We start from the raw sequence: 54,990 nt of genomic DNA on the forward strand, positions 1-54,990 counted from the left end.
AATCGACGGCCATAAATGTCGCCAGCCGCTGTTCGCGCTGCACGCCGCGCACGCCGACCGCGACCAAACCGTCAGCACTCAACGCCCGCCGCACCACCACCGGTTGCCCGGCGGCCAGCGACTCGACTGCCCACAACGGCGCATCCGCCGGCAACTGCGCCGGGCTCATGCCCCAGAGCAAGTCGTGGGCCAGAGGCGTGTTCACCACTGTGCCCTCAGCAATTCGCGAACTTTGCTGGAGGCGGCACGATTCTTCGCGCCGAGACGATTGCTCAGATCAGTGCTGACGACATCGCCGATGGCTTGCTTCAGGCACTCGTTAACTCTCGAAAGATCCTCCGCCGTCGGCTGCTCAATCTGTTGCACCGACAGGGTTTCCCAGAGCAAGCCAAGACTCGCATAGCTGTCGATGTCATACGCCATCGGCGGCACACTGGCGGCCAGCGCTTCCAGCTCTTCGACACTGCGCAACGTCACCCGCGCCGCCGAAGCCTTGCCCATGGCATGCACCATCACGCCGGGATCACGCAGCGCGATCAAACGATTGGCTTGATAACCGTGAGCCAAAAACGCCCCGGACATCGCTTTACCGACCAACAACGCAATCACCGGATGCCCGGCCAACCGCGCGCGGGCGTAACTGTCCGCCGCCCCGGCCAGCGCCTGATGAATGCCGAGTGCTTCTTCGCGCCGACCATAAGCCTGGCTCGGCACATCGACGATGGCGATGATCGGGCGCTTCTGCGCTTTGTCGCGGTCAGCGCTGATCGCGTCATCCACAGCCTTGGCCAGACCCCAGCCTTCGAGCAAACCGACTTCGCCATTACGAGCGCGAGGGAAACGATTGTCCGGGTCAGCGACCACCGCGATAAAACGCCCCAGCTCTCCGTCAGCAACCCTCAACGAGGGCGGCAGTCCTTCAACACTTTTAGCGCCCGCGCTCAAGGCGTTGAACCAGTTCAAACCGCGCAGTGAATAACCGCTCATGAGCGCTCTCCTTGATACAGATCGCGAACCACCGACGGTTCGATTTGCGGGTCAGTGTTCAGGCTGCTCAGGCGTTGCAGAAACCAGTCGGCGCGTTGGCTGCGCGGTTGTTCCGGCAAACCTTGCTGAAGCAATTCACCGACCTGCTGACGAATCTTCGCCACGTCATCGGCGACATAACGATCCACCAGACCACTGGCGAAACGCTGCTCGCCACCGGTCAGGCTCCAGATGAATGGCCGGTCGCGGGAGTCGTATTCCTCGATCCCGGCTTCCTGTTCGATCACCTGCGGGCCGTTCAAACCAAGGCGCGCTTCCTGAGTCACCAATAGATAGCTGCACAGCGCAGCGGCAATCGACATACCGCCAAAACAACCAACGCTACCGGCGACCACACCGACCACCGGTTGGTACTGCTGCAAATCGACAATCGCCGCATGAATATCAGCAATCGCCGCCAGCCCAAGATTGGCTTCCTGCAAGCGCACGCCACCGGTTTCCAGCAGCAATACCGCGCGAGTCGGAATACCTTTGCGGTTGTCTTCAGCCGCCAGTTCCAGCGCGCCGGCAATCTTCGCCCCGCCGACTTCGCCAAGACTGCCGCCCTGAAACGCGCCTTCAATTGCGGCAATGACCACTGGCAAACCGTCGAGGCTGCCCTTGGCAATCACCACGCCGTCATCGGCCTGCGGCACCACGCCCTGACGTTCAAGCCACGGCGACATCACCCGTTGAAACGGATCGAGCAACTCACGAAAACTGCCGGCATCGAGCAAGGCTTTCGCCCGTTGCCGCGCGCCGAGTTCGACGAAGCTGTGTTTGTTGAGCAACGCTGCGCTGTCAGTCATGGCCGATCTCCTCGAAACCTTGTTCCAGTCGCAAGCGCACCACCCCCGGCGTCGCGCCGAAGTCGTGGATATCGATGGCCATCGCCGGCGGCGTGGTGCCGTCGAACATCCGCGCAAACAGGTGCTGCCAGCGCAGTTGCGCGCCGTTGACCGAGGTCTGCACATTGATCGTCAGCTTGCCGGCCAGACCCGGTTCGATCAGCACTTCCAGATCACCCGAGCCAACACAACCGACCAGCGCGCGACCGCGTGGTGGCTGCCCGGCGGGGAATTCAAACGATAGGGTTTCCATCAAAACGCTCCCTGAAGGATGCCGTCGCGCTCGATGCGATCGAGCAGCAGCGTGGCGGCGAGCAAGTCGGCGGCGCCACCGGGCGAGGCATTCAATGCGATGAGTTGTTGATCCAGTTCGTGCAAGCGACGACGCCCCCTGAGGCTGGCGCTGCCACCGGCATCGAGCACCGTTTGCGCGCCGGACTGCATGGCGTGCAAGCCCTCTTCACCGGCGCGGTAGAGCACGCAGGTGTCGGCCAGATTGGTCATGATTGCGAGCAAGGCGTCGAGGCGAGCGTTCTGTTCGCCGCTGGCGTTGGCGCGGCTGCGTTTGAGTTGTGGCAGGCCGCGTTGCAGCACCGAAGGGAAGCCGAGTTGTGCTTCTTCACGCGCACCACGGGCGCCGTAACGCAGGGCGACTTGGGCGCCGTGGCTCAACGGTTTGGGTGCGTAGCGGTCATCCAGCAACGCCAGACGTGCGGCGCGCAAGGTGACGGCATTGGCGCTGGAGGATTGCGGTTCCAGTGCAGCGGCCGTCACCAACAATCCCAACGCCCAAATTGCACCACGATGCGTGTTCACGCCGTTGGTGGTCGTGAGCATCGCTTGCTCGCCTTCACGACCGATGCGGCCAATCGCTTCGCGCAACGTTGAATCGACTTCACCGACTTCAACCGCCGCTTCAGCCATCTCCTTGAACGCCGGCCACAACGACAATGCCGACGCGTGCATCAAGCCCAGGTGCAGATCGGTATGCGCGCCGTTGCCGCGACGGTCAACCAGTGCCGGTTTCGGCGACAGATCGGCTTCGTCGATCAGCGCGTCCACCGCCAGATCGGCCAATCGATCGGCCAGGGACAGCGGTTTCGCTTGCAGGTTAAATGCGTGCATTACCAGCTCCTGAATTTGGCGGGCGGGTTGTACAGGCCGCCAGACCACTCGACCAGATCGGCCACGCTCTTCGCCGCGAGCAATTCGCGAGTGGCGTCGGTGCGGCGGATACCGAGGTCTTCGGGCAAGGCGATCAGGCCTTCGCGGCGCATGCGTTCGGTGTCTTTCGGGTTGTGGCGCAGGCCGATAGCGGTGACGCCCGCGACGGCGGCGATCATCGCTTGGCGTTCTTCCAGCGAGCGCGCCTTGTACAGGTAGGCGATGCCTTCTTCGGTGAGCAAGTGGGTGACGTCGTCGCCGTAAATCATGATCGGCGCCAGCGGCATGCCGCTTTTCTTCGCCACTTCTACCGCGTCGAGGGTTTCAACGAAGGTCGGTTTGCCGCCCTCCTGGAACGTCTCGACCATTTGCACCACGAGTTTCTTGCCGCGTTCGAGCATCGGCTGCTGCGAGTCGTCGTGACGCATGTCCAGCCACGCCGGGGTGCCGTGACGGCGACCGCGCGGGTCGTGGCCCATGTTCGGCGCGCCACCGAAACCGGCGAGGCGACCACGGGTCACGGTCGAGGAATGGCCGTCGCCATCAACCTGCAACGTCGCGCCGATAAACAGATCCACCGCGTATTGCCCGGCCAGTTGGCAGAACATCCGGTTGGAACGCAGCGAGCCGTCGCGGCCGGTGAAAAACACGTCCGGGCGGGCGGCAATGTAATTTTCCATGCCCAGTTCGGTGCCGAAGCAATGCACGCTTTCGACCCAACCGCTCTCGATCGCCGGGATCAACGTCGGGTGCGGGTTGAGCGTCCAGTTGCGGCAGATCTTGCCTTTGAGGCCGAGGGATTCGCCGTAGGTCGGCAGGATCAATTCGATGGCGGCGGTGTTGAAACCGATGCCGTGGTTGAGCGACTGCACATTGTGTTTTTCGTAGATCCCACGAATCGCCATCATCGCCATCAGCACATGCACAGGTTTGATGTGGCGTGGATCGCGGGTGAACAGCGGCTCGATATAGAAAGGCTTGTCGGCGACCACGACGAAATCGACCCATGAGGCAGGGATATCAACGCGCGGCAGCTCGCTGACGTCGTCGACCAATTGGTTGACCTGGACGATGACAATGCCGTCGCTGAACGCCGCCGGTTCGATCAATGCAGGGGTGTCTTCGGTGCTCGGGCCGGTGTAGATATTGCCGGCGCGGTCGGCCATGAACCCGGCAGAGAGCACGACGTTGGGGATCAGGTCCACCACCAGCCGCGCGTAGAGTTCGATGTAGGTATGAATCGCGCCGATTTCCAGCAGGCCGTCTTCCAGCAACTGGCTGATGCGCAGGCTCTGGGTGCCGGCGAAGGAGAAATCCAGTTTGCGGGCGATGCCGCGTTCAAACAGGTCGAGGTGTTCCGAGCGACCTACGCTGGGCATGATCATGTGCAGGTCGTGGAGCTTTTCCGGGTCGGCTTTGGCCAGCGAACGGGATAGGAAATCCGCCTGCTTCTGGTTGTTGCCTTCGAGCACCACACGGTCGCCGGGATGAATCAGCGCTTCGAGCGCGGCGACGATCTTGTCGGTGGGCAACACCACACCGTCGGCCAGCCCGCGCACCTTGTCGAGCCGGCGCTGCTTCTCATCGCGCCGCCGCGTCCAGCGCGAGTCGGGGGAAATTGTTGTTGTCATGCTCACTCCACGGGGTTCGCTGTCGTGGAGCTAAGGTAGGCGCGTGGGGTGGGGGCATCAATCAAGCGCGGTGGTGAATCGTTACGCTCAGGGTAACGATCAAGAGCCGCCCTCACCCTAGCCCTCTCCCGGAGGGAGAGGGGACCGATTGGGGGATATTCAGGAATTGCGCCGACCTGGGAATGTTGTACTGAATCCGGAAGCCAGGTTTACCAAACCCATAATCGACTCGGTTTTTCCAGGTCGATGCACAGCGCCAGACACCTCGGTCGGCCCCCTCTCCCTCCGGGAGAGGGCTGGGGTGAGGGTCAGCTTTTAAGTCACTCCGTCGGCACCAACTTATCCAACAAACGATTGACGGCCATCTCCGCCACCATCACCACCTGCGCAATACCCTGCACAGTCTTGCGGTGCGTACCTTCAACCATCGCCGCATGGTTGTTGAGCATCACCGTAGCCGAACCGAGGGTTTCGCTGGCGTCAGCCAGCAGGGATTCGGTGTCGGCATTGGGGTTGGCCATGTACAGCGTGTTGGGGGTGTAGGGCGTGGCCATCAGATCGGCGTTGGTCGGACCGAGATAATGGTCGAGGGCGCGTTCGGCGGCTTCGTGGAATTTCTTCGAATCGGGGGATTCGTAGGGGGATGCGGGATCTGCAAGCGGGGGGTTAGGCGTTGGTTTAATCATCTTCAGGTTCCGAAATAAAGCTGGAACCGCTTCTCTGCTAAAAGAAGGGGTGGCAGCTGAACGCAGGTTAGCAGACCGGGGAACCTAAGGAAGCCGGCGCGCCGAAGCGCCCTGCGCACAGCCGCCATCGAATGCAGGCGCTGAGCCTGACGATGATGCATGTGCACCCTTAGATTAACCACGAGCTGCTAAACCCGATCACTGGGAATCAGTGACGGAATCAAGTTACGCAGCATGCCCAAGGCGCACAAGCCGGCGGATTCTGGTGCATGCGTAGGCAGCGGCGCAAGGATTTGTAGGCTAGGGAGCCGTAACACCGGGTGTCTTTAAACAACGCGACTGGTAGGCGTTTATTGCGCACAGAGATTGAGGATTTGTCTGTCGGATTGAGGTGTGGCGACTGGCGCTTTCGCGAGCAAGCTCGCTCCCACAGGGGATCTGTGTCGTGCCCAAAATCTGTATTCACTGAAGATCAAATGTGGGAGCGAGCCTGCTCGCGAAGAGGCCAGCCGAAGCGGCGCAAATTCTGGATCATCAGTGAACCAGCCCAGCATCCACCAACAACTTCTCCAGCCCAAGCAAGTCAGGCACCTTCGCCACTTGCTCCCCGACCTGCACCGCTGCCTGCTCCAGCGAGCACAACGGCACATCGACATAACTCAACTGACTATCAAGCTTGTACGACCGCGGAATCCCCTGCACCAGCAGCGCAATGAACTTCAACTCCGGCAACCCACCGAGCGCATTCAAAATCACGATCCGCGCGCGCTCGCCAATGACGATTTTCTGCCCGCACGCCGATTCAAAACTCAGCAGCGGAATCTGCCTCTCACGCCACTTCACCCGCCCCAGATACCACGGCGGCGTATCCAGATCGAAAGCGCTGGCCTGATAGTCGATCAACTCCGCGACAGCAACGTTAGGCAGAATCAAATTGCGATCCGCCAGCGGCAGCAATAGCCCGGTCAACTGACTGCTGCGCTGATTATGCCGGCGCTCATGCATGTTTCTTGCTCCACTGGGCAATGCTTTCAAGCAGCACCGACTCTTGATACGGCTTGCCGAGGTAGTCGTTGACGCCGATTGCCATGGCGCGGTCGCGGTGTTTCTGCCCGGTGCGTGAGGTGATCATGATGATCGGCAGGTGTTGCAGACGTTCGTCGTTGCGCACTTGGGTGGCGACTTCGAAGCCGTCCATGCGCGGCATTTCGATGTCGAGCAGCATCAGGTCGGGCATGTGTTCTTCGAGCAGCAGCATGGCGTCGACCCCGTCCTTGGCGGTCAGCACGTTCATGCCGTGGCGTTCGAGCAAGCGGCTGGTGACCTTGCGCACGGTGACCGAGTCGTCGACCACCATCACCAGTAGCGGTTTGTGTGGTTCGCTGTCGATTTCCGGCAGCGCCGGTGTCTGTGCAACCCGCGCCTGCATCGCACGGATCGGCGCGAGCAAATCGAGAATCAGCACCACCCGGCCATCGCCGAGAATCGTCGCCCCGGACACGCCCTGCACCGCCGCGAATTGCGCGCCGAGGCTCTTGACCACGATCTCCCGCGTACCGGCCATGGTATCGACCAGCACCGCGATGCGCCGGTCGTTGTAGTGCACCAGCAGCACCGGCAATGGCAGATTCTGGCCGAGCAGTTTCGGCCGTGGCGTGGTTTTCAGCAGTTCGCCGAGATAGCACAGTTCATAGGTCTGGCCGCCGTACTGATAACGTGGCGGATCAACCCGGAAGTGAGCTTCCAGATCATTCGGCAACACGCGGACGATGCCTTCGATGGTGTTCAGCGGAATCGCATATTGATCCTCACCGCACTGCACCATCAGCGCACGGTTGACCGACACGGTGAACGGCAGACGAATGCGGAAATGCACGCCCTGCCCCGGCACCGAATCGATGCTCATGCTGCCGCCCAGTTGCCGTACCTCTTCGTGCACCACGTCCATGCCGACGCCACGCCCGGAAATCTGGGTGATCTTTTCCGCTGTGGAAAACCCCGGCTGAAGGATGAACTGCAACACGTCGCGGTCGCTGATTTCGGCTTCCGGCGCGAGCATGCCGCGCTTGATTGCCTTCTTGCGCACGGCTTCCAGCGGCACCCCGGCACCGTCGTCGCGAATATCGAAAACGATGTCGCCGCCCTCGCGGGACAGGTCGAGGCTGATCTGCCCTTGCGCCGGTTTACCCGCCGCCAGCCGCACTTCGGCGGACTCCAGACCGTGGTCGACGGCGTTGCGCAGCATGTGTTCCAGCGGCGCCGCCATACGCTCCAGCACGTTGCGATCCATCTCGCCTTCAGCGTTGCCGACGACAAATGCGACGTCTTTATTCAGCTCTTCGGCGACCTGGCGGACGATGCGTTTCAAGCGCGGCAACATGCGCTCGAACGGCACCATGCGCGTACGCATCAGGCCCTCCTGCAATTCGGTGTTGATGCGGCCCTGTTGCTGCAACAGGTTCTCGGCGTCGTGGTTGCGGCGATCAAGGGTTTCCTTGAGGTCGAGCAAGTCGGATGCCGATTCGAACAGCGCCCGCGACAATTGCTGCAATTGCGAATGGCGGTCCATTTCCAGCGGATCGAATTCTTCGTAGCCGAGGCGTTCGGCATCGACTTGCTGACGGCTGAGAATCCGCCCCTGGGTTTCGGTGTCGAGACGGCGCAACTGATCGCGCATCCGTTCGATGGTGGTTTCCATCTCGTTCAGGGCGATCTGTGCGTCGTTGACTTGTTGTTCGATTCGGCCACGGAAGATCGAGGTTTCCCCGGCCAGATTGACCAGCTCATCGAGCAGTTCGGCGGAGACTTTGACCATGTCCGCGCCAGCCTCGGCAGCCGGCGGCGCAGGTTCGGTCTTGGCGGGCAGCGGCAACGCTGGCGGTGTTTCGACCGTTACCGGGTGACTGAAATTCTGGATCGCATTGATCAACCGATCCGCGGGCGGGCACGGTTGCCCGGCGCGCACGCCATCGAGCATTTGCGCCAAGCGATCATGCCCGCGCTGCACCAGCGCAAACAGCTCCGTCGATGGCTGCAACGCGCCGCTGGAAAGACTTTCGTAAAGGTATTCCAGCTCATGCGCGAGGTCGCCGATCGGGCCGATCTCGACCATCCGCGCGCCACCCTTGAGCGTGTGCAGATCGCGCAGCAGGGTTTCCACTTCCTGACGATTGCCCGGCTCCGCCTGCCAGCGCAGCAGCGCGGCGCCGGAGTTTTCGATGATGTCGAAACCTTCTTCGAGGAAGATTTCCAGCAGTTCCGGATCGTGGCCAGCGCTGTCATGATCGGCCGCTGGCTGGGGCGTTTCGCTGACGGTCTGGCCTTGACGCACCTGACGCAGGGTTTCGATCAAATCCTGCGCCGGGGTCAGTGGCTGATGCTGTTGCAGTTGTTCAAGCAGCAGCGCCAAACGCTCATGACTCTTGAGCAGCAGACGCCTCAAGGTTTCGCTGTAGTTGAAGCGACGATCGACCAAACCTTCGTAAAGGCTTTCCAGCTCTTGAGCCAAATCGCCGATGGCCTCGACTTCAGCCATCCGCGCGCCGCCCTTGAGCGTATGCAAATCGCGCTGCAACGAGGACAGCGGCGCAACGTTATCCGGGTCGTTCAGCCAGCGCTGCAAGGCTTGGCCGGAGCTGTCGAGAATGTCCACGGCCTCTTCAAGGAAGATCTCGACAATCTCGTCATCGGGCTCAAGCGCCGTTGCCTTTTGCTGCAACTCGGCGGTGGCGCTGCCCAGTTCACGGATGCTCAGGGTGCGGCTGCCATCACTGCGGATCAGGCCCATCGACGACGGATCGAGACTCTCATCAAGCAGGTCATGCAGCGCCCGAATCCGCGCCGGTTGCGGCGTGACTTCCTGTCCGGCCGCCAGTTCGTCGAGCATGTTGATCAGCGCTTCATGGGCGTTTTGCGCTTCCTGAAAAAACCGTTCGCTGACCGCCAGGCTGCTTTCTTCCACCGCGCCATACAGGTCAAGCAAGGCTTCGCACAACACATCGACTGGCAGCAGATCGGCCAGGTGCGCGCCTTCGCCAAGGGTGGTCAGCTCATCCAGCAACGCACTGAGTTCCTGACGCTCGCCGGGGTGTTGCTGCCAGCGCTGTAACAGGCTTTCAGCATCCAGCAGGATATCCATGCCTTGAGCGAGGAAGTTGTTGATCAGTTGCGGATCGCGCTTGATCCGCAGGCCGGTGTTCGGCGCACTGAGGATCGATTCCAGACGCTCGGCGAGCAGGGTTTCCGAGCGTTTGATCAGCGACTGCGCACCGACAATCGGCGCCAGCGGATCATGCTTGAGTTGACGCAGGCCGACGCGGAACAAGCCCTCGGCTTCGAGGAGCAATTCCACTTCGTCGAGGTCCAGCGGCAACTGGTGCGCCTTGAATTCGCGGGCCAGTTGATCGAGCGGTGCAGCCAGTTCGGCAATCGGCAATACGCCGGCCATCGAGGCACTGCCCTTGAGCGTGTGCAAGGCGCGCTGCAACTCGTCGCTGGCCTGCAACGGCACATGCTCGGCGGCCTGATCGAGAAAACGATTGAGGCTGGCGAGGTGCGTCTCGGCTTCTTTGCGGAAGATTTCCAGCAACAGCGGATCCAGCGCCGCGACATCGTCGACGTCTTCGGCAGCCAGCGGCTCAACCCCTTTGGCCAAGGCGTGCGCACGGGCCGCGAGTTGATCGACATCGCTGCGTTGCCGTTGGCTGTTAGTGGCGAATTCGCTGATCAGCTCGGGCAGCAACAGCACGGTGTCGGTCAGCACTTGCTGCACCACCGAGCCCGGTTCGACACTTTGTTCGAGCACACGGTTGAGCAGGTTTTCCACTGCCCACGCCAGCTCACCGAGAATCAGCGCGCGGACCATGCGCCCGCTGCCCTTGAGGGTGTGAAAGGCGCGGCGCAGTTCGGTCAGCGCATCACGATCCTGCGAATTGGCGATCCAGCGTGGCAGGTATTCATGGAGAACTTCGAGGACTTCGTCGGTCTCCTCAAGGAACACTTCGCGCAATTCATCGTCGACCGGTTCTTCATCGGCTGGTGGCGGCATCAGGCTGCCGGGGGTGATCAGCGCTGGCGGGTTGACCGCTGACACCGGGCTGGCCAGAACGTCGGCCAGCGACTGCACGATCTCCGGGTCGTCGAGCGCCTGCATGTCCTGCATCACCAACGCTTCGCTGGGGCTGAGCACGTCTTCGAGGACGGGAACGTGCGGCTCATTTGGGAAGAAACCGAGGCTGGCGAGGGATTTCTGCGCGACATCCAGCAGTTGCTCGCCCGGTGCCTGCGGGTCGTCGCTCAGGCGCTCGAGGTAATACTCGAGGCTGCTGATGACATCGGCCAGATGATCGAGTTGCTCCCAACCCGGCTCGTGCGGATCAAGCAACAGATGTTCGCGGATAAACCCGTTGCACGCCTCGACCAGACTTGCCGCGCGGTTCAACGGAATCATCGCCAGTGCCCCGCGCACCTGAGTCAGCAGCGCCGGCAACGGTTGCAGGTGCTGGCGATCCCAATCGGCGTCGATGTAGTCGACGATCATGTCCTTGGCTTGTTGCAGGCAGATGCGCGCTTCCTTGATGACGATCTGATGGATCTGCGTCAGGTCGGTGGTTGGCAGGCGCGTATCTTCCGGGCTTTCCGGCTCGACGGTGCCGACCATTCCGGCCAGCGTCGCTTCGACGTAGAGCAGCGCGCCGGCAACGTCCATCAGGATCGCGTCGTTCGGTTCGCGCTGGCCCTGAGCGAGGCTGAGCACCACGGCCAATTGATCAATGATCACTTTGCGCGGCTGGCCGAAACCGAGCACCGCGAGGGTGTCGGCAATCTGCCGCAGGGGTGCGAGCAGGTTTTCCAGATCCGAGGTGTGCTGGCGGTCGCTGCGCACGAACAGGTCGAGGCGCTCCTTGACCCGCACCAGTTCTTCACACAACGCCGCCAGCACCGAGCGCATCGCATCGCGATCGGGGCCGGCCAGGCGCGCGCGTTCTTCGTCGACCATCGCGCTGTCGGGCAACGCGTCGTCCAGGGAGTAGCGATCTTTCATGGTCAGCATCTGCCCGGTGGGATGTTCGGCTTTGGCAATATAGAACAACAGGCTTTTCAGCAGCTCAGCCGGAGGCGGCTGATTGAGGCCGGACATACCTTGCTCGAGCAGACGCTTGAGCTCTTTGTCGGCATCCTTGAACAGGCTGCGCAGCGCCGGGCTGTTGGCGATGACGCCTGCGCGCATGCCCTCGACCAGCGCCGAGGCGACTTGCCACAGCGGACTCAGCGGCGAATCACCGCTCAGCGCTTCGAGGCGAGTGAATACTTTGGCCAGATAACCGAGGTGGGTCTGGTCATCCTGCTCGCGCAGCAAACCGACCAAAGCCATTTGCAGCATCTGGCGCAATTTGCGCAGCACGTTCGGCAGTTCTGCCGGTTCCAGCAGTGCCAGCGCTTCTGCGTTTAGCGGTGCCAGTTCGGGCAATTGCGGGCTGAACAGGCTGGTTTCAGACAACAGGCTTTCGCCACGGGCGCTGCGCAGATCGTTGATCAGCGGCAGCACCACCAACGGCAAATCTCTCCGGGCGCTCTGCACGCGGTCGAGGTAAATCGGCAATTGCCCAAGGGCTTGCAGCAACAGGTGCAGGGCTTCGTCGCGATGGCTGACGCGCTCGTGCTGCAAGGCTTCGACCAGATGTTCCATTTCTTCGGCGAGCAAGGCTGCGCCGTAGAACTCGACCATCTGCAAACTGCCGTGGACCTGATGGATGTGATCCAGGCACTCGTCCAGCCCGGGAAAGGCTTGCGGGTCGTCGAGCACGGCTTCAATTGCTTGATGCGCCTGTTTCAGCGTTTCGGCAATTTCGCCTTTGACCCATTCGAGGGCCACGTAGTCGTGCCGATCACCCATAACCACTCCACTCACGCTTTATCTGTCGCCGCCGGCAAGGTGAAGCCGGACACCGAACGCCGTAGCTGACTGGCCATTTTCGTCAGGTTGCCGATGCTCTCGGCGGTGGCCGTGGAGCCGGACGAGGTCTGCGAGGTGATCTGCTGGATCACGTTCATCGTCAGCGAGATCTGCCCGGCCGAAGTCGTCTGCTGCTGCGCTGCGTTGGAGATGCTTTGAATCAGCGCCGCGAGGGTCTTCGACACGCCTTCGATTTCTTCCAGGGCCACACCGGCATCCTGCGCCAGTCGCGCGCCGCGCACCACTTCGGTGGTGGTTTGCTCCATCGAGATTACCGCTTCGTTGGTGTCGGTCTGAATCGCCCGCACCAGGGTTTCGATCTGCCGTGTCGCGGCGGACGAGCGTTCGGCCAGCCGCTGCACTTCATCGGCGACCACGGCAAACCCGCGCCCGGCATCACCAGCCATCGACGCCTGAATCGCCGCATTGAGGGCGAGGATGTTGGTCTGGTCGGCAATGTCGTCGATCAGGCTGACGATGTCGCCGATTTCCTGCGACGACTCGCCGAGACGCTTGATGCGTTTGGCGGTGTCCTGGATCTGTTCGCGAATGTTGTCCATGCCGTGGATGGTGTTGTGCACCACCTCGTTGCCTTTGTTGGCGATCTCCACGGAACGCTCGGCGACCGCTGAAGACTCGGCGGCGTTGGCTGATACCTGGTCGATGGATTCGGCCATGTCGCTGATCGCCGTCGACGCTTCGGAAATCTGCTGGGCCTGATGCTCCGAGGCCTGGGCCAGATGCATGGCGGTGGCCTGGGTTTCCTGCACGGCGGCAGCAACCTGGCCGGCGGTGAGGTTGATCGTCGCGACGAGATCGCGCAGTTGGTCGACGGAGTAGTTGATCGAGTCGGCGATGGTGCCGGTGAAGTCTTCGGTCACCGAGGCGGTCACGGTGAGGTCGCCGTCGGCGAGGTCTTCGATTTCATCGAGCAGGCGCATGATCGCGTTCTGGTTGCGCTCGTTCTTCTCGGCGGTTTCGCGTAACTGGCGATTGGTTTCCCGGACCATCACCAGACCGATGAGGATGATCGACGCCAGCGCCAGCAAACCAAGGACATAGCCGCCGATGGTGTCGGTGTTGCGCCCGCCGGCAAGGTTCTCGAAGCGAGTGGCCAGGTGCGAGGCTTCGTCGAGCAGGGTTTGCGAGAGGCTGAAGATGTTGCTCGCCGATTCACGGACTTTGAACAGCTCCGGCGAGGTTTCGAGGATTTCATCCACCGAGCCGGAAACGAACTGGAATAGCTCGGAAATCTCGCTCAAACGGGCACGGGCGTCACGGTCTTCGACCTGGCTGATTTTCAGCGTCGGATTGCCTTGCAGCATGCCGTTGAGCACTTGGCCGAAACGGGTGGCATCACGGCCAAAGGCATCGGCGGCTTGCTGCGAGTTTTCGTCGCCGGCGAGCACGGTGTTGACCGCGCCAAGGATGCGCTCGGCCAGCAGCGATTGACGCTGGGCCATCGCCACTTGTGCGGCAGGAGCGCCACGTTGCAGGAGGATTTCGACGACTTTTTCGTATTCGATCTGCAACTGCGGCACGGTTTCGGCCAGAGTCGCGGCGACCTGATGCAGCGACAGCACGGTCTGTTCGCTGGAGAGAATCGCGTCGGTGTTTTTCAGCAGGCGTTCCCAGTCGAGCTGCACGGCGCGCATTTCCGGGCGCACGGTGGCCGGCGCTGGCGGCAGGCCGGTGGCGGGGTCGCCCTTTTTCAGGTAACCCCAGCGCTGAGCGAAATCGTTGCGCGCATCGCTGAGCAACTTGAACGCGGCAGCCTTGCCGGCGGCGGCTTCGGTGGCGTTCTTGGCGATGCGTTGCGAGAGCACGCGCAGTTCACCGGCATGGCCGATGTACTGTTTGTCGTAGTTCGCCTGGGTGTTGAGGTAAGCGAAGTTGGCGAACAGCAGCATGATGAACACGATCAGTGCGATAAACAGCACGATGATCTGCGAGCGACTGCGCGAGCCTTCCGCCGGCTTGCCTGTTTTTGCTTTTGTCATCGGTCCTCGCCCTTAACCCACACCTTTGAGGCCTGCTGCAATCCCTGTGGGAGCGAGCTTGCTCGCGAAAGCGCTGGGTCAGCCAATATTTGTTTCGCCTGACACGCCCTCTTCGCGAGCAAGCTCGCTCCCACAGGGGACGGTGTTGAATCTGTTATACCGCGACGCTCATGAACACCGGGGATTTGGCCAGCGCAAACAGGCTGAACACCCGCCAGTTCTGCTCACGGCGGAAATAGCCTTTGACGAACTCGGCCTTGGAGCCCTGGCGCTTGCTGATCGAAACGGGTTCAAAGCTGTCCTGCTCGAAATGCTGCAGACCAATCACCTCATCGACCATCAGCCCGGCGAACACATCGCCATGCTCGACCACCAATACCCGCCGCTGTTTACGCAACGGCGACAGTTCATGCCCGAAAAATCCGCACAGATCCATGATCGGCAGCAGCCGCCCACGCAGGTTAGCCACGCCTTTGACCCACGGCTTGACCCCGGGTAACTGGGTGAAACGCGGTTCGTGCAGCACTTCGCTGACTTCGCCCATCGGCGCCACATACCAATGCTCGCCGAGGCGAAAGCCGATGCCGCTCCAGCGATCCTGGCGCGCCGGTTGCGACGGCAGGTCTGCCGCCAGCAAGCGGCAGCGCTGGTCGATTTGCCAGAGCAGTTCGAACGCGGTCAGCGATTCGCTCATGGTTGCGCGATCAGCCTTTGAGCACGTTGTTCAGGGTCTTGATCAAGGTGTCTTCGTCGACCGGTTTGGTCAGGTAGTCCTTGGCGCCCTGACGGGTGCCCCAGACCTTGTCGGTTTCCTGATCCTTGGTGGTGATGATGATCACCGGGATATGTCCGGTTTCCGGGTCTTTGGTCAACTGACGGGTGGCCTGAAAACCATTGAGGCCGGGCATGACGATGTCCATCAATACCGCGTCGGGTTTTTCCTGACGGGCCAGGGCCACGCCGTCGGCGCCGTTTTCGGCTTTGAGCACTTCATGGCCGTGCTTTTCGAGCATGCCGGTGAGTTTGTACATTTCAGTCGGCGAATCATCAACGATCAGGATACGTGCCATGGTTTTCCCCATTTTTCTTGTCGACGCCCGGCCCGCTGGCCGAGCGTCACTGTACGTGTCTTACTGCGGCAAAACGGCGGCGAAGCCCGGAACATGGGCCTGGATCGCGTTGAGCAGTTCTTCCTTGCTGAAAGGCTTGGTCAAAAATTGATCAGATCCGACAATCCGCCCCTTGGCCTTGTCGAACAGCCCATCACGCGATGACAGCATGATCACCGGCGTGGCCTTGAACGCACTGTTGTTCTTGATTAAAGCGCAGGTCTGATAACCATCCAGACGCGGCATCATGATGTCGACAAAAATGATCCCGGGATGGTTATCGGCGATCTTCGCCAGGGCGTCGAAACCGTCGATCGCCGTGATCACTTCGCAACCGACATTCTTCAACAATGTTTCGGCGGTGCGACGAATCGTTTTCGAGTCGTCGATCACCATGACCTTCAAGGCGCTGGACTGCTGTTCCATAAGAGGGCTCTACCGTCGCCTTTGCGAATCAATTTGTCCGTTTTGCGGTTATGAATGGCTCGAAACCCTTGATGTTCAAGGGCCAGCACGCTACGCCAGCCTTTTTAGCACAGTCTCCAGATGCAATCTATCGACGGGTTTTTCCTTGACCGAAAACCCGCCCGGCGCCACTCTGGCGGCACTTTTTCAATACCGATCCGGTAGCCAATTTTCGAGGAAAACCCAATGAGCGTTCGCGTCGGGATTGTCATGGACCCTATCGCCAGCATCTCCTATAAAAAGGATAGCTCGCTGGCCATGCTGCTGGCCGCGCAGAAGCGTGGCTGGGAACTGTTCTATATGGAACAGCGCGACCTGTATCAGGGTGAAGGTCAGGCACGGGCGCGCATGAAGCCGCTGAAAGTCTACGCCAACCCGGAAAAATGGTTCGAACTGGACGCCGAGCAGGACAACCTGCTGAGCGATCTGGACGTGATCCTGATGCGCAAGGATCCGCCGTTCGACATGGAGTTTGTCTATTCCACCTACCTGCTCGAACAAGCCGAAACCGCTGGCGTACTGGTGGTGAACAAGCCGCAAAGCCTGCGCGACTGCAATGAAAAGCTGTTTGCCACGCTGTTCCCGCAGTGCACGCCGCCGACCGTGGTCAGCCGTCGCGCCGACGTGCTGCGTGAATTCGCCGCCAAACACGGCGACGTGATCCTCAAGCCGCTGGACGGCATGGGCGGTACGTCGATCTTCCGTCACCGCGCGGGCGATCCGAACCTGTCGGTGATTCTGGAAACCCTGACCGCCCTCGGTGGCCAGCAGATCATGGGCCAGGCTTACCTGCCGGCAATCAAGGACGGCGACAAACGCATCCTGATGATCGACGGCGAACCGGTGGATTACTGCCTGGCGCGGATTCCGGCGCAGGGCGAAACCCGTGGCAACCTCGCCGCCGGTGGCCGTGGTGAAGCGCGCCCGCTGACCGACAAGGATCGCTGGATCGCTGCGCAGGTCGGCCCGACGCTGCGTGAGAAAGGCCTGCTGTTCGTCGGTCTCGATGTGATCGGTGAAAGCCTCACCGAAATCAACGTCACCAGCCCGACCTGCATCCGTGAAATCGACAATGCCTTTGGCACTGACATCGGCGGCCTGCTGATGGACGCGATCGCCAAGAAGCTGCAAGCCGCCGGCAAAATGCCACAAGCTTGATGCACGTCACATGCAGTCTGTCGCTTGAAGCGTGAAGCCCAAGGCGTGAAACCAACATTGCGTTATCATGCGCAGCCTCTGAAAAACGCGATGTTGGTTTTCTTGTCATGACCCTCCCGTCCGATCTGCCCGCAGAACTCGCCCACCGTGGCGTGCGCCCGGCCGATCGCCTCGGATTTACCCTGTTTCTCGCGGCGCTGATTCATTTGGCGCTGCTGCTCGGCGTCGGATTCACCATGGTCGAGCCCAAGCAAATCAGCAAAACCCTGGAAATCACCCTCGCCACCTTCAAGAGTGAAAAGAAGCCGGAGAAGGCTGACTTTCTCGCCCAAGAGCATCAGGAAGGCAGCGGCACGCTGGACAAGAAGGCGATCCCGAAAACCACCGAAGTGGCGCCATTCCAGGACAATCAGGTCAAGAAAGTCACCCCGCCCCCGGCCGCCAAGCCGGAGGTGCAGGAGGCCGCGCCCAAGGCTGCGGTGACCACCGTCGCGCCGAAGCCGAAAAAGGCGCCGACCAAGAAAGAAGAGAGCAAGACCGAGGTCAAACCGACGGTTGATGCGCCGGAATTCGACAGCTCGCAGCTGTCCAGCGACATCGCCAGCCTCGAAGCGGAACTGGCCAAGGAACAACAGCTGTACGCCAAGCGTCCGCGTATTCACCGCTTGAGCGCGGCGTCGACCATGCGCGACAAAGGCGCCTGGTACAAAGACGACTGGCGCAAGAAGGTCGAGCGCATCGGTAACCTCAATTACCCCGAAGAAGCACGGCGCAAGCAGATCTACGGCAATTTGCGCTTGATGGTCTCGATCAATCGCGACGGTTCGCTGTATGAAGTGCTGGTGCTGGAATCGTCTGGCCAGCCGCTGCTGGATCAGGCGGCGCAGCGCATTGTCCGACTGGCGGCACCGTTTGCGCCGTTTACCGGGGACTTGTCGGATATCGATCGTCTGGAAATCATTCGCACCTGGAAATTTGCTCGCGGCGACAAACTCTCGAGCAACTGACACACCGCAACCCCTTGTAGGAGTGAGCCTGCTCGCGATAGCGGTGTATCAGTCAACAATTTCGATTCTGGCACACCGCTATCGCGAGCAGGCTCACTCCTACAATGGATCTGTGTTGTTGTCAGCATCTCCAGCTTGTCAGTTTGCCCCCCGAACGCCACACTAGCGCACATGAAAAACGTCAGCCCCAGCTACCTCAAGCATCAATTCCTGATCGCCATGCCTCACATGGCCGACCCGAACTTTGCCCACACCTTGACCTACATCGTCGAGCACACGGCCAATGGCGCGATGGGGATTGTGGTCAATCGACCGCAAGAGCTGAATCTGGCCGACATTCTTGAGCAACTGCGCCCGGACATCGACCCGCCAGCACTCTGCCATCACGTACCGATTTTCATTGGCGGGCCAGTGCAGACAGATCGCGGCTTCGTCCTGCACCCGGCGGGCAAGACCTTCCAGGCCACCGCGCAACTGGACGGCGATCTGGCCCTGTCGACCTCGCAGGACGTGCTGTTCGCCATCGCGGACGGCGTCGGCCCGGCGAAAAGCCTGATTGCCCTCGGTTACGCCGGTTGGGAAGCCGGGCAGCTGGAAGCGGAACTCGCCGATAACGCCTGGCTGAACTGCCCGTACGACGCCGACATCCTGTTCAACACCAGCAGCGAACTGCGTCTGGAAGCAGCGGCCAGGCATTTGGGGATCAACCTCAGCCTGCTGACCAGCCAGGCAGGTCACGCCTGATGGCCCTGCGCCTGATTCTCGGCTTCGACTACGGCACCAAACAGATCGGCGTCGCGGTCGGCCAGGTGATTACCGGCCAGGCCCGCGAGCTGTGCACCTTGAAGGCACAGAATGGCGTGCCGGACTGGAACCAGGTCGAAGCCCTTATAAAAGAATGGAAACCCGACGCCGTCGTTGTCGGTCTGCCGCTGAACATGGACGGCACGCCGAGCGACATGTGCCTGCGCGCAGAGAAATTCGCCCGCCGCCTCAATGGCCGCTTCAACCTGCCGTTCTATACCCACGACGAACGCCTGACCACGTTTGAAGCCAAAGGCGAGCGCCTGGCCCGTGGCGGCCAAAAAGGCAGTTACCGCGACAACCCGGTGGACGCCATCGCCGCCGCTCTGCTGTTGCAGGGCTGGCTCGATGAAAACACTGCATTGTTTGAATCCTGACAAGCGCTTCGGCGCTTTTCTTTTGAGTGAAAAACCGAGTCGTGTCCAAGGATCCGGCTCGCCCCCAACAAGGAGCAACCATGAGCCTGCCAAATCCCGCCGATCTGATCAGCCAGATGGCGACCCGCCTCAAGGCGCACCTTGCCCAGCGTGAAATCAGTGAACCGCGTTACATCGGCATCCGCACTGGCGGTATCTGGGTCGCGCAGGCCTTGCTCAAGGAATTGGGCAGCGACGCGCCACTGGGCACGCTGGATGTGTCCTTTTACCGCGATGACTTCAGCCAGAACGGCCTGCACCCGCAAGTGCGCCCTTCCGCCCTGCCCTTCGAGATCGAAGGCCAGCATCTGGTGCTGATTGACGATGTATTGATGAGCGGCCGCACCATCCGCGCCGCCATGAACGAATTGTTCGACTACGGCCGCCCGGCCAGCGTGACTCTGGTCTGCCTGCTGGACCTCGACGCCGGCGAGCTGCCGATCCGCCCGAACGTGGTCGGCGCGACTTTGTCGCTGGCCGCTCACGAACGGGTGAAGCTGTCCGGCCCCGAGCCGCTGACGCTCGAACTGCAAGACTTCAACCTTTAATCCGCCCTATTGAGAGTCCCCTTCGCGATGACGCCTCTAGATACCAAGCGCCCGCTGCAGCTCAATGATCAGGGCCAGCTGCGCCACTTCCTCTCGCTCGACGGCCTGCGCCGCGAGTTGCTGACGGAAATCCTCGACACTGCCGACTCGTTCCTCGAAGTCGGTGCCCGGGCGGTGAAAAAAGTCCCGTTGCTGCGCGGCAAGACCGTGTGCAACGTGTTCTTCGAAAACTCCACGCGCACCCGCACCACCTTCGAACTGGCGGCCCAGCGGCTGTCGGCGGACGTGATCACCCTGAACGTGTCGACCTCGTCGGCGAGCAAGGGTGAAACCCTGCTCGACACCCTGCGCAACCTTGAAGCCATGGCCGCCGACATGTTCGTCGTGCGCCACGGTGATTCCGGTGCCGCACACTTCATCGCCGAGCATGTTTGCCCGCAAGTGGCGATCATCAACGGCGGCGACGGCCGTCACGCCCACCCGACGCAGGGCATGCTCGACATGCTCACCATCCGTCGGCACAAGGGCGGCTTCGAAAACCTCTCGGTGGCCATCGTCGGCGACATCCTGCACTCGCGCGTTGCGCGCTCGAACATGCTTGCGCTGAAAACCCTCGGTTGCCCGGACATCCGCGTGATCGCGCCGAAAACCCTGCTGCCGATCGGCATCGAGCAATACGGCGTGAAGGTTTACACCGACATGACCGAAGGCCTGAAAGACGTTGACGTGGTGATCATGCTGCGCCTGCAGCGTGAACGCATGACCGGCGGCCTGCTGCCGAGCGAAGGCGAGTTCTACCGCCTGTTCGGCCTGACCACCGCGCGCCTGGCCGGGGCCAAACCGGATTGCATCGTCATGCACCCGGGGCCGATCAATCGGGGGGTGGAGATCGAGTCCGCAGTGGCCGACGGCCCGCACTCGGTGATCCTCAACCAGGTCACCTACGGCATCGCGATTCGTATGGCAGTGTTGTCCATGGCCATGAGCGGGCAAACCGCGCAGCGTCAATTCGAGCAGGAGAACGCCCAGTGAAGCTCAGCATTCTCGGCGCACGCGTCATCGATCCAAGCAGCGGCCTGGATCAAATCACCGACATTCACGTTGAAGCCTGCAAGATCGTCGCCCTCGGCGCGGCCCCAGCGGGTTTCACGGCAGTAGAAACCATCGACGCCCAAGGCCTTGTCGCCGCTCCGGGCCTCGTTGATCTGAACGTGGCCCTGCGCGAGCCGGGTTACAGCCGCAAAGGCTCGATCATCAGCGAAACCCGCGCAGCGGCCGCCGGTGGCGTGACCAGCCTGTGCTGCCCGCCGAAAACCAAACCGGTGCTCGACACTTCCGCCGTGGCCGAACTGATCCTCGACCGCGCACGCGAAGCCGGCAACACCAAGGTGTTTCCGATTGGTGCGCTGAGTAAAGGTCTGGACGGCGAGCAACTGGCTGAGCTGGTGGCGCTGCGCGACGCCGGTTGCGTGGCGTTCGGCAACGGTCTGGAGAGTTTCCGCAACACCCGCACCTTGTGCCGGGCGCTGGAATACGCGGCGACGTTCGACCTGACGGTGATTTTCAACTCGCAGGATCATGATCTGGCTGAAGGTGGCTTGGCCCACGAAGGCGCCGTTGCCAGTTTCCTCGGCCTGCCGGGGATTCCGGAAACCGCTGAAACCGTGGCATTGGCCCGTGATCTGTTGCTGGTCGAGCAGACTGGCGTGCGCGCGCACTTCAGCCAGTTGACCAGCGCTCGCGGCGTGGCTCTGATCGCGCAGGCTCAGGCCCGCGGCTTGAAGGTGACGGCGGATGTCGCGCTGTACCAGCTGATTCTGACCGACGAAGCATTGATCGACTTCAGCAGCCTGTACCACGTGCAGCCGCCGCTGCGTACGCGTGCTGACCGTGATGGCCTGCGTGAAGCGGTGAAGTCCGGCGTTGTGTCGGCGATCTCCAGCCATCACCAGCCGCACGAACGTGACGCCAAACTGGCACCGTTCGGCGCGACCGAGCCGGGCATCAGCAGTGTTGAACTGTTGCTGCCGTTGGCGATGACGCTGGTTGAGGATGGTTTGCTGGATCTGCCGACCTTGCTGGCGCGTTTGAGCGCAGGCCCGGCTGAAGCGTTGCGTCTGCCGGCTGGCAAACTGGCGGTGGGTGGGGCGGCGGATATCGTGTTGTTCGATCCGCAGGCTTCGACGGTGGCCGGTGAAGGCTGGTTGTCGAAGGGTGAGAATTGCCCGTTCATAGGGCACACTTTGCCGGGTGTGGTTCGCTACACGCTGGTGGATGGGCGGATCAGTCACCAGGCTTGATACCGCGTCGCCCCATTCGCGAGCAGGCTCGCTCCCACATTGTGGGAGCCAGCCTGCTCGCGAAGACTTACTGGAAGGCGCCTCTGCCTTCGGCGTTGCGTACAGAAACCTGATCATTCAGCGTCCAGAAGTCATACAGCACCCCCAGAAAGAACAACCCGCCTGTCAGCAGATAGATCAGGCCGCTGATCCACTTGCCCTGATACATCCGGTGCACACCCAATGCTCCGAGGAACGTCAGCAGAATCCACGCCACGTTGTATTCGATCGGCCCGGCGGTAAAACGCAGATCCGCCTCGCGATCCATTGCCGGGATCAAGAACAGGTCGATCAGCCAGCCAATGCCCAGCAAACCGAAGGTGAAGAACCAGATCGTCCCGGTCACCGGCTTGCCGTAATAGAAGCGGTGGGCGCCGGTAAAACCGAAAATCCACAGCAGATAACCGATGATTTTGCTGTGCGTATCTTGCTGCTGAACAGATTGTTGATAGGGGTTCATGAAGACCTCGATTCACACGATAGATAAATATTCTTGAATTCTTTGTGACTTTTTTACAGGTAGCCGACGTATGGCAAATGTTACCGTTGCTACCGTCAAAGCCTTATAGCACCTGACTTCTGTCCGACAATTGCGTCCATTTGCCGCTTATTTGGTTCCGTTGACAGCCAAGTGAATCGACCAACGGCCTCGGAATGAAAAAAAACTCTGTTATAAAGTTGCGCGCTATCACTTAAGAGCCACGCCTAATGCGACCATTTTTCAAGACATGGCTAACCATCTGCCTATTAATGCCACTGGCCGCCCACGCCACCAATCGTGAGCAACGTCTTCCCAACGTCAACGGCTTTACCCCTAAATCCCATGCTTCGGCTCCTTCGAGCAAAAGCAGCAAAAGCAAAACCACCACGCTGAGCAGCAAGAGCCACAGCAAGCTGGTGCCACCGATGGCGAGCAAGGAAAGCAGCAATGTGCTGAGCCGTGCGGTCAACGTCCTCGGTACACCTTATCGTTGGGGCGGCAGCAGCCCAAGTAAAGGTTTCGATTGCAGCGGTCTGGTGAAATACGCGTTCAACGACGCCACGTTCGACCTGCCACGCACCTCGAACGCCATGGCCAGCGGCCACGGCGAGAAAGTCGAGCGTAAGGATCTGAAGCCGGGCGACCTGATTTTCTTCAACATCAAGAGCCGCCGGGTCAACCATGTTGCCATCTACCTGGGCAACGACCGCTTCATCCACGCCCCGCGTCGTGGCAAAGCGGTGAGCATCGATACGCTGAACAAGCCGTACTGGCAGCAGCATTACGTGGTTGCCAAGCGGGTGTTGCCGAAAGAACAGAGCCAGATGCGCGTGGTTCAGCGCTGAGCTGACTGATCCGGAATCAGCTCAAGCAGTACCGCCCTCTTCGCGAGCAAGCTCGCTCCCACATTGGAATGCATTTCCATGTGGGAGCGAGCCTGCTCGCGAAGAGGCCGGTAATAGCGACACAAATCCCCCTCAAAAGTTATCCGGCGTACGCGCCTTCTCCCGCGCATGCTCGCGACTGATCAAGCCCTTGGTCAGCAGATCCTTCAGGCACATGTCCAGTGTCTGCATCCCCAACGCCCCCCCCGTCTGAATCGCCGAATACATCTGCGCCACCTTGTCCTCGCGGATCAGGTTACGGATCGCTGACGTCCCCAGCATGATCTCGTGCGCCGCCACCCGACCGCCACCGATCTTCTTAATCAACGTCTGCGAGACCACCGCCAGTAACGACTCCGACAGCATCGAGCGCACCATCGACTTCTCGTCACCGGGGAATACGTCGACCACGCGGTCGATGGTTTTCGCCGCCGACGTGGTGTGCAAGGTGCCGAACACCAAATGCCCGGTCTCGGCAGCGGTCAGCGCCAGGCGAATGGTTTCCAGGTCACGCATCTCGCCAACCAGAATCACATCCGGGTCTTCGCGCAGCGCTGAACGCAAAGCCGTAGCGAAACTGCGGGTATCACGGTGAACCTCACGCTGATTGATCAGGCATTTGCGCGATTCGTGAACAAATTCAATCGGGTCTTCAATGGTTAGAATGTGGTGGTGGCGATGCGTATTGAGGTAATCGATCATCGCCGCCAACGTGGTCGACTTGCCGGAACCGGTCGGCCCGGTGACTAGCACCAGCCCACGCGGCGCATCGGTAATCTTGCGGAAGACGTCGCCCATGGCGAGGTCTTCCATGCTCAACACTTTCGACGGAATGGTACGAAACACCGCCCCGGCGCCACGGTTCTGGTTGAAGGCGTTAACCCGAAAACGTGCGACACCTGGCACTTCGAAGGAAAAGTCGGTTTCCAGATGTTTCTCGAAGTCGACCCGCTGGGTGTCGTTCATGATGTCGTAGATCAATTCGTGCACTTGCTTGTGATCCAGCGCTGGCAGATTGATCCGCCGCACATCGCCATCGACACGGATCATCGGCGGCAGACCGGCCGACAGGTGCAGGTCGGAAGCTCCCTGTTTGGCGCTGAAGGCCAGCAGTTCAGTGATATCCATAGCGCTCCTCAATTCCAGTAGAATGCCGCGAACCTTCAGACCGCTGGCGCCTCTTGATGTCCACGATAGCAGACAACATTCAACTGGTTAGTTCGCGCATCCAGGCAGCGATCCAAGCCGCAACCCGCCCTGAAAACAGCGTTCAATTACTCGCCGTCAGTAAAACCAAACCCGCCGAAGCCCTGCGCGAAGCGTATGCCGCCGGCCTGCGCGACTTTGGCGAGAACTATCTGCAGGAAGCCTTGAGCAAACAGCTCGAACTGGCGGATCTGCCCTTGATCTGGCACTTCATCGGCCCCATTCAATCGAACAAGACTCGTGCGATTGCCGAGCATTTCGACTGGGTGCACTCCGTGGATCGCCTGAAAATCGCTCAACGTCTGTCCGAACAGCGCCCGGCCGAGCTGCCGCCGCTGAACATCTGCATTCAGGTCAACGTCAGCGGTGAGGCGAGTAAATCCGGCTGCACGCCTGACGATCTGCCGGCATTGGCCGCTGCCATCAGCGCTTTGCCGCGCCTGAAACTGCGCGGCTTGATGGCGATTCCGGAGCCAACCGACGACCGCGCCGAACAGGACGCGGCCTTCGCCGCCGTGCAGAAATTGCAGGCGAGCCTCGATTTGCCGCTCGACACACTTTCCATGGGCATGAGCCACGACCTCGAGTCGGCCATTGCCCAAGGCGCCACCTGGGTGCGTATCGGTACGGCCCTGTTTGGCGCCCGCGACTATTCCCAATCTTGAACGTTTCCAGATAAGGACCACACATGAGCAACACACGTATTGCGTTTATCGGTGCGGGCAACATGGCGGCCAGTTTGATTGGCGGCCTGCGCGCCAAAGGTCTGGAAGCTGCCCACATCCGTGCCAGCGATCCGGGCGAAGAAACTCGCGCCAGGGTCAGCGCTGAACACGGCATCGAGACCTTTGCCGACAACGCGCAGGCCATCGACGGCTTCGATGTGATCGTACTGGCCGTCAAGCCGCAGGCGATGAAAGCCGTGTGCGAGGCAATTCGCCCAAGCCTGCAACCCAATCAACTGGTGGTTTCCATCGCGGCGGGCATCACCTGCGCGAGCATGACCGCCTGGCTCGGCGAGCAGCCGATTGTGCGCTGCATGCCCAACACCCCGGCGCTGCTGCGTCAGGGCGTCAGCGGTTTGTATGCAACCAGTGAAGTGACCGCCGAGCAACGTCAGCAAGCTGAAGAGCTGCTGTCCGCCGTCGGCATTGCCCTGTGGCTGAGTGAAGAACAGCAACTGGACGCCGTCACCGCCGTGTCCGGTTCCGGCCCTGCCTACTTCTTCCTGCTGATCGAAGCCATGACCGCCGCCGGCGTCAAACTCGGCCTGCCGAAAGACGTCGCAGAACAACTGACCCTGCAAACGGCGCTGGGCGCCGCGCACATGGCGGTTTCCAGCGATGTCGACGCGGCCGAACTGCGCCGCCGCGTGACCTCGCCAAACGGCACCACAGAAGCCGCGATCAAATCATTCCAGGCCAATGGCTTTGAAGCCCTGGTCGAAACCGCACTCGGCGCCGCCGCGCACCGCTCGGCCGAAATGGCCGAACAACTGGGCAAATAAGGAGCCTTACATGATTGGATTGAACACTGCAGCGGTTTACGTGCTGCAAACCCTCGGCAGCCTGTACCTGCTGATCGTGCTGCTGCGCTTCGTCCTGCAACTGGTACGGGCAAACTTCTACAACCCGCTGTGCCAGTTCATAGTTAAAGCCACCCAGCCGCTGCTCAAACCACTGCGCCGGATCATTCCGAGCATGTTCGGGCTCGACATGTCGTCGCTGGTGCTGGCGATTCTGGTGCAACTGGCGCTGATGGCCCTGACCCTGCTGTTGACTTACGGCACCACCGGCAATCCGCTGCAACTGTTTATCTGGTCGCTGATCGGCGTGACCGCGCTGTTCCTGAAGATCTTCTTCTTCGCCCTGATCATCAGCGTGATCCTCTCGTGGGTCGCGCCGGGCAGCCACAATCCGGGCGCTGAGCTGGTCAACCAGATCTGCGAGCCGGCGCTGGCGCCGTTCCGCAAGTTCCTGCCGAATCTTGGCGGTCTGGACCTGTCGCCGATCTTCGCCTTCCTCGCGCTGAAGCTGATCGACATGCTGGTGATTAACAATCTGGCGGCGATGACGATGATGCCGGAAATCCTCCGTCTGCTGATGTGAGCTGGTTTCGATGGGACGGTGACGACTTGATCCTCGAGTGTCACCTGCAACCGGCAGCCCGCAGCGATGACTTCGCCGGGCTGCACGGCGATCGTCTGAAGATTCGTTTAACCGCACCGCCGGTTGAGGGCAAGGCCAATGCTTATCTGCTGGGCTTTCTGGCCAAGGCGTTTGGGGTGTCCAAGAGCCAGGTCAGTTTGCTCAGTGGCGAGTTGAACCGGCAGAAGCGGGTGAAGATTTGTTCGCCGAAGAAGTTGCCGGATTTGCCGGGGTTGGTTGGGCGCTTGTCTTGATTTTGGCGGCGTCTGCGCCCCTCACCCCAGCCCTCTCCCCATGGAGAGGGAGCCGATTTGGGTGGTTTTCAAAACCTGAGTTCGACTCGATAGATCAGGTCGGCGTATCTCGAACATCCACCCCAGTCAGTCCCCTCTTCCTCCGGGAGAGGGAGCCGATTTGGGTGGTTTTCAAAACCTGAGTTCGACTCGATAGATCAGGTCGGCGTATCTCGAACATCCACCCCGGTCAGTCCCCTCTTCCTCCGGGAGAGGGAGCCGATTTTGGTGGTTTTCAAGGCCTGAGTTCGACTCGATAGATCAGGTCGGCGTAGTTCAAAAGAACACCTCGGTCAGTCCCCTCTCCCTCCGGGAGAGGGCTAGGGTGAGGGCCGCTTGCCGCTAACCCCCCCGGTCTTTAGACTTACGCCTCATTTCAACGAGAGCAGGGTCGATGCCAACTGCCTTTCCCCCCGATTCTGTTGGTCTGGTGACGCCGCAAACCGCGCACTTCAGCGTTCCGCTGGCGCTGGCCTGTGGCCGTTCGCTGGCCGCCTATGACCTGATCTACGAAACCTACGGCACGCTGAACGCGCAAGCGAGCAACGCCGTGCTGATTTGCCACGCCTTGTCCGGCCATCACCACGCCGCCGGCTATCACAGCGTCGACGACCGCAAGCCCGGTTGGTGGGACAGCTGCATCGGCCCCGGCAAACCGATCGACACCAACAAATTCTTCGTGGTCAGCCTGAACAACCTCGGCGGCTGCAACGGCTCCACCGGCCCGAGCAGCATCAACCCGGAGACCGGCAAACCGTTCGGCGCCGACTTCCCGGTGCTTACCGTGGAAGACTGGGTGCACAGCCAGGCACGTCTCGCTGACCTGCTCGGCATCGGCCAGTGGGCAGCGGTGATTGGCGGCAGCCTTGGCGGCATGCAGGCGTTGCAATGGACCATCACCTATCCGGATCGCGTGCGTCACTGCCTGGCCATCGCCTCGGCACCGAAGCTGTCGGCGCAGAACATCGCCTTCAACGAAGTGGCGCGTCAGGCAATCCTGACCGATCCGGAATTCCACGGCGGTTCGTTCCAGGAAGCCGGCGTGATCCCCAAGCGCGGCTTGATGCTGGCGCGCATGGTTGGGCACATCACCTACCTGTCCGACGATTCGATGGGCGAGAAATTCGGCCGTGGCCTGAAGAGCGAGAAACTCAACTACGACTTCCACAGTGTCGAGTTTCAGGTTGAAAGCTACCTGCGTTATCAGGGCGAAGAGTTCTCCGGACGCTTCGACGCCAACACCTATCTGTTGATGACCAAGGCACTGGATTACTTCGATCCGGCGGCGAACTTCGACGATAACCTGGCAAAAACCTTTGAAAACGCCACGGCCAAGTTCTGCGTGATGTCATTCACCACCGATTGGCGTTTCTCCCCTGCCCGTTCGCGGGAACTGGTGGATGCGCTGATGGCGGCGCGCAAAGACGTCAGTTATCTGGAAATCGATGCGCCGCAGGGCCACGACGCCTTCCTGATTCCGATCCCGCGCTACTTGCAGGCGTTCGGCAATTACATGAACCGCATCACGCTGTGAGAAAGCCATGAGAGCTGATCTGGAAATCATCCAGGAATGGATCCCCGCCGGCAGCCGCGTCCTCGACCTCGGTTGCGGTGACGGCGAGCTGCTGACCTGGCTGCGCGACAACAAGAACGTCACCGGTTATGGCCTGGAAAACGACGCCGACAACATCGCCCAGTGCGTGGCCAAAGGCGTCAACGTCATCGAGCAGGACCTGGACAAGGGGCTGGGCAACTTCGCCAGCAACAGTTTCGACATCGTCGTCATGACTCAGGCCCTGCAAGCCGTGCATTACCCGGACAAGATCCTCGACGAAATGCTCCGGGTCGGCCGCCAGTGCATCATCACTTTCCCCAACTTCGGCCACTGGCGCTGCCGCTGGTACCTGGCGAGCAAGGGCCGCATGCCGGTTTCCGAGTTCCTGCCGTACACCTGGTACAACACGCCGAACATCCACTTCTGCACCTTCGAAGACTTTGAAGAACTTTGTCGCGAACGTGATGCGAAGGTCATTGATCGGCTTGCCGTGGATCAACAGCACCGTCACGGGTGGGCCAGTAAGCTATGGCCTAATCTGTTAGGTGAGATTGGTATCTACCGCGTCAGCAGCCCGCAGCTTGCAGACCACAAAGTCGCGGTCTGAATCCCGTCATTTCGAGGAGCACGATCATGGGTCGTTTAGCGTTGTTGTTATTGACTGCCTGCCTGAGCGCCAGCGCTCTGGCGGCCGACGTCATCAAGGGTGAGCGCAAGGAAACCTTTGGCGACGTCACGGTGCACTACAACACCTTCAACTCGACGTTCCTGCAACCGGACATCGCCAAGGCCGCGGAGCTGATCCGCAGCAAGAATCAGGGCGTGATCAATGTCTCGGTAATCAAGGACGGCAAACCGCTGGTCGCCAACGTCACCGGCACGGTCAAAGACCTGACCAGCCAGAGCGTGCCGCTGAATTTCAAGCAAGTCACCGAGCAGGGTGCGATCTACTACATCGCCCAATATCCGGTGCCTCAGCAGGAAACCCGCACCTTTGAAATCAAGGTGCAGAACGGCGACAAGATCAACACCATCAATTTCAACCAAGAACTCTTTCCCGGCGAATGATGAACATCAAGCAGCTCGTACTGGCCAGCCATAACGCCGGCAAACTCAAAGAACTCCAGGCCATGCTCGGCGAATCGGTGCAACTGCGCTCGATTGGCGAGTGGAGCAAGGTCGAGCCGGAAGAAACCGGTCTGTCGTTCGTCGAGAACGCGATTCTCAAGGCGCGTAACGCCGCGCGTATTTCCGGGTTGCCGGCGCTGGCCGACGACTCCGGTCTGGCGGTGGATTTCCTTGGCGGTGCGCCGGGCATCTATTCGGCGCGTTATGCCGACGGCAAGGGCGATGCGGCAAACAACGCCAAACTGCTCGACGCGCTGAAGGATGTGCCGGAAGCCGAGCGCGGCGCACAGTTTGTTTGCGTGCTGGCGCTGGTACGTCACGCCGATGACCCGTTGCCGATCCTCTGCGAAGGCCTGTGGCACGGGCGCATTCTGACGGCTGCCAGCGGCGAACACGGTTTCGGTTATGACCCGCTGTTTTGGGTACCGGAGCGTGACGTGTCCAGCGCCGAACTGAGCCCGGCGGACAAGAACCAGATCAGCCACCGCGCCCGAGCAATGGATCTGCTGCGCCAGCGTCTGGGCTTGAAATGACCCGTGACTCTTCTGCGTCGTCGCTGATTGTCGGCGGCGCCGCTTCTTCGCCTCGGGCGCCGTTGCCGACGCTGCCGCCCTTGTCGCTGTACATCCACATCCCGTGGTGTGTGCGCAAATGCCCGTATTGCGATTTCAACTCGCACACCGCCAGCCCGGTATTGCCGGAACAGGAATACGTCGACGCGCTGCTGGCCGATCTCGATCAGGACCTGCACGCCGTTTACGGCCGCGAAATCAGCTCGATCTTCTTCGGTGGCGGTACGCCGAGCCTGTTCAGCGCCGAAGCGCTTGGCCGTTTGCTCGAAGGCGTCGAGCAGCGCATTCCGTTTGCCGACGACATCGAAATCACTCTGGAAGCCAACCCGGGCACCTTTGAACAAGAGAAGTTCGTCGCCTACCGCAAGCTGGGGATCAATCGGCTGTCGATCGGCATCCAGAGTTTCCAGCAGGAAAAGCTCCAGGCACTGGGCCGCATTCACAACGGTGACGAAGCCGTGCGCGCGGCGGGCATGGCGCGTCAGGCCGGGTTCGATAACTTCAACCTCGACTTGATGCACGGCTTGCCCGATCAATCGCTGGACGATGCCTTGAGCGATTTGCGCCAGGCTATAGAACTGAATCCGACGCACATTTCCTGGTATCAGCTGACACTGGAGCCGAACACGGTGTTCTGGAACCAGCCGCCAGTGCTGCCGGAAGACGACACGCTGTGGGACATTCAAGAGGCTGGGCAGGCGCTGTTGGCCGAGCACGGTTACGCGCAATACGAAGTGTCGGCGTATGCCCAGGCCGCACGTCCGGCGCGGCATAACCTCAATTACTGGAGTTTCGGCGACTTCATCGGCATCGGCGCGGGCGCGCACGGCAAGCTCAGCCATCCGGACGGACGCATCGTTCGTACCTGGAAAACCCGTTTGCCAAAGGACTATCTCAACCCGGCAAAAAGCTTCCAGGCCGGCGAAAAAGCCCTGACCAACGACGAGATGCCGTTCGAGTTTCTGATGAACGCCTTGCGCCTGACTGCCGGCGTCGAATCGCGCTTGTATCCGGAGCGCACTGGCCTGTCGCTGGAAAGCCTCGCCGAAGGCCGGGCAGCGGCAGAACAAAGCGGTCTGTTGCAGGTCGAACCGTCACGTCTGGTGGCCACCGAGCGCGGACAGCTGTTCCTCAACGACTTGCTGCAACAATTTCTGAACTGATTTCAGTGCTAAGGGAAAACGCATGGATTTGATACTCGACCTGCTCGCCACCGTCTCCCGCTGGAGCCGCAGCAACCTCTCGGAAATCGCCCTGGCGCTGGTCGGCTGCTTGCTGGTGCTGTTCGGCGCTGACTTCAAAGGCTGGGTCGAGCAGCGCCTGGGCAGCATCGCCGGCGCCTTGCGCGTGCCACTGATGGCGCTGCTGTGCCTGATCGGCAGCGGCGCGGCGCTGATTTACGCAACGCCTTGGGTGATCAAAGGCTTGAGCCAGTTCAACAACTACAGCCTGGCGCCCGTCCTGCTGGTAGTCCTCGTGCTCATTGGCGTAGTCGCCGACCGCCGCTGAGCCGAAAACGATCCAAAATGAATGTGGGCGTGATGATTCCCGCCCGCCCACAGGGATCGTCTATTTAACGCCGGACTTGACCTCATGGCGGATCATCGCGCTGAGCCCGTAATAGTCCTGGCAGCCCAGTGCTTCAGCGCTATCCAGATACAAAATGCTCTGACTGTCGTGTCGGTCGCTGGCGTTTACCCGTGTCAGCGCCAGAATGTAGTTGGCCTCAGCCCGATACTGCTCCTCTGACAACATCAACGCCACAGCGCGGGCGCGCATGGCCGCTGCCACACCTTGCTGAGTCTGGGGCGCCCTTTCGTCCAGGAAACACAGGGAGCGCTTGGCCTGCAGCGGATAATCGTCAACATGAGCGTCGGGTTTACTCAACAACTGTTCCAGCGACTGCAGGAATTTCAAATGATCGGCGTTGTGCAGATCAAACCGTTCATAGGCTTTGTCGCACAGATGGTAGTAACCCACCGCGGCCGCCAGTAACCCTTGATCCATGGCTTTCTGGTACAGGCCGCAAGTTTCCAGGCGTGTTCGCTCAGAGAACATCGGATTGTCCTGCAGACTGGCCAGCAGGTACGTTGCCAGCGTGTGTCCGCCATCCGATGCGTGCTTCAAATTCTCGGCCAGCGCTTCAATATCGCCCTCTGCAACGCGCAATTGCTCCGGGGTGTATTCGAGCGTTTCTCCGGCGGCCTCCCGCCTGATGCGCTCATTGGCTTCGCGCTCGATCTTCACCGCCGTTCTCTGCGCACTTGCAAAGTATTCCTCAGGGGTGACTACCCGCTCGCAGGCGGCGCAAAACAATAAACCCAGAACCAGCGTGCAGGCGAAAATGGCTTTCAAGACTCGTCTTCCTTTACAAGTGGGGGACGTAGAGCTTTCGGCGGATCGCCAGCAATCTTTAAGGCCCCCAAAAACAACTGTAGGAGTGAGCCTGCTCGCGATAGCGGTGTGTCAGTCGGCATAAGTACTGACTGATCCACCGCTATCGCGAGCAGGCTCACTCCTACATTGGGTATCGCGTGATGCTCAGGACTGTTTTTCGAACTTCAGGTCCCACACGCCATGGCCAAGACGTTCGCCGCGGCGCTCGAACTTGGTGATCGGGCGTTCAGCCGGGCGTGGCACGCACTTGCCGTCTTCGGCGAGGTTGCGATAGCCCGGCGCGACGTTCATCACTTCCAGCATGTATTCGGCGTACGGTTCCCAGTCGGTGGCCATGTGCAGAATGCCGCCAACCTTCAACTTGCTGCGCACCAGTTCAGCGAACGAGGCCTGAACGATACGACGCTTGTGGTGACGGCTCTTGTGCCACGGGTCCGGGAAGAACAGCATCAGGCGATCGAGGCTGTTGTCGGCGATGCAGCGGTTGAGCACTTCGATCGCGTCGCAATCGTAGACCCGCAGGTTGGTCAGGCCCTGAGTCAGCACGCCATTGAGCAGCGCGCCGACACCCGGACGGTGAACTTCCACGCCGATGAAATCCTGATCCGGTGCGGCCGCGGCCATTTCCAGCAGCGAGTGGCCCATGCCGAAACCGATCTCCAGCGAGCGCGGTGCCGAACGGCCGAAAACCTGATCGTAATCCACCGGCGCGTCGGCCAGCGGCAACACGTACAGCGGCGCGCCCTGATCCAGACCGCGTTGCTGGCCTTCGGTCATGCGCCCGGCGCGCATCACGAAACTCTTGATGCGGCGGTGTTGGCGCTCGTCGCCTTCTTCCGTCTGGATAGGCGTGTCGTTCGATTCAGTCATCAATGGCTCTTACTTGATCAGACCATCCAGCGGCGAAGAGGCGCTGGCATAGAGTTTTTTCGGCATACGGCCAGCGAGGTAGGCCAGACGGCCTGCAACGATGGCGTGTTTCATGGCTTCAGCCATCATCACCGGCTGCTGGGCGTGGGCGATGGCCGAGTTCATCAGCACCGCATCACAACCCAGTTCCATGGCGATGGTTGCGTCGGACGCAGTGCCGACACCGGCATCGACCAACACAGGGATCTTGGCTTCTTCGAGGATGATCTGCAGGTTGTACGGGTTGCAGATCCCCAGACCGGAACCGATCAGACCGGCCAGCGGCATCACCGCGATGCAGCCGATTTCTGCCAGTTGCCGGGCGATGATCGGATCATCACTGGTGTACACCATCACGTCGAAACCTTCCTTGACCAGCGTTTCGGCAGCCTTGAGGGTTTCGATGACGTTAGGGAACAGGGTCTTCTGGTCAGCCAGCACTTCCAGCTTCACCAGGTTATGACCGTCGAGCAACTCACGGGCCAGGCGGCAGGTGCGCACGGCTTCGATGGCGTCGTAGCAACCGGCAGTGTTCGGCAGGAAGGTGTAGCGCTGCGGCGACAGCACGTCGAGCAGGTTCGGCTCGCCTTCGATCTGGCCGAGGTTGGTGCGGCGCACGGCGAAGGTGACGATTTCGGCACCCGAGGCTTCGATGGCCTGACGGGTTTCTTCCATGTCACGGTACTTGCCGGTACCGACCAGCAAACGCGACTGGTAAGTACGACCGGCCAGCACAAAAGGCTTGTCGCTACGAACGATGCTCATGGGGAATCCTCTTTAGGAGTGAGGGTCTTGCAGAATTCTGTGCCCTTGCGGGCCGGGCGATCAGCCGCCGCCGATGGCGTGCACCACTTCAACGTTGTCGCCATCGTTGAGCGTGGTGTCGGCATGCTGGCTGCGCGGGACGATATCCAGATTGAGTTCGACTGCCACCCGGCGTCCGGTCAGTTCCAGACGGGTGATCAGGGCCGCAACGGTCTCGCCGTCGGGCAGTTCAAGGGATTCGCCGTTCAATTGAATGCGCATGCACAACGCCGCCATCATTTTTAGGGGCTGGCATTCTAGCCCGATCATGACCTAAAGGTCAGCACCAAGCGTCAAGCGGTTGGCTGCAAGCGCCAGGCGGCGAGGCCCAGGCAGACCCAACCGGCCAGAAACGCCAGACCACCGAACGGGGTGATGATGCCGAGCTTGCTGATGCCGGTGGTGGTCAACACGTAAAGGCTGCCGGAGAACAGCAGGATGCCGACGGTAAACGACACGCCGGCCCAAGCAACCAGTCGGCCCTGAATCTGCGTGGCCAACAGCGCCACACCGAACAGCGCCAAGGTGTGCACCAACTGATAGGTCACGCCGGTGTGGAAAATCGCGAGGTACTCGGGCGTCAGGCGGTTTTTCAGGCCATGGGCGGCAAACGCGCCCAGTGCAACACCGGTAAAACCAAAAAAAGCGGCCAGCATCAAAAAGCCACGCAGCATTGGGAACTCCAGTCAGACGCGATCGGCAGGGTCTGTATAATGGCCCGCTCCACCGGTTCGGCCAAGCCATCTCTATGCTGCGTACTATTTTCCGTCGTCTCACGAAGGCCCTGCTCTGGTTCGCGGGCGGCAGCATCTTGCTGGTGCTGGTGTTTCGCTTCGTGCCGCCGCCGGGCACGGCGTTGATGGTCGAGCGCAAAGTCGAATCCTGGGTCGATGGCGAGCCGATTGACCTGCAACGTACCTGGAAACCATGGGACGAGATCTCCGACGACCTCAAAGTCGCGATCATGGCCGGTGAGGATCAGAAGTTTCCCGAGCATTGGGGCTTTGACTTCAGTGCGATTCAGGCCGCGTTGGCGCACAACGAGCTCGGTGGATCGATTCGCGGCGCCAGCACCTTGAGTCAGCAGGTGTCGAAGAATCTGTTTCTGTGGGCCGGGCGCAGCTATCTGCGCAAAGGTCTGGAGGCCTGGTTTACAGCGTTGATCGAAGTGTTCTGGCCCAAGCAGCGGATTCTTGAGGTGTATCTGAACAGTGTCGAGTGGGATGACGGGGTGTTTGGTGCTGAAGCTGCCGCCCGCCATCACTTTGGTGTGAGCGCGAAGTCGTTGTCGCGGCAGCAGGCGAGTTATCTGGCGGCTGTTCTGCCCAATCCGCGTGTCTGGAGTGCCAGTCATCCGACCGCTTATGTCTCGCGTCGGGCCGGGTGGATTCGCCAGCAGATGAGTCAGTTGGGTGGGGATAGCTATTTGCTGGGGCTCAACGATTCGCGCCGCGCACCTTGGTCTGAATAACGCTGAAGATCCCCTGTGGGAGCGAGCTTGCTCGCGAATGCGGTGGATGATTCAGCAGTGGCGGTGACTGACACTCCGCTTTCGCGAGCAAGCTCGCTCCCACATGGATTTTGTGTGAAGCCTGAAATGAAAACGCCCCGATCATCGCTGATCAGGGCGTTTTTTATTGCCTGCTCGCCGGTTACGCGGCGATCGACAATTTGAGCTTGTTCATCGCGCTCTTCTCGAGCTGACGGATCCGCTCGGCCGACACGTTGTACTTCTGCGCCAGGTCGTGCAGCGTGGCTTTCTCTTCTGCCAGCCAGCGCTGGTAGAGAATGTCGCGGCTGCGTTCGTCCAGCACTTCCAGCGCTTCGTGCAGGTTGCTGTTGGAGTTGTCGCTCCAGTCGGCATCTTCCAGTTGACGCGCCGGGTCGTACCGGTGGTCTTCCAGGTAGTTGGCCGGCGACTGGAAAGCGCTGTCGTCGTCGGCTTCAGCAGCCGGGTCGAAGGCCATGTCATGGCCGGTCAGGCGACTTTCCATCTCGCGCACTTCACGCGGTTCAACGCCGAGGCTTTCCGCCACACGGTGGACTTCCTCGTTGTTCAGCCACGCCAGACGTTTCTTCTGGCTGCGCAGGTTGAAGAACAGCTTGCGCTGGGCCTTGGTGGTCGCGACTTTCACAATGCGCCAGTTGCGCAGGATGAACTCGTGAATTTCCGCCTTGATCCAGTGCACGGCGAACGACACCAGACGCACACCCATTTCCGGGTTGAAGCGTTTTACGGCCTTCATCAGGCCAACGTTACCTTCCTGGATCAGGTCAGCCTGAGCCAGACCGTAGCCGGAATAGCTACGGGCAATGTGTACGACAAAACGCAGGTGGGCGAGCACCATCTGCCGAGCCGCCCCCAAATCCTGCTCATAGTAGAGACTCTCGGCCAGTTCACGCTCCTGCTCCGGCGTCAGCAATGGAATGCTGTTGACGGTGTGTACGTAAGCTTCCAGGTTCGCACCCGGAACCAACGCATACGCAGGTTGCAAAGAATTGGTCATACGAAAAAACCTCCCACTTACATACTCGTGCTTCTCAGCACTGCGAAAAATTGACCGGGAACTCAAATACAAGTTCCCAAAAAACCGCGAGGTCAATCACGCGCAAAAAAGATTCTACTTCGGCGCCAGCTCCCTGAGATGGCGTGCGACTGCAATCCATGCACCGATATAACCCAACAGCACCGCGCCAAGCAAGAGCGACAGACCGTCGGCAACTGGCACTCCGGCCAGCGCGAAATCACTGCCGTACAAGCCGGCCAGTCCAACCACCGCGTCGTTCAGCCAGTTCAGGCCGAACGCCAATACGCCCCAGGACAACAGTCCCGCACCGAAGCCATACAACGCCCCCATATAAAGGAAGGGACGTCGCACATAGCTGTCAGTGCCGCCGACGAGTTTAATCACTTCTATCTCTGTGCGGCGGTTTTCAATATGAAGACGAATGGTATTGCCTATCACCAAAAGTAATGCGGAAACCAAAAGCACCGTCAGACCGAAGACAAAACGATCGCCAAGCTTGAGGATGGCGGCCAGACGCTCGACCCAGACTAGATCAAGTTGCGCCTGTTGTACCTTGGGCAGCTCGGAAAGTTTTTGTCTTAATGCTTCCAGGGTCGGCTTGTCGACTTCGTTCGGAGTGACCAGCACCACGCCCGGCAACGGGTTCTCCGGCAGCTCGCGCAGGGCTTCGCCCAGTCCGGACTGTTGCTGGAACTCTTCCAGCGCCTGATCACGGCCGACATATTCAGCATCAGCTACGCCGGGCATGCCTTTGATCTGTTCACGCAACGACTCGCCTTGCTCGGGGCTGGCGTCGAGTTGCAGATACAGCGAGATCTGCGCTGCCCGCTGCCACGAACCGCCAAGACGTTCGACATTGTTGAGCAACAGCGAAAGGCCCATCGGCAGGCTCAGCGCGACCGCCATCACCATGCAGGTGAAGAAGCTGCCGATCGGCTGTTTGCCCAAACGACGCAGGCTGTCGAGCAGGCTGGCGCGATGACTTTCGACCCAGGCACGGAACAGCGTGGCAAAGTCCGGGCCATCGTCATCGTCGTGCTTTTTCTTCTTTGGCGGCTGCGGATCGGCGGCTTTCGGGGCCACGCGTTCGGAAACCTTCGGACTGCGTGTCGCACTCATTCGCCGGCCTCCCCGTCGCCAATCAATCGGCCGCGTTGCAGGGTCAGCATGCGGTGACGCATGCGCGCGATCAGTGCCAGGTCGTGACTGGCGATCAGCACGCTGGTGCCCAGACGGTTGATGTCTTCGAACACGCCCATGATTTCCGCCGCCAGACGCGGGTCGAGGTTACCGGTCGGTTCGTCCGCGAGCAGCAAGGCCGGACGGTGAACGATGGCGCGGGCAATGCCGACGCGCTGTTGCTGACCGGTGGACAGGTCGCCCGGATACAGATCGGTTTTATCCGACAGTGCCACGCGCTCCAGCGCCGAATCGACACGTTTGGCGATTTCGGCCTTGGACAGCCCGAGAATCTGCAACGGCAACGCGACGTTGTTGAACACCGTGCGATCGAACAGCAACTGGTGATTCTGGAACACCACGCCGATCTGCCGACGCAGAAACGGAATCTGCGCGTTGCTGATGGTGCTCAGGTCTTGCCCCGCCAGCAGCAGTTTGCCGCTGGTCGGACGTTCCATCGCCAGCAACAGGCGCAACAAGGTGGATTTACCGGCACCGGAGTGGCCGGTGACAAACAAGAACTCGCCGCGACGGACTCGAAAGCTCAGCTCATGCAAGCCGACGTGACCGTTCGGGTAGCGTTTACCGACCTGTTCGAAACGAATCATGAACGCTCCCGCTCGGCAAACAGTGCCTGGACAAAGGGTTCGGCTTCAAAGGTACGCAAATCGTCGATGCCTTCACCGACGCCGATGTAGCGGATCGGCAGGCCGAACTGCTTGGCCAAAGCGAAAATCACCCCGCCCTTGGCGGTACCGTCGAGCTTGGTCAGCGCCAGGCCGGTCAGTTCGACGGTCTGGTTGAATTGCTTGGCCTGGTTGATGGCGTTCTGGCCAGTACCGGCGTCGAGCACCAGCAGCACTTCGTGCGGCGCGTCGGCGTCGAGCTTGCCGATGACCCGGCGAACCTTTTTCAGCTCTTCCATCAGGTTGTCTTTGGTGTGCAGACGACCGGCGGTGTCAGCGATCAATACGTCGATGCCACGCGCCTTGGCGGCCTGAACGGCGTCGAAGATCACCGAAGCCGAGTCGGCGCCAGTGTGCTGAGCGATCACCGGGATCTTGTTGCGCTCGCCCCAGACCTGCAATTGCTCCACAGCGGCGGCGCGGAAGGTGTCACCGGCGGCGAGCATGACTTTCTTGCCTTCCAGTTGCAGCTTCTTCGCCAGTTTGCCAATGGTGGTGGTCTTGCCGGCGCCGTTGACGCCCACCACCAGAATCACGAACGGCTTGTTCTGCGAAGCGATTTTCAGCGGTTGTTCGACCGGTTTGAGCATCGCAGCCAGTTCGGCCTGCAGGGATTTGTACAGCGCGTCGGCGTCGGCCAGCTCTTTGCGGGCGACCTTCTGGGTCAGACGCTGGATGATTTGCGTGGTGGCTTCGACGCCGACGTCGGCGGTGAGCAGACGGGTTTCGAGGTCATCGAGCAGATCGTCGTCGATGGTTTTGCGGCCGAGGAACAGGCTGGCCATGCCCTCGCCGATGCTGGCGCTGGTCTTGGACAGGCCTTGTTTAAGACGAGCGAAGAAACCGGCTTTGGTTTCTTCGGTGCGCGGGGCTTCGACTGGCGCTTCGGCCACCGCTTCAACCGGCACGACTGGAGCAACCGTAACAGGGGCGGGGGCGGGGGCGGGGGCGGATGCAGGTGCAGGTGCAGGCTCGGGCTCGGGCTGTTGAATGACCGGCGCAACGGGGGCGACAACTACCGGAGCTACAGGCTCAGAAACAATAGGTTCAGCTACAACCGGCGCAGGCTCGACAACCGGCTCAACCACAGGCGTCGGAGCAACTTCGGGCACAAACGCGGCAGGTGCAGGAATCTCCGGAGTGACGTGCGGCGCAGCTTCTTCAACCAACGCCACCGGCTCTTCCGCCACTGGCAAGGTCAACCACGGCTCGGCCGCCGGGGTCAGCGGCAGTTCAGCCGCCACTGGCGCTTCAGGCTCGGGTTCCGGCTCAACCGGTTGCAGCACCGGCTCGGCAATCGGCAGCACAATCGGTGCCGGCTCTTCTTCTATTACCGGAGCGGGCGCCGGGGCAGGCTCAGGAATCGCGGGCGGCTGTTCGACGACGGGTTCCTGCGGTTTCTTACGCAGCCATCCGAACAGGCTTTTCTTCTCGCCAGCCGCAGCTGGGGTCTTCTTGTCGTCGTTGGAACCAAACATGGAGGACGGCTATCTCACGGTAGCGACGCGCCATAAGGGCGCCCCGGCAAATAAATATTCGATGCAGAACAGACTGTGTTTCATCCAGCTTGTTCACGCGCAACATTTTGTCGAGGCGCCAGCGGCACCCCAAAGAATCGTATAAACGAAGGACTAAACCGGCAAATTCGGCGAAAAAGCGAAGTTTAGTCGATAAACCGCAGCTTTCTGCCGCAAACCGATACAGCCGGATCAGGCCCGAAAACCTGATAGGCGTGGTCGCCGGTAAAACGGATCAGTATCCTAGCACCCTCTCGCCCGCCGACGCTAAGACCAAGCGGGCAGCCCAACAGGTTAAAAAACGAATGAATGCTCTAGCCCGCCGCGCCGCAGGCCTGCTGCTCAGCACAGTCTGCCTGCCCCTTTCGGCCCTGGCGGCCGACCCGCAACCGACTCACGAATTCACCCTGGACAACGGCCTCAAGGTCGTCGTGCGCGAAGACCATCGCGCGCCAGTGGTGGTGTCGCAGGTCTGGTACAAGGTCGGTTCCAGCTACGAAACCCCGGGCCAGACCGGTCTGTCCCACGCACTTGAGCACATGATGTTCAAGGGCAGTGAGAAAGTCGGCCCCGGCGAAGCGTCATTGATCCTTCGCGATCTGGGCGCCGAAGAGAACGCCTTCACCAGCGACGACTTCACTGCTTATTACCAGGTGCTGGCCCGCGACCGCCTGGGCGTAGCCTTTGAACTGGAAGCCGACCGCATGGCCAATCTGCGCCTGCCGGCCGACGAGTTCGCCAAGGAAATCGAAGTCATCAAGGAAGAGCGCCGCTTGCGTACCGATGACAAGCCGATGTCCAAGGCTTACGAGCGCTACAAGGCCATGGCCTACCCGGCCAGCGGTTACCACACGCCGACCATCGGCTGGATGGCCGACCTCGACCGCATGAAAGTCGAAGAGCTGCGCCACTGGTATCAATCCTGGTACGTGCCGAACAACGCCACGCTGGTAGTGGTCGGTGACGTTACCCCGGACGAAGTGAAAACCCTCGCTCAGCGCTATTTCGGCCCGATCGCCAAGCGCGACGTGCCACCGGCGAAAAAACCACTGGAACTGGCTGAACCGGGCGAACGCCAGATCACCCTGCACGTGCAGACTCAGCTACCGAGCCTGATGCTTGGTTTCAACGTGCCGAGCATCGCCACCGCTGAAGACAAACGCTCAGTCAACGCCTTGCGCCTGATCTCGGCCCTTCTCGACGGTGGCTACAGCGGTCGCATCCCGACGCAACTGGAGCGCGGCGAAGAGCTGGTCTCCGGCGGTTCGTCGAGCTACGACGCCTACACCCGTGGCGACAGCCTGTTCACCCTGTCGGCAACCCCGAACACGCAGAAGAAAAAGACCATGGCGCAAGCCGAGGCCGGTCTGTGGAAACTGCTCGAACAGTTGAAAACCACCGCACCTTCCGCTGAAGAACTGGAACGTGTGCGCGCGCAAGTGATCGCCGGTCTGGTGTTCGAACGTGATTCGATCACCAGCCAGGCCACCGCAATTGGTCAACTCGAGACCGTAGGCCTGTCGTGGAAACTGATGGACACCGAACTGGCCGATCTGGAAAGCGTGACCCCGCAAGACATCCAGAACGCTGCCAAGCTGTATTTCACCCGCGAACGTCTCAGCGTCGCCCACGTCCTGCCACTGGAGACGACTCATGAGTGAGCGCAAAACCCCACGTCTGATGCTGCTCGGCCTGATCGCCATTGCGGTGATCGGCTCGACGGCTTTCTATCTGTCGCCAAGCGCTGACAGCAAGGCCAGCGAAGCCCTCGACAACGCCAAGTCCAGCCAAAAGCTGCAATCGCTGACCGAACTCGACGGCAAAGCGCCGGCCAGCCGCAAACTCGACGTACAGACCTGGAGCACCGCCGCAGGCGCCAAAGTGCTGTTCGTCGAAGCCCATGAGTTGCCGATGTTCGACATGCGCCTGATCTTCGCCGCTGGCAGCAGCCAGGACGGCAGCGCCTCGGGTCTGGCGGTGCTGACCAACGCCATGCTCAACGAAGGTGTCGCCGGCAAAGACGTCGGCGCCATCGCTCAAGGCTTTGAAGGCCTCGGTGCAGACTTCGGCAACGGTGCGTTCAAGGACATGGCGCTGGCTTCGTTGCGCAGTCTGAGTGCCACCGACAAACGTGAACCGGCGCTGAAGCTGTTCGCGGAAGTGGTTGGCAAACCGACCTTCCCGGCCGACTCTTTCGCACGCATCAAGAACCAGATGCTCGCCGGTTTCGAGTACCAGAAACAGAACCCCGGCAAACTCGCCAGCCTTGAGCTGATGAAGCGTCTGTATGGCGATCACCCGTACGCGCATTCGAGCGACGGCAATCCGCAGAGCGTGCCAAAGATCACTCTCGCGCAATTGCGTGAGTTCCACGCCAAGGCTTACGCCGCTGGCAACGTGGTGATCGCGCTGGTCGGCGACCTGTCGCGTGCGGAAGCCGAGGCGATTGCCAATCAGGTTTCTTCTGCCCTGCCGAAAGGCCCGGCGCTGGCGAAGATCGCTCAGCCGCAAGAGCCGAAAGCCAGCATCAACCATATCGAGTTCCCGTCGAAGCAGACCAATCTGATGCTCGCCCAACTGGGCATCGACCGCGACGATCCGGATTACGCGGCGCTGTCGATGGGTAACCAGATCCTCGGAGGCGGCGGTTTCGGCACACGCCTGATGAGCGAAGTGCGTGAGAAGCGCGGCCTGACCTACGGCGTGTACTCGGCTTTCAGCCCGATGCAGGCGCGCGGCCCGTTCATGATCAATCTTCAGACCCGCGCGGAAATGAGCGAAGGCACCCTGAAACTGGTGCAGGACGTACTCGCCGACTACCTGAAAACCGGGCCGACGCAGAAGGAACTCGACGACGCCAAACGTGAACTCGCCGGCAGCTTCCCACTGTCCACCGCGAGCAATGCCGATATCGTCGGCCAACTCGGCGCGATGGGCTTCTATAATCTGCCGTTGAGCTATCTGGACGACTTCATGCGTCAGTCGCAAAGCCTGACCGTGGAACAAGTCCGCGACGCCCTGAACAAACACCTGAGCACGGACAAAATGGTCATCGTCACCGCTGGCCCGACCGTGCCGCAAAAGCCGTTACCGGCCCCATCTGATAAACCTGCCGAGCAACCGCTCGGGGTTCCGGAGCATTAATGGCAACTCGTTCCCCTAAAAAGCCTGCGCACAACGTCCACAACGGTGTGAACCAGTTGCGCATCATTGGCGGCCAATGGCGCAGCCGCAAGCTGAGCTTCCCCGACGCGCCGGGCCTGCGCCCGACGCCGGACCGCGTGCGTGAAACCCTGTTCAACTGGCTGGCGCCGTACGTTGAAGGGGCCAAGGTGCTCGACCCGTTCGCCGGCAGCGGCGCACTGTTTCTCGAAGCACTGTCCCGCGGCGCGGCCATGGGTCAGGCGCTGGACGCCAGCAACATCGCCGTCTCCAGCCTGAAGGAACACCTCGGCACCCTGCGCTGCACCAACGGTCAGGTGCAGACGGCGGACGCGCTGCGTTATCTGGAAACCCAGACCGCCAGCGCGTTCGACCTGGTATTCCTCGACCCGCCGTTCAATCAGAACCTGCTGCCGGCCGTTTGCACCTTGCTCGAAGAGCGTCAGTGGCTGGCGCCCGATTCGTGGATCTACACTGAAAGCGAAACAGCGCCATCGACGCTGGGCCTGCCGGGCAACTGGCGCCTGCACCGCGAGCAGAAATCCGGCCGGGTTTACTACGCGCTGTGGCAACGTACGGCAGAGATCGCCGGTTAACCGACCGGTCTGAATCAGCGGCGCCCCTTCCAATGGGGTCGCCGCTCTGCATCGAGAACCATCGTGTCCGCCTCTTCAGAACGCTTCACCCCCGCCCTCGGCCTCGGCAATCCGCACCTGCAAACCTTGTGGGGGCCGCTGTGGCGCAAAACCGTGCATATCGAACGTGAACGCGAACGCCTGTGGCTTGAGGATGGCGACTTTCTCGACCTCGACTGGCACGGCCCGCATACCGCCGATGCGCCACTGGTGCTGGTGCTGCATGGGCTGACCGGCTCGTCCAATTCGCCTTATGTAGCAGGTATCCAAAAGGCCTTGGCCGATCAAGGCTGGGCCAGTGTCGCGCTGAACTGGCGCGGCTGCTCGGGCGAACCGAATCTGCTGCCGCGCAGCTACCACTCCGGTGCCAGCGAAGACCTCGCTGAAACCATCAGGCACCTGCGCGCCAAGCGACCACTGGCACCGTTGTATGCCGTCGGCTACTCCCTCGGCGGTAACGTGCTGCTCAAACATCTTGGGGAAACCGGCAGCGCCAGTGGCGTACTCGGCGCGGTGGCGGTGTCGGTGCCGTTTCGCCTTGATCAATGCGCCGACCGTATCGGTCAGGGATTTTCCAAGGTCTATCAGGCGCACTTCATGCGCGAGATGGTCGCCTACATCAAGAACAAGCAACGGCAGTTCCAGCATGACGGACGCGAGGATGGCCTCGCGGCACTGGCAGCGCTTGGCTCACTGGACAACATGCGTACGTTCTGGGATTTCGATGGCCGGGTGACGGCGCCGCTACATGGTTTCAACGATGCCGAGGATTACTACCGGCGCGCATCGAGCCGCTATTTCCTCGGCGAGATTCGCACCCCGACCCTGATCATTCAGGCGGCAGACGATCCATTCGTATTCCCGCACAGCTTGCCCCAGGCTGATGAACTGTCGGCCTCAACCGCATTTGAGTTGCAGCCACGCGGCGGGCACGTCGGTTTCGTCGACGGCTCAGTGCGCCAACCCGGCTACTACCTCGAACGCCGCATCCCGCAATGGCTGGCCAGCTTGCCCGCATGAGTGATCAGGGCGAGTCGATCCGCTTCTGGCAAACCGCGGCGCTGGCCGGGGTCGAATTGTTGTCGGCGCGCTACATCGAGCAGCGTTTTGCCCCGCATGTGCACGACGGCTTCGTGATCGGCATGATCATGGCCGGTGCCCAGCGCTATCGCTATCGCGGCGCCGAACATCTGGCCGGCAGCGGCACACTGGTGTTGATCAATCCGGACGAATTGCACACCGGGCATAAAGGCACTGAGGATGGCTGGCTGTATCGGGCGTTTTATCCCGACACCTCGCAAATCGTTTCATTGCTGGATGAGCTGGAGTTGTCCACCACCAACCTGCCGGCGTTCGGCGCCACGCTGTATCGCGATGCGGATCTGGTCAACGGCTTTGCGCAGTTGCACCGCCTGCTCGAAAGCCCGGCCACCGCACTGCAACAGCAAACGGTGTGGCGCGAAATGATGTTGTTGCTGTTGCAGCGCCATGCGGCAGTGGCGGTGCCCGGTCGAGCCGGCAAAGAACACCGCGCGGTGCTGTTGGGCAAAGAACTGCTGCACGCGCAACTGGCAGCGCCACCGTCACTGGAGGAACTGGCGGCGGCGGTCAATCTGTCGCCCTTCCATTTCGCCCGCGTGTTCCGCCGCGCCACCGGCATGCCGCCGCACACTTGGCTGATGCAGCAGCGCATCGCCCAGGCGCGCGCACTTCTGCAACACGGCTGCCTGCCCGTGGAGGTCGCCACGCAACTGGGTTTTGCCGATCAGAGCCATTTGAGCCGGCAGTTCAAGCAGGCTTATGGTGTTGGGCCCGCCGCTTACCGTAGCGCCCGACAGCTTCCTTCAGACAACGAATAACCAATGTGGGAGCGAGCCTGCTCGCGAAAGCGGTTGTTCATTCAACATTAATGTCGACTGATCCGACGCCTTCGCGAGCAGGCTCGCTCCCACAGGTATTGGTTATTCGCCGGTGGCGATACCGCGCGAAGGCTGGTTGATCCACTCGCTCCACGACCCGGCATACAACGAACCCAACGGATAACCCGCCAGACACAACGCAAACAGGTTGTGACACGCCGTCACGCCAGAACCGCAATAGGCAACCAGATCCTCTGGCGAACGTTCACCGATCTTGGCGGCAAAACGCTGTTTGAGCTGTTCCGCTGACAGGAATAGCCCATCGCTGCCGAGGTTGTCGGTGAACGCCGCGCATTGCGCACCGGGAATGTGCCCGGCCACCGAATCGATCGGTTCCACTTCACCCTTGAAGCGCGGTAGGGCGCGGGCATCGATCAAGGTCAACCCAGATTGGCCAAGACGCTTTTGCAATTTTTCGGCGCTGATCAGCAAGCTCATGTCCGGTTGACCACTGAAGTTGCCACGCGCAACCGTCGACGCATCCAGACTCAGCGGCAACCCCGCCGCGTGCCACGCCTTGAGCCCGCCATCCAGAATGAACACACGGTCACGCTTGCCCAGCCACGCCAGCAACCACCACGCCCGCGCGGCATAGGCACCGGGGCCGTCGTCATACAGAACCACTTCGCTGTCATTGTTGATGCCCCAGGCTTGCAGACGCTCGATCAACGCCGCCGGCTCGGGCAATGGATGACGACCGGTCACGCCTTTGACCACGGTGCCGCTGAGGTCACGCTCAAGGTCGGCGAAGCTCGCCCCGTCAATGTGCCCCTCGGCATAGCTGCGCTGACCGTAGTCCGGGTCTTCGAGGGCAAAACGACAATCGAGAATCACCAGCCCCGGCTGCGCCTTGCGGGCATCCAGTGCTTGGGGGCTGATCAGTTGCGCAATCGGCATAGCGAGCTCCTGAGGAATTTCAACAGAACGGTTTATTTCACGTCTTCAAGGGCTTGGGCCAGCGGTACGTAGAACTCCTCGAACAACGCATTGACCTCATCACGCGCCTGTTCAGTGACAAACCCGGCTTCCAGCACCAGCACCTGGTACACGCCACGTTTAATGGCCTGCTCACTGAGGTGGTTGGAGTTTTCGCGGGTGGTGCACAGGAAGCGCACCCACGACGTCAGGATGATCCAGGCATTGAGGGTCAGGGATTCGATCTGCACGCGATCCATGTCGAGGATCCCGGCGGCGACAAAACCTTCGTAGATCGCCGCGCCCTGAATCACGCAGCGCTGGGAAAAGCGCCGATAACGGGCGGCCAGCTCCGGGTCGCTGTCGAGCAGATGCTCCAGATCGCGGTGCAGAAAGCGGTAGCGCCACATCGCCGAGAGCAATTCCTTGAGATAGAAACGCTTGTCCTCGACCGTCGCCGCACGCCCCTGCGGCGGGCGCAGAAAGCTGTCCACGAGGCTTTCGTACTCACTGAACAACACGGCGATGATCGCCTGCTTGTTGGGGAAGTGGTAGTACAGATTGCCCGGAGAAATCTCCATGTGAGCGGCAATGTGATTGGTGCTGATGCTGCGCTCGCCCTGCTGATTGAACAGCTCAAGGCTGTTCAGCACGATACGCTCGCTGGTTTTTATTCGTGGGGCCATGGCTTGAGCTTTAATTCAGAGTGCGTTGGGGGGCATCTTACGACCTAACCGGAAATGGATAAAACAATGCTGTGCAAGGAAGTCATTTGACTTTCTAGAGCATAGACTCTAAAAAGTTCATCACTACAATAAATCCGGAGCAGACCATGACTGCCGACATTGCCTACCTGCAAACGCTGCAACAACCGCTGGCCGAGCTGGACCGGTTGTTCGCGGCGCAGCGGGCCGCGTATGCCGCGAACCCAATGCCGCCCGCCGCCCAGCGCCAGCAATGGCTGAAAGCGTTGAGCGATTTGCTGAGCAATGAACGCCAGGCACTGATCGAGGCGATCAGCGCCGATTTCAGTCATCGCAGCGCCGATGAAACCCTGCTCGCCGAGTTGATGCCGAGCCTGCACGGCATTCACTACGCCAGCCGCCATCTCAAAGGCTGGATGAAAGCTTCGCGGCGCAAGGTCGGCATGGCGTTCCAGCCTGCTTCGGCAAAAGTGGTCTATCAGCCACTCGGCGTGGTCGGCGTCATCGTGCCGTGGAATTACCCGTTGTATCTGGCCGTCGGCCCACTGGTCGGCGCCTTGGCGGCGGGCAATCGAGTGATGCTCAAACTCAGCGAGTCAACCCCCGCCACCGGCTTGCTGATGAAAGAGTTGCTGGCGCGAATTTTCCCTGAAGACCTGGTCTGCGTGGTGCTCGGTGAAGCCGACATCGGCGTGGCATTTTCCCGTTTGCGCTTCGATCACTTGCTGTTCACCGGCGCCACCAGCATCGGCAAACACGTGATGCGCGCCGCCGCCGAAAACCTGACCCCGGTGACACTGGAACTGGGCGGCAAATCGCCGGCCATCGTCTCCCGCGACGTACCGCTCAAGGATGCCGCCGAGCGCATCGCCTTCGGCAAAACCCTCAACGCCGGGCAGACCTGCGTTGCCCCGGATTACGTGCTGGTGCCGGAAGATCGGGTCGGCGGCTTCGTCGAAGCCTATCGCCAGGCCGTGCAGGGTTTTTATCCGACGCTCACCGACAACCCGGACTACACGGCGATCATCAACGAACGCCAACTGGCGCGACTCAACGGCTACGTCAGCGACGCCACCAGCAAGGGCGCGCTGTTGATTCCGCTGTTCGAGCAGGGCCAGGGCCGACGCATGCCGCACAGTGTGCTGCTGAATGTCAGCGACGACATGACCGTCATGCAGGACGAAATCTTCGGCCCGCTGCTGCCAATCGTGCCGTATCAGGATCTGGAGCAGGCATTTGCTTACATCAATAAGCGGCCACGTCCTCTGGCTCTTTACTACTTTGGCTACGACAAACGCGAACAAAACCGTGTGCTGCACGAAACCCATTCCGGCGGCGTCTGCCTGAACGACACGCTGCTGCATGTGGCTCAGGACGATATGCCCTTTGGCGGCGTCGGCCCTTCCGGCATGGGCCACTACCACGGTCACGAAGGCTTTCTGACCTTCAGCAAAGCCAAAGGCGTGCTGATTAAACAGCGCTTCAACGCAGCCCGACTGATTTACCCGCCCTACGGCACATCGATTCAGAAACTGATCCAGAAGCTGTTCATTCGCTAAACCTTCGTCACCGCCGGGTAATAAAAATAATGCACCCAAGCCTGACCGAAACACCCGCACTGTCCCGCCGGGGCCTGCTGAAGTTCAGCCTCGGCGCCACGGCGTTTCTCGCCACCGCCGGACTCGGCGCCAGCCTCAGCGGCTGCTCGTCGAGCGCCGCGGCCAACGGTTTTGTCTCGTTGCGTGACGGCGATCTGCTGTTTCTGCGCGCACTGATCCCGGTGATGCTCGACGGCGCCGTAGCGGCCGAGAAACTGCCAAGCGCTGTTGAAGGCACGCTCAAGTCGCTGGACTACAGCCTCGATCACCTGTCGCCGGAGATGCTCAAGCTCACCCGGCAACTGTTCGACGTCCTCGGCATGGCGGTGACGCGCGGGCCACTCACCGGGGTCTGGGGCAGTTGGGAAAACGCCAGTGCCGAAACCATGCGCCACTTCCTTGATCGTTGGGAAAACAGCTCGTTGAGCCTGCTGCGCATGGGGCATAGCTCGTTGCAGCAGATGGTGATGATGGCCTGGTACACCCGCGCAGAATCCTGGGCGCATTGCGGCTATCCCGGCCCGCCTTCGGTCTGAGACCGAGTCGCACCTATCGCGAGCAGGCTCGCTCCCACAGCGGAATGCATTTCAAATGTGGGAGCGAGCCTGCTCGCGAAGAGGTCGGCCGCCACACCGCCGCATCCAAAAATAATAAAGAGAACCTGATCGATGCCCGTACCCGACCCGTTCCGCGAAGGCCTCGCCCGAGGCTGGAAAACCTACAACGGCGCACAACTGAGCGACGACCTGACCCTGGAAGCCGACGTGGCAATCATCGGCAGCGGCGCCGGCGGCGGCACCACCGCCGAAATCCTCAGCGCTGCCGGCTACAAAGTCCTGCTGATCGAAGAAGGCCCGCTGAAAACCAGTTCCGACTTCAAAATGCTTGAAGACCAGGCCTACAGCAGCCTCTATCAGGAAGGCATCGGCCGCATGAGCAAGGATGGCGCAATCACCATCCTGCAAGGACGCGCGGTCGGCGGCACCACGCTGATCAACTGGACTTCGAGTTTTCGCACCCCAGAGCCGACTCTGGAACACTGGGCCAAGGAACACAACGTCAAAGGCCACAGCCCCGCCGAGATGGCGCCGTGGTTCGAGAAAATGGAACAACGTCTCGGCGTCGCGCCGTGGATGGTCCCGCCCAATGCCAACAACGATGTGATCCGCAAAGGCTGCGAACAACTCGGTTACAGCTGGCATGTGATCCCGCGCAACGTGCGTGGCTGCTGGAACCTCGGTTATTGCGGCATGGGCTGCCCGACCAACGCCAAACAATCGATGATGGTCACGACCATTCCGGCAACGCTGGAAAAGGGCGGCGAACTGCTTTATCTGGCCCGCGCGGAGAAGCTGTCGATCAGCGGCGACAAAGTCACTGGACTGCAATGTGTGGCGATGGATGAGCGCTGTGTTGAACCGACCGGGCGCAAGATCAGCGTCAAGGCGCGGCATTACGTGCTCGCCGGCGGCGGCATCAACAGCCCGGCGCTGTTGCTGCGATCGGACGCCCCGGACCCGCACAAACGCTTGGGCAAACGGACTTTCCTGCATCCTGTGAACATGTCCGCCGCGCGTTTCGACGACGTTATCAACCCGTTTTACGGGGCGCCGCAGTCGATCTATTCGGACCATTTCCAGTGGAAGGACGGCACCACCGGGCCGATGGCCTTCAAACTTGAAGTACCGCCGCTGCACCCGGCACTGGCGGCCACCCTGCTCGGCGGCTTTGGCGAGGAAAGCGCGCAACACATGGCTGATCTGCCACACACCCACGCCATGCTGGCCTTGCTGCGTGACGGTTTTCACCCGGACAGCACGGGCGGTGCAGTCGAATTACGTGGCGATGGTTCGCCGGTGCTCGACTATCAGGTTTCGCCCTACGCCTGGGAAGGCCTGCGCCGCGCCTTTCATGTCATGGCCGAAATCCAGTTTGCCGGCGGCGCGAAATCGGTGATGCCGATGCACGCCGACGCCCGTTACGTAAAGACCCTGGCTGAGGCACGCACGCTGATCGATGGTTTGAGCCTTGAGTTGTATCGCACGCGACTCGGCAGCGCTCACGTCATGGGCGGTTGCGCGATGGGCGAAGACCCGAAAAGCGCGGTCACCGACAGTCTCGGCCGGCATCATCAACTGGCTAATCTGTCGATTCACGACGGCTCGTTGTTCCCCACCAGCATCGGCGCCAACCCGCAGCTGTCGGTGTATGGCCTGACCGCGCAACTGGCGACTTCCCTCGCCGATCGGCTGAGAAACCCGTGAAAAAACCGATTATTCGCGTCGTCTATAGTGCTTTCTTACCCAACAGGCGACTTGGCCGACCGGGACGGCTGCGATACCATCCGACTCCCCAACGGACTCCCGCCAGGACGACGCGATGAACCGAGTGTTGTACCCAGGTACCTTCGACCCTATTACCAAGGGCCATGGCGATCTGGTCGAACGCGCCTCGCGCCTGTTCGACCACGTGATCATTGCAGTCGCCGCCAGCCCGAAGAAAAACCCGCTGTTCCCGCTGGAACAACGGGTCGAACTGGCTCGCGAGGTGACCAAACATCTGCCGAACGTGGAAGTGGTCGGCTTCTCGACACTGCTCGCGCATTTCGCTAAAGAGCAGAACGCCAATGTGTTCCTGCGTGGTCTGCGCGCGGTGTCGGACTTCGAATACGAATTCCAGCTGGCCAACATGAACCGCCAGTTGGCACCGGATGTGGAGAGCCTGTTTCTCACCCCGTCCGAGCGTTATTCGTTCATTTCGTCGACACTGGTGCGGGAAATTGCTGCGCTGGGCGGCGATATCAGCAAGTTCGTCCACCCCGCCGTGGCTGACGCGCTGACCCTGCGCTTCAAGAAGTAACGACCGTTCAAACGGCGCCCGCGTGCACTGCGGGCGCCAATGCGGCACAATTGCGCGCATTGATTTATTGCGCCCGGGCCTGCCGCCCCGGCTGGAGTTAGCATGTCCCTGATCATCACCGACGATTGCATCAATTGCGACGTCTGCGAACCCGAGTGCCCGAACGCCGCCATTTCCCAAGGCGAAGAGATCTACGTGATCGACCCGAACCTGTGCACCCAGTGCGTCGGCCACTACGACGAACCGCAATGCCAGCAGGTTTGCCCGGTGGATTGCATTCCGCTGGACGAGGCGCATCCGGAGACTGAAGAGCAGTTGATGGAGAAGTACCGCCTGATCACCGGCAAGGCCTGATCCGCCGGATTTGTAGCGCTCTTTCGGGCCTCTTCGCGAGCAAGCTCGCTCCCACATTTGAAATGCGTTCCAATGTGGGAGCGAGCTTGCTCGCGAAAGGGCCATCAGCAGCAGCGCAAACCCCTGATCAGCTCACTCACGCTGCTCAAACCCCTCCCCGATACACCCCAGGCACCGCACAAACGCCGCTTTCGCCGGATCGACCACCAGCGCCTGCCCCGCATCGCCAACCCCGCCACCCAGCGCGGTAAACGGCAACGACACGACAAACGCCCCCGCACCGATCACCGTCGCCACCACCAATAAAGGTCGGGCAATCAGCAAATCGCCAAGCATGGCGTAGGCCGGTGGATTCTGGATGGTGTAGCGTGGGTCACCGCTGCCGTTTTCCGCGGCTTTAACAGCCAGACTGGAACACAGCAGCAGCGCAACAAAGAGGACTTGCAAGGACTTCATGGCACGATCCTTCGAGCTGAACAGTGAGACAACTCACTATAGACCGTAGGACTTTTTCAGCTTTTTGCCTCAGCTCTGACAGCGCGGGCAGAACACACTGGCCCGTTGCCCCAGCTTCACTTCACGCAAACCGGTGCCGCAGACCTTGCAGTGTTCACCGCCACGGCCATAGACAAACAGTTCCTGTTGGAAGTACCCCGGCTGGCCGTCACCACCAATGAAGTCACGCAACGTCGTCCCGCCACGCTCGATGGCGGCGGCGAGGATGCGTTTGATCTCGATCGCCAGCTTCAGATAGCGCCCCCGGGAAATGCCCCCGGCTTCACGACGCGGATCGATTCCGGCGGCAAACAAAGCTTCGGTCGCGTAAATATTGCCGACCCCGACCACCACTGCGTTGTCCATGATGAACGGCTTGACCGCCATCGACCGCCCGCGCGACAGCTGAAACAAGCGCTCGCCATCGAACAGATCGGTCAGTGGCTCCGGGCCCAGGCGAATCAGCAGTTCATGATTGAGCGGATCGTTGCTCCACAACATCGCGCCGAACCGTCGCGGATCGGTGTAGCGCAGCGCCAGCCCCGACTCCAGCTCGATATCGACATGTTCATGCTTGAGCGCCGGCAGCCCGACCTCAACCAGACGCAAATTGCCCGACATGCCCAAATGACTGATCAACGTACCGACCTCGGCGTTGATCAACAGGTACTTGGCGCGGCGCTCGACCAGCACGATGCGCTGCCCCGACAGGCGTACATCGAGGTCTTCGGGGATCGGCCAGCGCAACCGCCGGTCCCGCACGATCACCCGACTGACACGCTGGCCTTCCAGGTGCGGGGCAATCCCGCGACGGGTTGTTTCGACTTCCGGCAACTCAGGCATGGTGTCCTCGAATCAATGCGCGCCGAGGTCGCGGATCGTTTGTTTGAGGGTTTCGAAGTCGTAATCCGACAGCCCTACATAGTCGAGTACCAGCGGCCCGACGGCGTTCCATTCGAAATCTTCGGTCTGGTTGCCCAGCACGCGATACGAAGCGCAAATGTGCTCGGCCATCTTCAGGATCGCCAGCAGATTTTTCAGTTGGCTGTTGCGCGACGACTCATCGTTGAAGATTGCCAAGGCGTTGTGGTGATTGGCGATCGCCGCGCTGACATGCTCCGGCAGGCGCCAGGACTTGGCGGTGTAGTAGCCAACCACTGCGTGGTTGGTGTTGAACTCGCTGTTCTCGGTGTCGACCACCCGGCATTCGGTGCTGGCATTGGCGTAAGCCTTTTCCAGCACCGTCATGTAATTGGGGAACCGTTGCAGCATCAACGGCACGCCGCAATCGTGGAACAGACCCAAAGCGTAAGCCTCGTCACCCGCCTGAGTGCCGACACGCTTGGCCAGCGTCAGGCAGGTCATCGCCACGTCCTGAGCGGTGTCCCAGAAACGGTTGAGGGTGACGATGGTGTCGTCGTTCATCTCGCCCTTGATCGACTGCGCGTTGATCAGGTTGATGATCGAACGGCTGCCCAACAGGTTCACCGCGCGCTGGATCGAGGTGATCTTGTTGCTCAGGCCGTAGTACGGCGAGTTGACGATTTTCAGCAGCGAACCGGACAGACCGGGATCCTGGGCGATCAGCTTGGCGATCACCTCCAGGTCGGGGTCGGGCATGTACTGCTCCATTTGCAGATCCACCATGATCTGCGGTTGCGCCGGCACACTGATGCCTTGCAGCGATTGTTGAATCTGTTCGGTGGTCAGCTCTTGGGACATAAGTACACACTCAGGGACAGGCGGCGATTCTAACCGCTGAAACCGCAGGGCGACACACCGATGGGCATATCGGAGGAACTTTCATTCAAGCTCAGGCTTCGGATTTTGTAAGGCCCGATGGACAGTTTCTGTCTGGCGCGGCAACAAATTCCCACAGACTCAGGAGCTTATCGATGTCCACTTCC

59 protein-coding genes (2 of these 59 cut by a window edge) are annotated in these 54,990 nt (G+C 60.8%); 30 read left to right on the forward strand and 29 right to left on the reverse strand.

Translation table 11 applies throughout. The features are described 5' to 3' along the window. From GTU76_RS15945 to pilG, 13 genes are all read right to left on the reverse strand, one after another. Window positions 1-208, reverse strand: the 5' portion of a protein-coding gene (locus tag GTU76_RS15945) for a malonate decarboxylase holo-ACP synthase (RefSeq protein ID WP_180699040.1). 413 nt of this gene lie to the left of the window's left edge; the window shows 208 of its 621 coding nt (coding positions 1-208); its start codon is at window positions 206-208; the stop codon falls past the left edge of the window. Further along, entirely contained in the window at window positions 202-987 is a 786-nt protein-coding gene (gene mdcE, locus GTU76_RS15950) for a biotin-independent malonate decarboxylase subunit gamma (RefSeq protein ID WP_180699041.1), read from the reverse strand. Before mdcE ends, GTU76_RS15945 begins: the two co-directional genes overlap by 7 nt. After that, window positions 984-1,835, reverse strand: a complete 852-nt coding sequence (locus tag GTU76_RS15955) for a biotin-independent malonate decarboxylase subunit beta (protein WP_175555540.1) — start codon at window positions 1,833-1,835, stop codon at window positions 984-986. The genes mdcE and GTU76_RS15955 overlap by 4 nt, the downstream gene beginning before the upstream one ends. Continuing rightward, window positions 1,828-2,127 (reverse strand): malonate decarboxylase subunit delta, encoded by a 300-nt coding sequence (locus GTU76_RS15960; RefSeq protein ID WP_007913697.1) that lies wholly within the window; start codon window positions 2,125-2,127, stop codon window positions 1,828-1,830. Before GTU76_RS15960 ends, GTU76_RS15955 begins: the two co-directional genes overlap by 8 nt. Continuing rightward, window positions 2,127-2,999, reverse strand: a complete 873-nt coding sequence (locus tag GTU76_RS15965; RefSeq protein WP_180699042.1) for a triphosphoribosyl-dephospho-CoA synthase — start codon at window positions 2,997-2,999, stop codon at window positions 2,127-2,129. Before GTU76_RS15965 ends, GTU76_RS15960 begins: the two co-directional genes overlap by 1 nt. After that, the gene (gene mdcA / locus GTU76_RS15970; RefSeq protein WP_093429846.1) at window positions 2,999-4,669 is read right to left on the reverse strand and encodes a malonate decarboxylase subunit alpha; all 1,671 of its coding nucleotides are present in this window, start codon (window positions 4,667-4,669) and stop codon (window positions 2,999-3,001) included. The genes GTU76_RS15965 and mdcA overlap by 1 nt, the downstream gene beginning before the upstream one ends. A 320-nt stretch (window positions 4,670-4,989) precedes the next feature. Further along, complete coding sequence (locus GTU76_RS15975) at window positions 4,990-5,355, reverse strand: DUF6124 family protein (protein WP_180699043.1); 366 nt, start codon at window positions 5,353-5,355, stop codon at window positions 4,990-4,992. 534 nt (window positions 5,356-5,889) lie between these two features. After that, on the reverse strand, window positions 5,890-6,360 hold the full coding sequence (locus GTU76_RS15980) for a chemotaxis protein CheW (RefSeq protein ID WP_180699044.1): 471 nt from the start codon (window positions 6,358-6,360) through the stop codon (window positions 5,890-5,892). Continuing rightward, complete coding sequence (locus tag GTU76_RS15985; RefSeq protein ID WP_180699045.1) at window positions 6,353-12,250, reverse strand: Hpt domain-containing protein; 5,898 nt, start codon at window positions 12,248-12,250, stop codon at window positions 6,353-6,355. Before GTU76_RS15985 ends, GTU76_RS15980 begins: the two co-directional genes overlap by 8 nt. An 11-nt stretch (window positions 12,251-12,261) precedes the next feature. Next, window positions 12,262-14,310: a methyl-accepting chemotaxis protein gene (locus GTU76_RS15990; RefSeq protein ID WP_180699046.1), complete on the reverse strand. Its 2,049-nt coding sequence runs from the start codon at window positions 14,308-14,310 to the stop codon at window positions 12,262-12,264. 154 nt (window positions 14,311-14,464) lie between these two features. Next, window positions 14,465-15,004, reverse strand: coding sequence for a chemotaxis protein CheW (locus GTU76_RS15995; protein WP_180699047.1), 540 nt, complete (start codon window positions 15,002-15,004; stop codon window positions 14,465-14,467). A gap of 10 nt (window positions 15,005-15,014) precedes the next feature. Next, entirely contained in the window at window positions 15,015-15,380 is a 366-nt protein-coding gene (gene pilH / locus GTU76_RS16000) for a twitching motility response regulator PilH (RefSeq protein ID WP_026000666.1), read from the reverse strand. A gap of 60 nt (window positions 15,381-15,440) precedes the next feature. Continuing rightward, the gene (gene pilG / locus GTU76_RS16005; protein ID WP_007913673.1) at window positions 15,441-15,845 is read right to left on the reverse strand and encodes a twitching motility response regulator PilG; all 405 of its coding nucleotides are present in this window, start codon (window positions 15,843-15,845) and stop codon (window positions 15,441-15,443) included. A gap of 225 nt (window positions 15,846-16,070) precedes the next feature. On the opposite strand from pilG, the gene gshB reads away from it, so the two are divergent. From gshB to GTU76_RS16040, 7 genes are all read left to right on the forward strand, one after another. After that, the gene (gene gshB, locus GTU76_RS16010) at window positions 16,071-17,042 is read left to right on the forward strand and encodes a glutathione synthase (protein WP_180699048.1); all 972 of its coding nucleotides are present in this window, start codon (window positions 16,071-16,073) and stop codon (window positions 17,040-17,042) included. Window positions 17,043-17,149: 107 nt separating this feature from the next. After that, entirely contained in the window at window positions 17,150-18,049 is a 900-nt protein-coding gene (locus tag GTU76_RS16015) for an energy transducer TonB (protein ID WP_038358807.1), read from the forward strand. A gap of 171 nt (window positions 18,050-18,220) precedes the next feature. Further along, the gene (locus tag GTU76_RS16020; RefSeq protein WP_180699049.1) at window positions 18,221-18,793 is read left to right on the forward strand and encodes a YqgE/AlgH family protein; all 573 of its coding nucleotides are present in this window, start codon (window positions 18,221-18,223) and stop codon (window positions 18,791-18,793) included. Next, entirely contained in the window at window positions 18,793-19,230 is a 438-nt protein-coding gene (gene ruvX, locus GTU76_RS16025) for a Holliday junction resolvase RuvX (RefSeq protein ID WP_016985972.1), read from the forward strand. The genes GTU76_RS16020 and ruvX overlap by 1 nt, the downstream gene beginning before the upstream one ends. 80 nt (window positions 19,231-19,310) lie before the next feature. Continuing rightward, window positions 19,311-19,817, forward strand: coding sequence for a bifunctional pyr operon transcriptional regulator/uracil phosphoribosyltransferase PyrR (gene pyrR / locus GTU76_RS16030; protein WP_016985973.1), 507 nt, complete (start codon window positions 19,311-19,313; stop codon window positions 19,815-19,817). A 27-nt stretch (window positions 19,818-19,844) separates the two neighbouring features. Next, window positions 19,845-20,849 carry an aspartate carbamoyltransferase catalytic subunit gene (locus GTU76_RS16035; protein ID WP_007913665.1) on the forward strand — a complete coding sequence of 335 codons (1,005 nt, stop codon included), beginning with the start codon at window positions 19,845-19,847 and terminating at the stop codon, window positions 20,847-20,849. Then, the gene (locus GTU76_RS16040) at window positions 20,846-22,117 is read left to right on the forward strand and encodes a dihydroorotase (protein WP_102901326.1); all 1,272 of its coding nucleotides are present in this window, start codon (window positions 20,846-20,848) and stop codon (window positions 22,115-22,117) included. Before GTU76_RS16035 ends, GTU76_RS16040 begins: the two co-directional genes overlap by 4 nt. A 67-nt stretch (window positions 22,118-22,184) precedes the next feature. Here the strand turns inward: GTU76_RS16040 and GTU76_RS16045 are convergent, their stop codons facing one another. Then, complete coding sequence (locus tag GTU76_RS16045; RefSeq protein ID WP_180699050.1) at window positions 22,185-22,616, reverse strand: NINE protein; 432 nt, start codon at window positions 22,614-22,616, stop codon at window positions 22,185-22,187. A gap of 248 nt (window positions 22,617-22,864) precedes the next feature. On the opposite strand from GTU76_RS16045, the gene GTU76_RS16050 reads away from it, so the two are divergent. Beyond that, on the forward strand, window positions 22,865-23,482 hold the full coding sequence (locus tag GTU76_RS16050) for a C40 family peptidase (protein ID WP_016985978.1): 618 nt from the start codon (window positions 22,865-22,867) through the stop codon (window positions 23,480-23,482). Window positions 23,483-23,614: 132 nt separating this feature from the next. On the opposite strand, the gene GTU76_RS16055 is transcribed toward GTU76_RS16050, so the two are convergent. Further along, window positions 23,615-24,649, reverse strand: coding sequence for a type IV pilus twitching motility protein PilT (locus GTU76_RS16055; protein ID WP_064116265.1), 1,035 nt, complete (start codon window positions 24,647-24,649; stop codon window positions 23,615-23,617). Window positions 24,650-24,705: 56 nt separating this feature from the next. On the opposite strand from GTU76_RS16055, the gene GTU76_RS16060 reads away from it, so the two are divergent. The 10 genes from GTU76_RS16060 to GTU76_RS16105 all read left to right on the forward strand — a co-directional run bounded on the left by GTU76_RS16060 (window position 24,706) and on the right by GTU76_RS16105 (window position 31,931). Continuing rightward, window positions 24,706-25,392, forward strand: a complete 687-nt coding sequence (locus GTU76_RS16060; RefSeq protein WP_180699051.1) for a YggS family pyridoxal phosphate-dependent enzyme — start codon at window positions 24,706-24,708, stop codon at window positions 25,390-25,392. A 23-nt stretch (window positions 25,393-25,415) separates the two neighbouring features. Then, entirely contained in the window at window positions 25,416-26,234 is an 819-nt protein-coding gene (gene proC / locus GTU76_RS16065) for a pyrroline-5-carboxylate reductase (protein ID WP_016985980.1), read from the forward strand. 10 nt (window positions 26,235-26,244) lie between these two features. Further along, window positions 26,245-26,835 (forward strand): YggT family protein, encoded by a 591-nt coding sequence (locus tag GTU76_RS16070; RefSeq protein ID WP_095186992.1) that lies wholly within the window; start codon window positions 26,245-26,247, stop codon window positions 26,833-26,835. Continuing rightward, window positions 26,832-27,128 carry a DUF167 domain-containing protein gene (locus GTU76_RS16075; RefSeq protein WP_016985982.1) on the forward strand — a complete coding sequence of 99 codons (297 nt, stop codon included), beginning with the start codon at window positions 26,832-26,834 and terminating at the stop codon, window positions 27,126-27,128. The genes GTU76_RS16070 and GTU76_RS16075 overlap by 4 nt, the downstream gene beginning before the upstream one ends. Before the next feature lie 433 nt (window positions 27,129-27,561). Further along, window positions 27,562-28,701, forward strand: a complete 1,140-nt coding sequence (gene metX, locus GTU76_RS16080) for a homoserine O-succinyltransferase MetX (protein ID WP_016983244.1) — start codon at window positions 27,562-27,564, stop codon at window positions 28,699-28,701. 7 nt (window positions 28,702-28,708) lie between these two features. After that, entirely contained in the window at window positions 28,709-29,329 is a 621-nt protein-coding gene (gene metW, locus GTU76_RS16085) for a methionine biosynthesis protein MetW (RefSeq protein ID WP_007913638.1), read from the forward strand. A gap of 26 nt (window positions 29,330-29,355) precedes the next feature. Continuing rightward, a complete protein-coding gene (locus GTU76_RS16090) occupies window positions 29,356-29,790 on the forward strand; it encodes a DUF4426 domain-containing protein (RefSeq protein WP_102901333.1) in 435 nt (144 codons plus the stop codon). Further along, window positions 29,787-30,383 carry an RdgB/HAM1 family non-canonical purine NTP pyrophosphatase gene (gene rdgB / locus GTU76_RS16095; RefSeq protein ID WP_008083802.1) on the forward strand — a complete coding sequence of 199 codons (597 nt, stop codon included), beginning with the start codon at window positions 29,787-29,789 and terminating at the stop codon, window positions 30,381-30,383. The genes GTU76_RS16090 and rdgB overlap by 4 nt, the downstream gene beginning before the upstream one ends. After that, window positions 30,380-31,585, forward strand: coding sequence for a radical SAM family heme chaperone HemW (gene hemW, locus GTU76_RS16100; protein WP_016983242.1), 1,206 nt, complete (start codon window positions 30,380-30,382; stop codon window positions 31,583-31,585). The genes rdgB and hemW overlap by 4 nt, the downstream gene beginning before the upstream one ends. A 22-nt stretch (window positions 31,586-31,607) precedes the next feature. Next, window positions 31,608-31,931: a DUF3392 domain-containing protein gene (locus GTU76_RS16105; RefSeq protein ID WP_008083808.1), complete on the forward strand. Its 324-nt coding sequence runs from the start codon at window positions 31,608-31,610 to the stop codon at window positions 31,929-31,931. A 60-nt stretch (window positions 31,932-31,991) separates the two neighbouring features. On the opposite strand, the gene GTU76_RS16110 is transcribed toward GTU76_RS16105, so the two are convergent. From GTU76_RS16110 to GTU76_RS16130, 5 genes are all read right to left on the reverse strand, one after another. Continuing rightward, window positions 31,992-32,777 (reverse strand): hypothetical protein, encoded by a 786-nt coding sequence (locus tag GTU76_RS16110; protein WP_175555551.1) that lies wholly within the window; start codon window positions 32,775-32,777, stop codon window positions 31,992-31,994. A 186-nt stretch (window positions 32,778-32,963) separates the two neighbouring features. After that, window positions 32,964-33,689 carry a tRNA (guanosine(46)-N7)-methyltransferase TrmB gene (trmB, locus tag GTU76_RS16115; protein ID WP_016983240.1) on the reverse strand — a complete coding sequence of 242 codons (726 nt, stop codon included), beginning with the start codon at window positions 33,687-33,689 and terminating at the stop codon, window positions 32,964-32,966. Between the two features lie 9 nt (window positions 33,690-33,698). After that, window positions 33,699-34,493: a thiazole synthase gene (locus tag GTU76_RS16120; protein ID WP_016983239.1), complete on the reverse strand. Its 795-nt coding sequence runs from the start codon at window positions 34,491-34,493 to the stop codon at window positions 33,699-33,701. Between the two features lie 60 nt (window positions 34,494-34,553). Continuing rightward, entirely contained in the window at window positions 34,554-34,754 is a 201-nt protein-coding gene (gene thiS, locus GTU76_RS16125) for a sulfur carrier protein ThiS (RefSeq protein ID WP_122604433.1), read from the reverse strand. 71 nt (window positions 34,755-34,825) lie between these two features. Further along, window positions 34,826-35,206 carry a DUF423 domain-containing protein gene (locus tag GTU76_RS16130; protein WP_016983237.1) on the reverse strand — a complete coding sequence of 127 codons (381 nt, stop codon included), beginning with the start codon at window positions 35,204-35,206 and terminating at the stop codon, window positions 34,826-34,828. Window positions 35,207-35,280: 74 nt separating this feature from the next. Here GTU76_RS16130 and mtgA point away from each other — a divergent pair, with 74 nt between their 5' ends. Next, window positions 35,281-36,003 carry a monofunctional biosynthetic peptidoglycan transglycosylase gene (gene mtgA / locus GTU76_RS16135; RefSeq protein ID WP_180699052.1) on the forward strand — a complete coding sequence of 241 codons (723 nt, stop codon included), beginning with the start codon at window positions 35,281-35,283 and terminating at the stop codon, window positions 36,001-36,003. A 181-nt stretch (window positions 36,004-36,184) separates the two neighbouring features. Here the strand turns inward: mtgA and rpoH are convergent, their stop codons facing one another. From rpoH to ftsY, 4 genes are all read right to left on the reverse strand, one after another. Then, complete coding sequence (gene rpoH, locus GTU76_RS16140) at window positions 36,185-37,039, reverse strand: RNA polymerase sigma factor RpoH (protein WP_007913617.1); 855 nt, start codon at window positions 37,037-37,039, stop codon at window positions 36,185-36,187. Between the two features lie 114 nt (window positions 37,040-37,153). Continuing rightward, window positions 37,154-38,179: a permease-like cell division protein FtsX gene (ftsX, locus tag GTU76_RS16145; protein WP_034153670.1), complete on the reverse strand. Its 1,026-nt coding sequence runs from the start codon at window positions 38,177-38,179 to the stop codon at window positions 37,154-37,156. Continuing rightward, on the reverse strand, window positions 38,176-38,847 hold the full coding sequence (gene ftsE / locus GTU76_RS16150) for a cell division ATP-binding protein FtsE (RefSeq protein WP_008065082.1): 672 nt from the start codon (window positions 38,845-38,847) through the stop codon (window positions 38,176-38,178). The genes ftsX and ftsE overlap by 4 nt, the downstream gene beginning before the upstream one ends. Beyond that, window positions 38,844-40,403 (reverse strand): signal recognition particle-docking protein FtsY, encoded by a 1,560-nt coding sequence (gene ftsY, locus GTU76_RS16155; protein WP_180699053.1) that lies wholly within the window; start codon window positions 40,401-40,403, stop codon window positions 38,844-38,846. Before ftsY ends, ftsE begins: the two co-directional genes overlap by 4 nt. 344 nt (window positions 40,404-40,747) lie before the next feature. On the opposite strand from ftsY, the gene GTU76_RS16160 reads away from it, so the two are divergent. The 5 genes from GTU76_RS16160 (at window position 40,748) to GTU76_RS16180 (ending at window position 46,098) form a co-directional block, all read left to right on the forward strand. Continuing rightward, complete coding sequence (locus tag GTU76_RS16160) at window positions 40,748-42,103, forward strand: M16 family metallopeptidase (RefSeq protein ID WP_025112091.1); 1,356 nt, start codon at window positions 40,748-40,750, stop codon at window positions 42,101-42,103. Then, window positions 42,096-43,586 carry a M16 family metallopeptidase gene (locus GTU76_RS16165; protein ID WP_180699054.1) on the forward strand — a complete coding sequence of 497 codons (1,491 nt, stop codon included), beginning with the start codon at window positions 42,096-42,098 and terminating at the stop codon, window positions 43,584-43,586. Before GTU76_RS16160 ends, GTU76_RS16165 begins: the two co-directional genes overlap by 8 nt. Beyond that, window positions 43,586-44,200 carry a 16S rRNA (guanine(966)-N(2))-methyltransferase RsmD gene (rsmD, locus tag GTU76_RS16170; protein WP_077574913.1) on the forward strand — a complete coding sequence of 205 codons (615 nt, stop codon included), beginning with the start codon at window positions 43,586-43,588 and terminating at the stop codon, window positions 44,198-44,200. Before GTU76_RS16165 ends, rsmD begins: the two co-directional genes overlap by 1 nt. A 63-nt stretch (window positions 44,201-44,263) precedes the next feature. After that, window positions 44,264-45,259, forward strand: a complete 996-nt coding sequence (locus GTU76_RS16175; RefSeq protein WP_180699055.1) for a hydrolase — start codon at window positions 44,264-44,266, stop codon at window positions 45,257-45,259. Next, the gene (locus GTU76_RS16180) at window positions 45,256-46,098 is read left to right on the forward strand and encodes an AraC family transcriptional regulator (RefSeq protein WP_180699084.1); all 843 of its coding nucleotides are present in this window, start codon (window positions 45,256-45,258) and stop codon (window positions 46,096-46,098) included. Before GTU76_RS16175 ends, GTU76_RS16180 begins: the two co-directional genes overlap by 4 nt. A gap of 102 nt (window positions 46,099-46,200) precedes the next feature. On the opposite strand, the gene GTU76_RS16185 is transcribed toward GTU76_RS16180, so the two are convergent. Together GTU76_RS16185 and GTU76_RS16190 are read right to left on the reverse strand one after the other, a co-directional pair. Continuing rightward, on the reverse strand, window positions 46,201-47,055 hold the full coding sequence (locus tag GTU76_RS16185) for a sulfurtransferase (RefSeq protein ID WP_180699056.1): 855 nt from the start codon (window positions 47,053-47,055) through the stop codon (window positions 46,201-46,203). Between the two features lie 32 nt (window positions 47,056-47,087). After that, window positions 47,088-47,759 carry a TetR/AcrR family transcriptional regulator gene (locus GTU76_RS16190; protein WP_007913599.1) on the reverse strand — a complete coding sequence of 224 codons (672 nt, stop codon included), beginning with the start codon at window positions 47,757-47,759 and terminating at the stop codon, window positions 47,088-47,090. A 128-nt stretch (window positions 47,760-47,887) separates the two neighbouring features. Here GTU76_RS16190 and GTU76_RS16195 point away from each other — a divergent pair, with 128 nt between their 5' ends. The 5 genes from GTU76_RS16195 (at window position 47,888) to GTU76_RS16215 (ending at window position 52,588) form a co-directional block, all read left to right on the forward strand. After that, window positions 47,888-49,336 (forward strand): coniferyl aldehyde dehydrogenase, encoded by a 1,449-nt coding sequence (locus tag GTU76_RS16195; protein ID WP_343057531.1) that lies wholly within the window; start codon window positions 47,888-47,890, stop codon window positions 49,334-49,336. A 29-nt stretch (window positions 49,337-49,365) separates the two neighbouring features. Further along, entirely contained in the window at window positions 49,366-49,911 is a 546-nt protein-coding gene (locus GTU76_RS16200; protein ID WP_180699058.1) for a twin-arginine translocation pathway signal protein, read from the forward strand. A gap of 132 nt (window positions 49,912-50,043) precedes the next feature. Beyond that, complete coding sequence (locus GTU76_RS16205; protein ID WP_180699059.1) at window positions 50,044-51,639, forward strand: GMC family oxidoreductase; 1,596 nt, start codon at window positions 50,044-50,046, stop codon at window positions 51,637-51,639. Between the two features lie 115 nt (window positions 51,640-51,754). Beyond that, window positions 51,755-52,234, forward strand: coding sequence for a pantetheine-phosphate adenylyltransferase (gene coaD, locus GTU76_RS16210; protein WP_003229157.1), 480 nt, complete (start codon window positions 51,755-51,757; stop codon window positions 52,232-52,234). 102 nt (window positions 52,235-52,336) lie between these two features. Further along, the gene (locus GTU76_RS16215) at window positions 52,337-52,588 is read left to right on the forward strand and encodes a YfhL family 4Fe-4S dicluster ferredoxin (RefSeq protein ID WP_003213796.1); all 252 of its coding nucleotides are present in this window, start codon (window positions 52,337-52,339) and stop codon (window positions 52,586-52,588) included. Window positions 52,589-52,720: 132 nt separating this feature from the next. Here GTU76_RS16215 and GTU76_RS16220 read toward each other — a convergent pair whose 3' ends face one another. The 3 genes from GTU76_RS16220 to GTU76_RS16230 all read right to left on the reverse strand — a co-directional run bounded on the left by GTU76_RS16220 (window position 52,721) and on the right by GTU76_RS16230 (window position 54,751). After that, complete coding sequence (locus tag GTU76_RS16220; RefSeq protein ID WP_180699060.1) at window positions 52,721-53,044, reverse strand: multidrug transporter; 324 nt, start codon at window positions 53,042-53,044, stop codon at window positions 52,721-52,723. A gap of 69 nt (window positions 53,045-53,113) precedes the next feature. Then, window positions 53,114-53,926 carry a bifunctional DNA-formamidopyrimidine glycosylase/DNA-(apurinic or apyrimidinic site) lyase gene (mutM, locus tag GTU76_RS16225; protein WP_007913582.1) on the reverse strand — a complete coding sequence of 271 codons (813 nt, stop codon included), beginning with the start codon at window positions 53,924-53,926 and terminating at the stop codon, window positions 53,114-53,116. Between the two features lie 12 nt (window positions 53,927-53,938). Continuing rightward, on the reverse strand, window positions 53,939-54,751 hold the full coding sequence (locus GTU76_RS16230; protein ID WP_175555746.1) for an HDOD domain-containing protein: 813 nt from the start codon (window positions 54,749-54,751) through the stop codon (window positions 53,939-53,941). A gap of 227 nt (window positions 54,752-54,978) precedes the next feature. On the opposite strand from GTU76_RS16230, the gene GTU76_RS16235 reads away from it, so the two are divergent. After that, window positions 54,979-54,990 carry the beginning of a type 1 glutamine amidotransferase domain-containing protein gene (locus tag GTU76_RS16235; RefSeq protein ID WP_016983221.1) on the forward strand. It continues 528 nt past the right edge of the window, so the window shows 12 of its 540 coding nt (coding positions 1-12); the start codon lies at window positions 54,979-54,981; its stop codon lies off the right edge, out of view.

This window comes from Pseudomonas crudilactis (assembly GCF_013433315.1).
Classification (GTDB): domain Bacteria; phylum Pseudomonadota; class Gammaproteobacteria; order Pseudomonadales; family Pseudomonadaceae; genus Aquipseudomonas; species Aquipseudomonas crudilactis.

What these genes read in the sequence shown, in the direction of transcription:
- GTU76_RS16130 (WP_016983237.1), bottom strand. Translation starts at nt 35,206, where the DNA reads ATGCTGCGTGGCTTTTTGATGCTGGCCGCTTTTTTTGGTTTTACCGGT.
- thiS (WP_122604433.1), bottom strand. Translation starts at nt 34,754, where the DNA reads ATGCGCATTCAATTGAACGGCGAATCCCTTGAACTGCCCGACGGCGAG.
- ftsX (WP_034153670.1), bottom strand. Translation starts at nt 38,179, where the DNA reads ATGAGTGCGACACGCAGTCCGAAGGTTTCCGAACGCGTGGCCCCGAAA.
- GTU76_RS16215 (WP_003213796.1), top strand. Translation starts at nt 52,337, where the DNA reads ATGTCCCTGATCATCACCGACGATTGCATCAATTGCGACGTCTGCGAA.
- pilG (WP_007913673.1), bottom strand. Translation starts at nt 15,845, where the DNA reads ATGGAACAGCAGTCCAGCGCCTTGAAGGTCATGGTGATCGACGACTCG.
- GTU76_RS16180 (WP_180699084.1), top strand. Translation starts at nt 45,256, where the DNA reads ATGAGTGATCAGGGCGAGTCGATCCGCTTCTGGCAAACCGCGGCGCTG.
- GTU76_RS16020 (WP_180699049.1), top strand. Translation starts at nt 18,221, where the DNA reads ATGAAAAACGTCAGCCCCAGCTACCTCAAGCATCAATTCCTGATCGCC.
- GTU76_RS16205 (WP_180699059.1), top strand. Translation starts at nt 50,044, where the DNA reads ATGCCCGTACCCGACCCGTTCCGCGAAGGCCTCGCCCGAGGCTGGAAA.
- GTU76_RS15955 (WP_175555540.1), bottom strand. Translation starts at nt 1,835, where the DNA reads ATGACTGACAGCGCAGCGTTGCTCAACAAACACAGCTTCGTCGAACTC.
- coaD (WP_003229157.1), top strand. Translation starts at nt 51,755, where the DNA reads ATGAACCGAGTGTTGTACCCAGGTACCTTCGACCCTATTACCAAGGGC.
- rsmD (WP_077574913.1), top strand. Translation starts at nt 43,586, where the DNA reads ATGGCAACTCGTTCCCCTAAAAAGCCTGCGCACAACGTCCACAACGGT.
- mdcA (WP_093429846.1), bottom strand. Translation starts at nt 4,669, where the DNA reads ATGACAACAACAATTTCCCCCGACTCGCGCTGGACGCGGCGGCGCGAT.
- trmB (WP_016983240.1), bottom strand. Translation starts at nt 33,689, where the DNA reads ATGACTGAATCGAACGACACGCCTATCCAGACGGAAGAAGGCGACGAG.
- ftsY (WP_180699053.1), bottom strand. Translation starts at nt 40,403, where the DNA reads ATGTTTGGTTCCAACGACGACAAGAAGACCCCAGCTGCGGCTGGCGAG.
- gshB (WP_180699048.1), top strand. Translation starts at nt 16,071, where the DNA reads ATGAGCGTTCGCGTCGGGATTGTCATGGACCCTATCGCCAGCATCTCC.
- ftsE (WP_008065082.1), bottom strand. Translation starts at nt 38,847, where the DNA reads ATGATTCGTTTCGAACAGGTCGGTAAACGCTACCCGAACGGTCACGTC.
- GTU76_RS16160 (WP_025112091.1), top strand. Translation starts at nt 40,748, where the DNA reads ATGAATGCTCTAGCCCGCCGCGCCGCAGGCCTGCTGCTCAGCACAGTC.
- metX (WP_016983244.1), top strand. Translation starts at nt 27,562, where the DNA reads ATGCCAACTGCCTTTCCCCCCGATTCTGTTGGTCTGGTGACGCCGCAA.
- GTU76_RS15995 (WP_180699047.1), bottom strand. Translation starts at nt 15,004, where the DNA reads ATGAGCGAATCGCTGACCGCGTTCGAACTGCTCTGGCAAATCGACCAG.
- GTU76_RS15990 (WP_180699046.1), bottom strand. Translation starts at nt 14,310, where the DNA reads ATGACAAAAGCAAAAACAGGCAAGCCGGCGGAAGGCTCGCGCAGTCGC.
- rdgB (WP_008083802.1), top strand. Translation starts at nt 29,787, where the DNA reads ATGATGAACATCAAGCAGCTCGTACTGGCCAGCCATAACGCCGGCAAA.
- GTU76_RS16060 (WP_180699051.1), top strand. Translation starts at nt 24,706, where the DNA reads ATGTCCACGATAGCAGACAACATTCAACTGGTTAGTTCGCGCATCCAG.
- proC (WP_016985980.1), top strand. Translation starts at nt 25,416, where the DNA reads ATGAGCAACACACGTATTGCGTTTATCGGTGCGGGCAACATGGCGGCC.
- mutM (WP_007913582.1), bottom strand. Translation starts at nt 53,926, where the DNA reads ATGCCTGAGTTGCCGGAAGTCGAAACAACCCGTCGCGGGATTGCCCCG.
- GTU76_RS16105 (WP_008083808.1), top strand. Translation starts at nt 31,608, where the DNA reads ATGGATTTGATACTCGACCTGCTCGCCACCGTCTCCCGCTGGAGCCGC.
- GTU76_RS16165 (WP_180699054.1), top strand. Translation starts at nt 42,096, where the DNA reads ATGAGTGAGCGCAAAACCCCACGTCTGATGCTGCTCGGCCTGATCGCC.
- GTU76_RS16220 (WP_180699060.1), bottom strand. Translation starts at nt 53,044, where the DNA reads ATGAAGTCCTTGCAAGTCCTCTTTGTTGCGCTGCTGCTGTGTTCCAGT.
- metW (WP_007913638.1), top strand. Translation starts at nt 28,709, where the DNA reads ATGAGAGCTGATCTGGAAATCATCCAGGAATGGATCCCCGCCGGCAGC.
- GTU76_RS16050 (WP_016985978.1), top strand. Translation starts at nt 22,865, where the DNA reads ATGCGACCATTTTTCAAGACATGGCTAACCATCTGCCTATTAATGCCA.
- GTU76_RS16015 (WP_038358807.1), top strand. Translation starts at nt 17,150, where the DNA reads ATGACCCTCCCGTCCGATCTGCCCGCAGAACTCGCCCACCGTGGCGTG.
- rpoH (WP_007913617.1), bottom strand. Translation starts at nt 37,039, where the DNA reads ATGACCAATTCTTTGCAACCTGCGTATGCGTTGGTTCCGGGTGCGAAC.
- GTU76_RS16055 (WP_064116265.1), bottom strand. Translation starts at nt 24,649, where the DNA reads ATGGATATCACTGAACTGCTGGCCTTCAGCGCCAAACAGGGAGCTTCC.
- GTU76_RS16035 (WP_007913665.1), top strand. Translation starts at nt 19,845, where the DNA reads ATGACGCCTCTAGATACCAAGCGCCCGCTGCAGCTCAATGATCAGGGC.
- mdcE (WP_180699041.1), bottom strand. Translation starts at nt 987, where the DNA reads ATGAGCGGTTATTCACTGCGCGGTTTGAACTGGTTCAACGCCTTGAGC.
- GTU76_RS16185 (WP_180699056.1), bottom strand. Translation starts at nt 47,055, where the DNA reads ATGCCGATTGCGCAACTGATCAGCCCCCAAGCACTGGATGCCCGCAAG.
- GTU76_RS15985 (WP_180699045.1), bottom strand. Translation starts at nt 12,250, where the DNA reads ATGGGTGATCGGCACGACTACGTGGCCCTCGAATGGGTCAAAGGCGAA.
- mtgA (WP_180699052.1), top strand. Translation starts at nt 35,281, where the DNA reads ATGCTGCGTACTATTTTCCGTCGTCTCACGAAGGCCCTGCTCTGGTTC.
- GTU76_RS16045 (WP_180699050.1), bottom strand. Translation starts at nt 22,616, where the DNA reads ATGAACCCCTATCAACAATCTGTTCAGCAGCAAGATACGCACAGCAAA.
- GTU76_RS15960 (WP_007913697.1), bottom strand. Translation starts at nt 2,127, where the DNA reads ATGGAAACCCTATCGTTTGAATTCCCCGCCGGGCAGCCACCACGCGGT.
- pilH (WP_026000666.1), bottom strand. Translation starts at nt 15,380, where the DNA reads ATGGCACGTATCCTGATCGTTGATGATTCGCCGACTGAAATGTACAAA.
- GTU76_RS16070 (WP_095186992.1), top strand. Translation starts at nt 26,245, where the DNA reads ATGATTGGATTGAACACTGCAGCGGTTTACGTGCTGCAAACCCTCGGC.
- hemW (WP_016983242.1), top strand. Translation starts at nt 30,380, where the DNA reads ATGACCCGTGACTCTTCTGCGTCGTCGCTGATTGTCGGCGGCGCCGCT.
- pyrR (WP_016985973.1), top strand. Translation starts at nt 19,311, where the DNA reads ATGAGCCTGCCAAATCCCGCCGATCTGATCAGCCAGATGGCGACCCGC.
- GTU76_RS15965 (WP_180699042.1), bottom strand. Translation starts at nt 2,999, where the DNA reads ATGCACGCATTTAACCTGCAAGCGAAACCGCTGTCCCTGGCCGATCGA.
- GTU76_RS15980 (WP_180699044.1), bottom strand. Translation starts at nt 6,360, where the DNA reads ATGCATGAGCGCCGGCATAATCAGCGCAGCAGTCAGTTGACCGGGCTA.
- GTU76_RS15975 (WP_180699043.1), bottom strand. Translation starts at nt 5,355, where the DNA reads ATGATTAAACCAACGCCTAACCCCCCGCTTGCAGATCCCGCATCCCCC.
- GTU76_RS16120 (WP_016983239.1), bottom strand. Translation starts at nt 34,493, where the DNA reads ATGAGCATCGTTCGTAGCGACAAGCCTTTTGTGCTGGCCGGTCGTACT.
- GTU76_RS16190 (WP_007913599.1), bottom strand. Translation starts at nt 47,759, where the DNA reads ATGGCCCCACGAATAAAAACCAGCGAGCGTATCGTGCTGAACAGCCTT.
- GTU76_RS16200 (WP_180699058.1), top strand. Translation starts at nt 49,366, where the DNA reads ATGCACCCAAGCCTGACCGAAACACCCGCACTGTCCCGCCGGGGCCTG.
- GTU76_RS16090 (WP_102901333.1), top strand. Translation starts at nt 29,356, where the DNA reads ATGGGTCGTTTAGCGTTGTTGTTATTGACTGCCTGCCTGAGCGCCAGC.
- ruvX (WP_016985972.1), top strand. Translation starts at nt 18,793, where the DNA reads ATGGCCCTGCGCCTGATTCTCGGCTTCGACTACGGCACCAAACAGATC.